Genomic DNA, 57,671 nt, shown 5'->3' on the forward strand with positions numbered 1-57,671 from the left:
TGTTATTTATCCTTTTTTCATTATCGCCAATTCCTTTTCCGATGGCACGCTTGGCTGTTCGATTGGAAATACCGGCAGAGAATTCAATAAACGCGAACCATAACCTTTGGTCAATAGCCGGTTGTCATAAATCACCACGTCACCATAACACTCATGGCTACGGATTAGCCTTCCTACTTGTTGGATCAAGTTAAAAGAGGCGTTGGGTAAGCTCTGTACTTCAAATGGATACCGGTTCAACGATTTCAGCCAGGCACCTTCGGTAATAATCACCGGATTGGTCACGGGTGGAAAGGCGATTTTATGGATATGGACTTGGGAAAGATAATCACCTTTTAAATCCAATCCTTCTGCAAATGACTGCAACCCAACCAGAACGCTGGCTTGCCCTGCATTAATACGTTGGCAGTGCGTTTCGACTAATCGATAACGCGGCTGATCACCTTGTACTAATAGCATCAGCCGCAAGTCTGTCACGAAAGTCAGGAACCCTTCCATTGCACGTTGGCTGCTAAAAAGCACCAACATGCCCCGATGTTTCCCTTCCATGACCTGAGAGCGGAAATAGCGCGACATCTCCTCAAGATGCAGCATTTCCTTTTGAATAGTCGGTTCCTGCGTCATTTGCGGAATAACCAAACGCCCTTGTCGCACATGTTCAAAAGGTGATGACAGGCTAATAAAACGATCATCATGATCCTCATGCAGCCCGGTCAATTCCTGAATGCGGGAAAAACTATTCAATGAACGTAAGGTGGCCGATGTCACGACAATATGAGGGATCGCGCGCCATAGTAACTGGGTTAATTGTTCGCTGACCCGAATTCCCGCACAATGAAAGTAAAGGTGTGATTGGTTTTTCTCATCGCGTCGCGTTAACCATTTTGATATCGGCGCATGGGAAGACTCTTGTTGTGAAGCCAAACGCCACAGTCTTACCATGTTTTCAAAATAGCCCAATGTTCGACTGGTTTGCAAAATAGCACGATGCAATCGGACAATATCTTGTTTAGCCGTCTGATCACTCAAATCACTTAAAATCGCTTCTGCTAAGCCACGTAATCCATCAGTGAGTTTAAATAATTGCTGGCAACACAACAGTAAACTCTCCGGCAACTTACCCAGCTCAAATAGGTATTCTTCCGCGTCACTACGCTCAGGCAATAGCGCCTGTGTTATCTCCGCCAATTCCTTAAAATATTCACGAATTGTTGCACAATGCGTCTGTAATCGAGGGATATTTGCCAAAGCGGGTGGTTTTGCCGGCCTAAATTGCACCAAATATTGCTCTACATGGCGGATAAAGGTGTCCAACTGACCATTAAGCTGGACTAAGGTAATTTCCCCTTCCACTTCCAGCGCATCCCTTGCCACCTCTGGGATATGGTGCCCTTCATCCAGCACTAACAGCAGATTTTTTGCTTCTGGTAAAACAGAGTCACTTTCCAGCGCAGCCATCACCAAAGCGTGATTGGCAACGATAACATCGGCATCTTCAATTTCCCTGCGGGCAAGAAAAAATGGGCAGCGGTAGTAAAACTGGCAGTTGCGTGCCAGACAGTTCATTTTGTCCGTGCTAATTTTTGTCCACAGCGGATCTGGCAGCGCCAGTTTATGGTGATCACGCAGGCCATCCCATGCAAACGTCGTATAATCACTGCGCAATCGACGACATAATTCCCGCTCTTCACTATTGGTCACTTCTGTTTGATCTTCGACCAAAAACATCAAATCAATCTGTTCCCCTTCCGCAGCACAAATCGCCTCCAAATTGCGCGGGCAGACATAACGCGCCCGGCCAAAAGCCCCCGTGAATTTCAAGTCAGGAATAATTTTACGTAACAGCGGCAAATCTTTGCTGTAGATTTGATCTTGTAGAGCAACATTGGCTGTACTGACCACCAATGGTTTCTGTTTTGCCCGGCTGATGGCAATCCCAGGGATCAGATATGACAACGTCTTACCCACGCCCGTTGGGGCTTCTATCACCAAATGCCGCCCCCCTTCATCGGCCAACGTTTTGGCAACTTCTGCGATCATTTGACGTTGTGGCGCACGTGGAATAAAACCATCAATATGGATAGATAATGATTTATACCACTGGCTAATCTGATTTTTTATTGAACTGGAAAGTGTCATTAATTTTGCTGCTTAAAAATTGGAGGGCGATTTTTTATCATGCTTCTGTCTTTACGACTCAGGAACATACATGCAATTTGGCAAGGCATATTCTTGCATAGAACTATTCTAAAATCAGCTTTATATGTTTATTCCTGCGAAGCGGTTTCCAGCTTTTCTACTGTTAATAGAAGAAAATCGGTTATCGCTTGTCTGGCGTATAGAAGCCGATATACTTTTGGCTTTCTATCCTTTAGCCTTTTATGGCTGTGATGACTTTTCTTAAAACCTTATTGGATACAGAGATGAAAAAAATCCTGCTCATTATCATCATATTATTTTCTATCGGCTCAATTGGTGGGATCTTTCTGGCAGGGATGAATATCTATACCCGCTCAACCACACCAGTAGAAGAGCCACAACAGATTCAGCAGGAACAGACCCCAACAGGGCAACAATAAATACGTTGGCTTGTCTTGCGACACCCGATGAGGAAGCTCATGAAAAATGAATATTTTGTTAGTCCACAATGGCTAAACGAACATCTCCATGATGAGAATGTCGTTGTCATTGATGCCAGTGCCCCAATGCCGACCCAATCCATTGATTATCACCAGCTCTGGTTAGAAAAACATATTCCCGGTGCCCAGTTTTTTGATCTGGATAAAGTCGCCAATCTGCAAACTAACCTGCCGCACATGCTGCCGGAGCCGGAAACTTTCTGCCAAGCGGTTAATAAAATGGGCATGAGTGAAAATCATCTGGTGGTGATTTACGATCAAGGCAATCTGTTTTCTGCCCCACGGGCATGGTGGACATTCAACATTTTTGGCGCTCGCCATATCCGCATTCTTGAAGGAGGATGGCAAGGCTGGCTGCAAGCCGGTTATGCAACCGAATCGGGTAAAGTGACCCGTTCCCCCCATGTTTTCAATATCCAGTTTACCCCTGAAAAAGTCTGTTCTCAGGCGCAGATCCTCGATGCTCTCCATCACAATGCCAGCGTGCAATTTGTTGATGCCAGGGCGGAAGAGCGCTTTCAGGCAAAAGTACCCGAACCCCGCCCAGGCCTGAGAATGGGGCACCTTCCCAATGCTAAAAATGTTCCGTGGACAGCATTGATTGATAATGGACGTTATAAACCAGTAGAAGAAATTACGGCCATATTCCGCAAACAAGGTGTTGATTTAAATCAACCTATCATTAGCAGTTGTGGTTCTGGTATGACAGCCGCCGTTTTAATTCTGGGACTGGAGATGATTGGCCACAAAGAGGCAAGGTTATATGATGGCTCCTGGGCGGAATGGGGAGCCGATGATTCGCTTCCATTAGAAAAATAAATATTAAAAAAAAACAGTTTATTAGAAATAATCAATAGCAACAAAGGGCAGCAAAATGACATGCCCTTTCTTGTTATTATCATAGGGAACCCAATCTTAAAAACAGATATCCCCGTCGTCTTTCAAGTTGCCGCTTTGTTGGCTGCGCTGCATCTTTAAATCCATAGGGTATAGACAAAATGATCAGTTAGAAATTTTATGGTATACAAAGAGAACAACCATAGCGCCAATAACGGCAATGGTGAAACTTCCTAAATCAAAGCCATCCACTTTTCCCATGCCAAGGAATGTACTTATGTACCCACCGACGACGGCTCCCACCACCCCCAAAATCACTGTCATAATAATGCCACTGCTATTATTTCCTGGCATAATCCATTTAGCCAGAACTCCAGCAATTAAACCAAAGATAATCCATGATAGGATACCCATATACCACCTCCAAAATTGATTAGGTTATTGGTTCAATGACTCTTCTACCCCCTAAGTTAGACGCTGACAAAAAGAATTGCAAATGGTAAAATCGTCATAGAATGAGGGGCGACCGATGATCGCCCCTCTGCAATAATTATGGTGGTCAGAATCGTACGCAAAAATAGATAAATTCTTTTAAATAAAACGAAGTTCCTATTATTAAACCATTATATCAACTAAAGTCTATTGCCTAACTCCCCAGCCTTGGGATCATAACATCATTAAAAAATTGAAAGGCATTACGTCCGAATCGTATGTTATCAGGAAAATCCATACCCAAGGCCTGATCTATATTTGCAGTCCTGAATGCCTGGTACAACCACTCATTTACACTAAAATAAGAAAAATTAGCACTCTCCCAGTTAATTTCCATATTTCTTATTGCGCCCAAATCAAATACAACTTTATGATACAGACTTAATGACACGGAAGAACGAAGAAAATTGACATCATTAACAATATTTCCCCCCATTAAATATTGGGTAGTGGATAAGTTATCACTGATAAAATGTAAATATAATTCTTCAAATTGTGAATTCGTGATATTTATTGGCACCCGCATCTGTATTATTCCCCCCTCCCTTACTTCAACGACATTATCAATAATTTTTATCGTGGAGTTTTCTTGTGGGATAAACATCGCCCTTCCCAAATCTTCCACCTCACCCCCAGCCAATCCTTGAGTCTCCAGCCCGACAGTATAGGCACCACTCCCTATGGGATTTTCAACTGGTGCAATCCTGTTCTCAGCGATAGCACGCCTGAACGCATTGACATAAGAGTTTCTCATGGGAACCCGTGATTCGCTTGCAATTCCAGAAGGGGAAGCAAAATTCATTCTCCTTGGCTCCCCGCCGCTATAGTGATAACTGGCCTCAAACGTTTCGCTAAATGCGGCCGGTCGTTGAGCCAGCCGTCGTAGGCCGGCAAAGGCGCCGGCGCCCATGCCCAGCACCCCGAATCCCAAAGAAACCCAGCCGAAGATGGCCGAAACACTGGGGTTACTATCTTCTGTCCCGGCACTGACTATTCCTGTGACATCGGCCACCAGCCCCGCCAGGATGGCTGCATCCCCCGCCAATGATGCCCCGCCGGTAGGGATGGCCATCATCAGTCCCACGGTCAGCCCGATAACGCCCGCCACTATCCCCAACAAGTTGCCCAGGCTGAAATGCCCGGTCGGATCCAGGCGATTGATGGGATCACCGAGGCAATAGGCATACGGATTCAGTCCCCCCGCGCCAAAGGGACTCAGGCTGTCGGGGGCATTAAACCGCATCAGCACCGGATTATACGCCCGATATCCACTGCCCAGATGATAGGCTCCTGCCACCGGATCAAAACGCTCGCTATTATACGCAGGGATATCCGGGTTGTGCTCCGTATCAGCTTGCTGTCCGTAAGGCGAATAGCGATAGCGGGTTTCATCGCCCTCGTCTGGGTGGCTGACCAGCACGCTATGCCCATCCGTACCCAGTAACTGCGCATGGCTACCCGTAATGGTGGCCGCGGCTTCTCCCTTAGCCCGCAATAAACGGGTTGCCGTGCCGCTTTCACGTAGAATTTCCGTCACGCGCGTCGCCCCCTGATAATACAGCTCTTGGGTCTTGTCAGTCCCCACCTGTTGGCGCACCAGACGATTAGCCGCGTCATAGCCATAGACACTGGTGGTGTCACTGAGCTGAACCACTGACAGCCGCCCCAGGGCATCATAAGTTAATTGGCGACCGGCCTCATCCTGTATCAGGCGGCCGGCCGCGTCATACGCCAGAGTGATAATGGCCGGATACCCTGGATGCGTATGGGTAATGCTGTGCAACTGGCACGGATCGGACGAACCGTAGGCCAGCGTGGCCATATCACAGCTTCCATCGTCAAAGGTGGTGAGGCAGGTCAGGATATTCCCCAAACGATCATAGGTAAAACACTGGTGGGTGAAACTCAACCCGTAGGCATCACGCGGGCATTCCACACCACTGCACGCATATTCCACCAGCCAAGCACGCGCCGGATCATAGAGATAGGTTTCCTTGCGTAACAGGCCGTCCTGCTGTGAACTGAGAGTGCGTGAGGCTATCTGATGCCGAACCGTATACGTCTGCGTTAAGGTCAGCGTATCCGTGGCGGTCTGGATATGGCGTTCTGTCTCACGCCCGAAATCATCAAAACTGCACGTGGTGGTTAAGGTCTTGTTATGCTGTTTATCGTGAACCGTCCACTGCTTAATCCGGTTGGCGGCATCATAGGTCAATACAATATCGATATCCTCATCCCGCGCGGCAATCGGGCGGCCAAACTCATCAAAACGGATAGCGCAGGTTTTCCCCGTCACATCCTTGTAAGCCGTCAGTTGACCAGCCGGGGAATAGGTATAACCCGCCTGCCGTGCAGCCCCCGCCCCGGTATCGTCAAAACGGATCGTTTTTTGTTGCAAATGGCCGGAAGCGGAATAGGTCAGATTCTGGGTGACCTGCTGTACGGCACTGGCGGTGGTCATCGCCCCGGTTTTGGGATCGTAGGTCAGGCGCTGCTGGATTTCCCCGGCGTCCACCTGAGTCAGCGCATTACCCAGCCGCGGTTCATACTGATAATTCACCGTCTGGCCTCGCGGATCGGTGACCTGTTGGGGGTTTGGGGCTTCTCCCTGATAGGATGCGCGGTAAGTCCGCCCCCCACTGGTGATTAAAACCGGCCGATGTAAGCTGTCAAATTCACGGTTTCCCAGTACCACCCCATTCACCGCAATTTGTGTTACCAAGTTGCCGGTCGTGAACGGTGCATAGGATTTCTGGATAACCGTCCCGTCACTGTGACTGATAGTCGTCACTCGCCCCAGCAAATCGTAGGTATACTCGGTTTTCTGCCCCAGAACATCAGTGGTGGCCCGTAAACGCCCCAGGCCATCATAGTCATTTTTTTTCTGGCAATAGGGAGTCGTGCCCTGGCTGTCATAAAGGGTGACCATGACCGGCCGGTGACCTTTATCAGACTCCACTGTACAGCGACTAAACGTCAGTCCTTCCGCCTGCCGCGTGATGTGCGCAGTCCGGGTCACGGGATCATAGTCGTACTGGATACTCTCGCCGGTATTGCAGATAACCCGGTGTAATCTACCCCAATCATCATATTCAATCCGCTGGCTAGACTTAACCGGCACCACCGTGGGGGACGCGCCCGGAGGATTTTCCACAGGCAGCCAATCATAATAAGTTTGGGTTACCACCCGCCCCCAGCTGTCCTGCTCAGTGTCAGACATCAGGCGCCAGCCCTTATCTTCCTGCCCCTTTTCCTGTATGGCCAACTGATGAGGGTGTCCCTGCCCGTCAAAGCGAAGACGCACCTGGTTACCCCACGCATCGGTTTTTGTGGTCGTGACCACCCCTACCCCTTCAATGGCATAGGCATACTGTACCATTTGGGCATAGTCGGTTTCCGCATTACGGGTGTGGGTTAAGAGACGCCCCAGGTCATCATAGTCATAATGGGACGTGAGACCCTGGGTATCCACTTCATGCCATAACTGGCCGCTGACCTGCGATTGGGTACACTGGGTCGAGAGGCTGAGCTGGTCATGCCCAGTCCATTGGCCGCTTTGCACCAGCCCCCCTTCCTGAAGGGTATAGCTGAAAGTTTGCTGGCTGGTCCATTCGGCCTTGCTGACAACCGTTTCCCCTTCTGCAGGGATGGCATACACCGTCTCATCAATGCTGTGCAGCCGCCCATGGTCGCGGCAAGTCACGTCATTAATATAGTGGGCATGGCTTTGATGCAGCTTGACATCACCGGCTGAGCTTTGATGAAGCAACGAGCCAGTGCTATACCAGATCTGGCGCGTACAGACCAGCGCCTGATCTGCGCCGGCGCCGGGGAGGGTCGGCAACGCCTCATACTGATACTCTATCCGGTGTACCGGTGCATCCTGATAGGGGTTTTCCGGCGAGACGTTGGCCGGGGTCACGGTTTTAGATTTGACAAAACGCACGAACCCGTGTGGTGAGGCCGGACAGACACCGGCTTCCCCCTCAGCCGGGTAGTAAACCCAGTCGGTGCGGGTGCCATCCGGCGCCACCTGCACGGTGGGGTTGCCCGCCGCATCAAACTCGGTTTGGATCACCTCCACAACGGTGTCATTAAAGCGGATGCTGGCCGTTTTCGGCAACTGGAACTGGGGCGGTTGGTCATCAAACGAACTGCCCACCTGCGCATAATAGTCGGTCGTATGTTCCCGCTGGCAACCATTCTGTTCCGTCGTTTCACTCACCAGCAGGTGGTATTTGTTGTAGCGACGGGTGATATGGCGCTGCGTTGTGCCATTGTCCCAGCTTTCGGTCGAACCATACCGGTAATCGCTCAGTACCCCGTAGAGAAAATCTTCATCCGGTTGCCAGCGCCCCTGCTCCCCGTAACCGAGAAAATTCGCCACGGTGTATTGATAGGTGCGCACAATATCGCTGCCGTCGCCGGGCGATTGCGTGTAGCGGGTGACATACGGCAGGGTGGATAACGGGGCGCCGGCAGGAAACCGGTGACCGTCAGGGTCATAAATCACCTGCTCTTTCAGCCCGGTCGGGGCGGTGATCTGGGTTAAAAACCGGCTGCCGATGTCATACCCCAGCGACCAGGCCAGCGCCTGGCCGGTGTGGGGGATTTTTTCCACCTGAACCACCGAGTCGTTTTCAAACCGCAGCCGGATGTCATAGGCTTCCGTTGTGTCCGGCCAGACCGTGAAACGGGTATAGCTGCCGTGCTCATAGTGCACCGTGAGCAACACTTTTCCCGTGTCATCCGTGATGGTCGTCAGGTTCAGCGCATCGCCGTCCTTTCCCGCCCAGTCCAGCGTCAGGCAATGGCCAAGGGGGGTAAACAGTTGGGTCGGCACCTTGAGGCGGTAGGCATTGTCCGGCCCGGTCAACACCTCCACCGTCCCCGACTTGTGGATCACCCGGTAGACATTCCGGGCGACGTCCTTTTCAAACCGCACCGCGTCCTGCTTGTACTGTTTCAGGTAGACACGGTCTGTATACTCCTCCACCTTATAGCGCTCGCCGGTTGAGAGGCTGAGCAGCCGTTGCTGGCTGTCATACTGGGTCAGCCCCAGGGAAAAGCCCCGGCCGAATCCCTGGTTGTCGGTATTGAGCGGGGAGTACGCCAGCGCCAGCGTCTGGGCGGGTCCAAGGTGATGACTGCCGGTTAGCCGGGCCACCAGCAGGGTGTACGTAAACAGTCCCGTCCGCGGGTCAACACTGCCCATGGCGGCACTCTGGAAATTGTGGGCGTGCGAGAAAAAGTCATTTTGCATTTGGGTGCCTCTCTTTTATTTATTTTGATTTGATGAAAAAAATGATTTTTCTTATTTCAGAACCCGAAGATGCACAAAAACACACTGCGACACCTGACAAAAATATTAGATAGAACATAAGCGCCCTCGTTTTTTCAACCGTCGCCATGTCAGACTCATTATCTATAAATCTATAAGATGGACTTTTCCTTTTTCTACGTCGTTATCATTGCGTGGCTGTACCAAAAATCTTCCTGCATTACCATATTGGTCATAAATATTAATAATAAATTTATCTAACCAAGTATCATGTAACAAGTCAGTAGAGTCCCTCCGAGCCCAAACCTTCATTATGGTAAAACAAACGGCTTCAGATCCTTCTTGTCTAATGTTGATATCTACATTAAAGGCTATAGGTACGTCCCACCATGTGGTATTACCTATGGAAACCTTCGTTTCTTCCCCCAATTCCCAAATAAAGTGGAGATAATAATAAGACGAATGGCTACCTAATATTATGCTGCTCGTCTCATGATAACGCTGATGCATACTATTAAAAGGTATGTTGTCACCAGTGAGAGGATGATCGCCATCATTACTATGCCAATCTAATGACATGATATGTCTATTATATTTATCATCTCTCGGCAACTTTATATAGGTATTAATCTGGAGCCAGTTTCTAAACGGAGGCTGTCCAGAATTCACATCAGGGCCAGCATCAGGATGTACATAAATTACCGCATCTAGATCAGAAACCTTATAATGTGTCTCATTTATTGCCGTAATCTGGACAAATGCATTAAAATCAGAAGATACTCCGAAGGCTGATGTGTATTCTGTGCCAATTTGCGTCTTAATCAATACGGCGATTTGTTTGGTCCCACCTGCTGTTGCGGGTGAGCAGTATACATAATAAGTTATCCTACTTAGCTTTGAATCATCATATTCCTCATGATTAATCAAAGATGAAGCTATTGGCGTTACAGTAAATTCATTAGGTTTATCGATATAAGACCAGGTAAAATCGTCTTCTTCGTTTCGATTCCAGTCCAGTTTTTCTTCGGTATCATAGTCAATAAGCCAGGAATGACTCAAAAGTGTATTCTCAGGAACTATAACATCATTACCATCATAATCAGCTCCTTGAATATAAATATCGATAGCTATCCTATGCTTTCCATTAGCAAAGATACTGGTCTCATTACTCACCTGGCGTAGTTTTATTTTCAACACAGATATATAAGCCCAGACTGGGGATTGTTCGTTTTCTTTAACCTTGTTCATATGTTTTCCTATAATTGGTATCACATTATTTTCTGGCTAATCACCGAAATTGAAACAAAGAATTACAAGAAAAAAAAATAAAAATGTCTCGTTTCACATTATTGTTTGATTGGTCAATAGAGCCTATTGTATCAAACTTTAATTTGTTATCTTTATATGATTACTACACACTGAAAAAACACGTATACCCTATGGATTTCAAGATGCAGCGCGGCGGCAAGGGAATGAACCCCCAGGAGCATAGATAACTATGTGACTGGGGTGAATGAGCGCAGCCAACAAAGCGGCAACTTGAAAGACGACGGGTATAAACATAATTATATTTTCCCAACAGCTCCCATTATATACCAATCCAATTTCAAGTTGCCGCTTGCAAACCCATTTGAGTGTTGATACCTCCCCGCTGCGCGGGGAGGTATCAGACGCATCTTGAAAGGCGACGGGTATAAGCGGATGGCTGAATATGAGAAACCTTGGCCTTTACAATATAAAGATAGCCAAAACTTTTAAATTTACTAGTGACAGATGAGAATATTTCTCTTACCCACCTGACTTAGGTATGTATGATTTACCTGCAAATGCGCAATGTTATAAATATATTTTATCTTAATTATTAGATGCAAATAAAAACCATAAATTTATTTAAATAAAAACAAATTACCCATTGAATTGTTTTACTCCCTATATTTTTAATTCAATAAAAAACAAGGTTGTTTCTATGAAGGTTTTTATAACAACATAAGAAATGATATTTAATATAAATTAGGCGTAATATGAATCATCCATAACCCATAATAAAACCGCATGTATTTTATCTATCGATATTCGATAAATTTCAAGGTTCCTTAATGAAATATCGCAGTAAACATCCTTCTACCGCAGAAGAGATAACTTTAGCGATCTCAGCAGAGGTTTTTAATGCCCTGATTCGCATAAATAATTCATCCGCTTCATGATATTCTTTACGCAAATATCCCAGCCATTGTTTGATACGGGCAACGTGGTAAAAACCCGTATCACCCTGCTTTTCCAGATAAGTATATTTTTGCAGTAATTTAAGTACATCATTCCATGGCATCTTTGGTTCGTTATATTTAATGACACGGCTCAAGTTTGGTATATGCAGTGCGCCACGACCTATCATCACGGCGTCACAGCCTGTCGCCTTAATACACGCCTGAGCGCTGTGCCAATCCCAGATTTCGCCGTTGGCAATAACGGGAATGGCCAGGCGACGCCGAATTTCGCCTATTGCCTGCCAGTTGATGCACTCTGCTCTATAGCCCTCTTCTTTGGTTCGCCCATGCACAACCAGTTCAGTTGCTCCCGCTTGCTGGACAGCATCCGCAATCTCAAATTGATGTGAAGCAGAATCCCATCCCAAACGAACTTTTACCGTTACCGGAAAATGGGCGGGAACGGCTTCACGCATGGCTTTCGCGCCCTGATAAATGAGTTCGGGATCTTTCAATAAGCTAGCACCGCCGCCACTGCCATTGACCGCCTTTGACGGACAGCCACAGTTTAAATCGACACCCCATGATCCCAGCTCAACCGCCCTAACTGCATTTTCTGCCAACCACTCTGGATATTGCCCAAGAAGCTGTACCCTGACTGGCGTTCCCGATGGTGTACGCCCCTGGTGATACAGTTCAGGGCACAACCGGTAAAAAGATTTTACCGGCAGTAAGCTGTCAACCACACGCAGGAATTCTGTGATGCACAGGTCATAGTCATTGACTTCACTCAATAATTCCCTAACCAGAGGATCCAAAACCCCTTCCATTGGAGCCAGCAAGACGCGCATGAATTACCTTCCTGCTACCGAAGTACGTGGGGGTTTGGCTGCACGATTTCGTTTGAAATGACCTTGGTCTTGTTTGCCATTTTTGTAAGGACTATTACTGCGAGAACTATTATCACGAGAGCTATTATCACGAGAACTGTTACCGCGAGAGCTATTATCACGAGAGCTATTATCACGAGAACTGTTACCGCGAGAGTTATTACCACGAGGGCTATTACCACGAGAGCTATTGCGCCCATTTTGGATAGGCTCGGCCCGAATAGAAGGATCCGGTTCATAGCCTGAAATGGCAATACGTGGAATTTCACGCTTCAACAGGCGTTCAATATCTTTCAGGAGGCTGTGTTCATCGACACACACGAGCGAAATCGCCTGCCCAGTGGCTTCTGCACGTCCGGTGCGGCCAATACGATGCACATAATCTTCGGCAACGTTTGGCAATTCATAGTTGACGACGTAGGGCAATTGGTCGATATCCAACCCACGGGCAGCGATATCCGTTGCCACCAACGCGCGGATTTTTCCTGTCTTGAAATCAGACAACGCACGGGTTCTTGCTCCCTGACTCTTGTTACCGTGGATCGCAGCCGCCGTCACACCATCTTGATTCAATTGTTCCGCCAGCCGATTTGCCCCATGTTTGGTACGAGTAAAGACCAGTACTTGTTGCCAGTTCTGGTTGCCAATCATGTAAGAGAGCAATTCTCCCTTGCGTTTTTTGTCTACGAAATGGATTGATTGTTCAATCTGTTCAGAGGCCGAATTACGCCGTGCAACTTCGACACTGACGGGATCTTTCAGTAATTTATTGGCGAGCCCCTTGATCTCATCAGAGAAAGTGGCAGAAAAGAGTAAGTTTTGGCGTTTTGCGGGCAGCTTACTCAACACACGACGAATATCGTGAATAAAGCCCATGTCCAACATGCGATCTGCCTCATCCAAAATCAGTATTTCAACATGAGAAAGATCAACGGCATTTTGATGTTCTAAATCCAGCAAGCGGCCTGGTGTTGCGACCAGAATATCCACGCCACCGCGCAATTTCATCATCTGCGGATTAATACTGACCCCGCCGAACACAACAAACGAACGTAATTTAAGATACTTGCTGTAGTCACGTACACTTTCCCCCACCTGAGCCGCCAGTTCTCTGGTTGGGGTTAAAATCAATGCCCTGACCGGACGACGACCTTTTGCCTGAGCCGGGGATTCGCTCAAGAGTTGCAAAATAGGCAAAGTAAACCCTGCTGTTTTTCCTGTGCCTGTTTGGGCACTGGCCAGTAGATCTTTGCCGGATAACACAACAGGAATAGCCTGTTGCTGAATAGAGGTAGGTTCTACGTAGCCTTGTTCTTCAATAGCACGCAAAATATCAGCTTTTAAGCCGAGTGACTGAAAATTCATAAATAAGAAATACTCCAGACTTCACCATTCCTGATATCAACTCAGGGGCAGTTTTATGGGAAGAAAATAGACGCGATAAAACGCAAAGAAATTACACAAACTGCAATGCACCGTATATAAGCTAGGGGGGATTATAACAGATATGTCTTCCCACGCGGATCTAAAGAGAGCAATAAGTTACGCTAAAATTGACTAAATCTGTTCAGCTAAGGGAAGATAGCCAAAATTGGAAGATTATTTTTTATGCCCGTCTATTAAAAAGACAATTTGTGTCAACTTTACATCGGGTTGCTTTAGTTTTAGAGTTAATCATACGATTGATATATTTTCCGGCACTCCCGAAAACGCTTTGTAACAGGAAATATTTTGACATGGCAGCGAAGAAAGCCCAGACATTACGCGGCGAACAAGCCAAACAGCAACTTCTGGCAGCAGCAATAGAAATTTTTGGTAAATCCGGTCTGGATGGTGCGACTACCCGCAATATTGCCCAACACGCCCAGCAAAATATCGCCGCCATCTCATACTATTTCGGTTCCAAGGAAGGACTATATCTCGCCGTCGTACAGCATATTGCCGATAAGCTAAAAGCGGAGTTTTCTCCTCTCATTGAAGCCATTGATCGTTTTTTTGATAAGTCACCCAAACCCTATCCAAAAGATCAAATATTGGCATTTATTCATCAGGGAATGGTCAGCTATAACCGCCTGATTTTTGAGAAAAGCAGTATTAATATAAGCCGGATCATGTCCCATGAACAGTTGACGCCAACAGAGGCTTACAGTGTCATGCATGAACAGGGACTCGCCCCCATTTATTCCCGGTTGAACAAACTTATCGCCAATTATATTGGCGCCGATGAACGCCAAATCTCAACCCAGATCCATACCCATGCTTTATTAGGTGAGATCCTTTCTTTCCGCCTGGCCAGGGAGGCCTTATTGCGCCAAACTGGCTGGGATAATATTGGCACTAAAGAATACGAATTAATCAATCAAGTGTTATCTCAGCACATCAATTTACTGCTGGATGGGTTAAGAGAAAAAGCATTTCAAAAGCATTAATTTTATAAAATTCAGTAAGATATATCATTCACAAATAGTGCACAGGCTTTAAAATGTCTATACCCAATAGCGCTTAAGCAATGGCATAACCCATGAAGCCACGACTTGAAAGATAGAGGGTATAAGTTGAAAAAGGCATAAGGGATAGTATGAACAGTAAAAAGTTTGCTCTTGCCCTATTGGCGCTCATTGTTGTTATCGGTGCTATTGTGGGTATCTACTATTATCAGGAACAAAATAGCCGGGAACTCACCCTGTATGGCAATGTCGATGTTCGGACTGTCAACCTGAGTTTTCGGGTTGCAGGTAAACTGGCTGATTTGCAAGTCGATGAAGGTGATCCCATCACTGTGAACCAGATGCTGGGTCGCCTTGATGATGCTCCCTTTATTAATGCCTTGGATCAAGCTAAAGCGGCTCGTGATGTCGCCAAGGCAAATCTGGCTAAAACCGAAGCAGGCTATCGCAGCGAAGAAATTGCCCAAGTACGTGCTGAGGTGAAGCAAAAAGAGTCAGCATTCCATTTCGCTGATAGTTTCCTGAAACGCCAGCAAGGTTTGTGGCAAAGCAAAACAATCTCAGACAATGATCTGGAAAATGCCAGAACCGGACGCAATCAGGCACTGGCGGCTTACCAGGCGGCAAAAGATAAATTGCGTCAGTTCGAAACGGGTTATCGTATAGAAGAAATTGCGGCGGCAAAAGCCCAACTTACCCAGGCAGAAGCCGCCGTTGCACAGGCTGAACTTAATCTCAAAGATACGCACCTCACCTCGCCATCGGCCGGGATGATCCTGACCAGAGCCATCGAGCCAGGCACCATGTTGGCGGCAGGCAATACTGTTTTTACCCTTTCACTGACTCATCCTGTTTGGATCAGGGCATACATTGATGAACCCAATCTCAATCAGGCTATCGCGGGGCGGGAAGTCCTGATTTATACCGATGGGCGGAAAAATCAGCCTTATCATGGAAAAATCGGTTTTGTTTCTCCAACCGCTGAATTTACACCCAAAAATGTCGAGACACCTGATTTAAGAACCGATTTGGTTTATCGCCTGCGCATTATTGTCCTTGATCCCGATGAGAGCCTGAAACAAGGCATGCCGGTCACCCTGCGTTTTGCCGATTCAACTAAAGCAAGTTTTACTGAAACCAATAAGTAAGGCGATAACATGACCAGTTCAGCTTATACGATAAAACTGAACGGCGTGGAGAAAACGTTTCCAGGATTGGACGTTCCTGCTGTATCTCATTTACAAGCAGAAATTCAGGGCGGATCAGTCACAGGTCTTGTCGGTCCAGATGGTGCTGGAAAAACCACGCTGATAAGAATGTTGGCCGGATTATTGAAACCGGATAGCGGCAACCTTGAAATAATGGGGCTTGATCCTATCAAGGACAGTGTCCAGGTACGTTCTGAACTCGGTTATATGCCACAAAAATTTGGCTTGTATGAAGATTTAACCGTCATGGAAAATCTCACTTTATATGCCGATCTCCGTGGTGTACTTGGCAAGGAGCGCGAAACAACATTCCAGAAGTTACTGGCCTTTACGGACTTAACCCGTTTTACCGGACGGTTAGCGGGAAAATTGTCCGGTGGTATGAAGCAAAAACTGGGGCTTGCTTGTACGTTATTGGGTAGCCCGAAGGTTTTACTGCTGGATGAGCCGGGTGTCGGTGTTGATCCCATCGCCCGCCGTGAGTTATGGCGAATGGTTCATGAGCTTGCTTCCGACGGTATGCTAATCCTGTGGAGTACCTCTTATCTGGATGAAGCTGAGCTATGCCGTGATGTTTTACTGATGAATCGAGGTGAGTTGCTCTATCGCGGCCAACCCCAAGATTTAACCCGCAATATTGCCGGCCGCTCTTTTTTACTTGATGTTAAACAGGCGGCTCGTCGCCAAATTCTGCAACATGCCCTCACCTTGCCCCAAGTGACTGATGGCGTGATCCAGGGGAAATATGTTCGCCTGATCTTAAAAGCAGGGGCGGACAAAAACGCATTAATCCAACAAATCGGGTTAAATGAAGCCAATCTCTTTGATGCCGAACCCCGTTTCGAAGATGCCTTTATCGATTTATTGGGTGGCGGCCCATCCCATCGTTCCGAATTAGCGGAGATAATGCCTCAAATTCCGCCAAACCCAACAGAAACGGTGATAGCAGCCCGTAGCCTGACGAAAAAATTTGGCGATTTCGCGGCCACTGATCACGTCGATTTTCAGGTGAAACGGGGGGAAATATTTGGTCTATTGGGACCCAATGGTGCCGGTAAATCGACGACCTTCAAAATGATGTGTGGTTTAATTATCCCAACTTCAGGCAAGGCGCTGGTTCTGGATATGGATTTGAAAACCCGTTCAGGCAAGGCACGCCAACGTCTTGGCTATATGGCACAAAAGTTCTCGCTTTATGGCAATCTGACGGTTGAACAAAATCTTAAGTTTTTTTCCGGTGTTTATGGCCTGAAAGGTCGCCATCAACAGGAAAAGATGTCCGACATGATCCGTGCTTTCAATCTTGGGCCTATTTTACAGCAAAAAACGGATAGCCTTCCGCTCGGATTTAAGCAACGGCTGGCCCTTTCCTGCGCCCTGATGCACGAACCTGATATTCTGTTTTTGGATGAACCCACGTCGGGTGTTGATCCGCTAACCCGCCGCGAATTTTGGCTACATATTAATGGGATGGTGGATAAAGGGGTCACCGTGATGGTCACAACCCACTTTATGGATGAAGCGGAATATTGTGATCGTATCGGGCTGGTATTTCGCGGCAAATTGATTGCGGCCGGAACACCTGATGAACTGAAAAAATTAGTTGCCACGGATGAACGTCCTAACCCTTCCATGGAAGACGCCTTTATCGATCTCGTGTTGAACTACGATAAGGAGCCACAATGAGCCATTCCCTCTCCCAGAAGGCGGTCAGTTTCTCATGGCGTCGATTGAAAGCACTCTGTATCAAAGAGACTAAGCAGATTATCCGTGATCCGAGCAGCGCTTTAATTGCGGTGGTTATTCCTTTGATGTTGCTCTTTATTTTTGGTTACGGGATTAACCTGGATTCCAGCAAACTTCGCCTCGGTATTTTAATGGAGCAGCAAAGCGAAGACGCCCGTGAATTGGTGCATGTATTTACGGGATCGCCCTATATTGATGCCACCATTAGCGACAACCGCCAGCTCTTAATCAAAAAAATGCAGGAAAACCAAATCCGCGGCATTATCGTTATTCCGGTCAATTTTAATGCCCAGCTTGCCCGCCCGGATAGCCATGCCCCGATTCAGGTTATTACCGATGGCAGTGAACCCAACACCGCTAATTTTGTTCAGGGCTATACCAAAGGTATCTGGCAAACCTGGTTACAGCAGCGAGGGCAAGATCGGGGGGTTTCAACGATCCCCCTGATTGACACCCAAATCCGCTACTGGTTTAATCCCGCCGCCATTAGCCGGCATTTTCTTATTCCCGGTGCGGTTTCCATTATCATGACCGTAGTCGGCGCAATCCTGACCTCACTCGTGGTTGCCCGTGAGTGGGAACGCGGCACGATGGAAGCACTGCTTTCAACTCAGGTGACCCGCACCGAACTACTGCTTGCCAAATTATTGCCCTATCAAATGCTGGGTTCTTTTGTCATGGTACTTTGCATGCTATTCACCGTTTTTGTGCTGGGTGTTCCCTATCGCGGCTCACTCTGGCTATTGGCGTTGGTTTCCAGCCTTTACCTCGCGACCGCTTTAGGTATGGGGTTATTGATTTCTACCCTGACCCGTAATCAGTTCAATGCAGCCATGATTTCTCTCAACGCGGCTTTTTTGCCGGCCATTATGTTGTCTGGTTTTGTGTTTGAGATAGACAGTATGCCTGTGCCGATCCAGGCTGCGACTTATGTCATCCCCGCGCGTTACTTTGTCAGCAGCCTACAGACACTCTTTCTGGCCGGCAACATTGGCGCTGTGTTGATGACGAACCTGCTTTTGCTGATTGCCAGTTCTATCGTCTTTATCGGCCTGACTGCGTGGAAAACTCGCCGGCATCTGGATTAAAAAGGAAAGCGCATGTTTTATCGTCTGTATACACTCATCATGAAAGAGTTACAGTCTCTTCTGAGAGAGCCGCAAACACGGAACATTTTGATTTTGACTGTGGTGATACAAATGATCCTGTTTCCGTGGGCTGCAACGCTGGAGGTCAAAAACGCCACCATCGCCATTTATAATGAGGATAAAGGACAAGCATCCATTGAGCTAACCCAACGGCTGGCAAAATCAAAGGCATTTCCTGATGTGATCCTGTTAACCAGCTCGCATGAAATCCGCCCGACCCTGGATAACCGCAAGGCACTCTTGCTGGTGCGTTTCCCACAAAATTTTAGCGCTAACCTCGCCAATCATAACCCAACATCCATTCAAGTTTTATTAGATGGACGTAATTCAAACAGTGCCCAAATTGCTGCCAACTATATTCAGCAGATTGTCATGGATTACCAGAAACAACGGTTAGGCAACGCCCCTAATCTCAATAACAGTGAACTCATTATTCGTAACTGGTATAACGCCAATTTGGATTATAAGTGGTTCGTCGTGCCATCACTGGTTGCCATGATCACCACGATTGGTGTGCTCATTGTCACCGCATTGTCCGTCGCCCGTGAACGGGAACAAGGTACGTTGGATCAATTGCTGGTTTCTCCACTGGCAACATGGCAAATTTTCCTTGGTAAAGCGATCCCGGCGTTGGTGGTAGCGACGATGCAAGCAAGCATTGTTTTGCTGATTGGCACGCTGTTCTACCAAATTCCTTTTGCGGGTTCACTGCTGCTATTTTATGGCTGCATGTTAATTTATGGGTTATCCCTGGTTGGCTTCGGGTTACTCATTTCTGCGGTCTGCTCTACCCAGCAACAAGCGTTTATTGGCGTATTTGTGTTTATGATGCCCGCTATTCTGCTTTCTGGTTATATCTCTCCGGTTGAGAATATGCCTGTTTGGTTACAAAACATCACCTGGATTAATCCAATCCGCCATTTTACCGATATCACCAAGCAAATTTATTTGAAAGGGGCTGATTTATCGGTTATTTGGCCAAATTTATGGCCTTTACTGGTGATTACCGCAACAACGGGGGGGATCGCTTATCGGCTGTTTCGTCGTAAGATTGCCTGAGAAAAACTCAGTCAATAACTCTGCTAATCAATTGAAGGATTTTGATACCGCTTTGTCGGTTGCTGAAAACCGGCTTTAATTTATTTTCATTGTCTGATGTGAAATTGACCATTAAAAAACCCTGCCTTGGCAGGGTTTTTCATTTAACAAATCAGTGACTATCGACGATCACCCAAAATCCGCAACAACATTAAGAACAGGTTAATGAAGTCCAGATAGAGAGTCAGTGCGCCAGTAATTGAGTATCTGCGCAGATTCTCTTTATCGTTAACATCCAGTTGTTCACCCATTTCTTTCAGTTTTTGGGTATCGTATGCCGTCAAACCAGCAAAGATTACCACACCGATATAGGTGATTACCCACATTAATGCCGGACTTTTCAGCCAGATGTTTAACAAAGAAGCCAGAACGATGCCGATTAGCCCCATAAACAGGAAACTACCCAGGCCACTCAGGCTACGTTTAGTGGTATAACCATAAACGCTCAATGCACCAAACATACCCGCTGAAACAACAAATGTGCTGGCAATAGAGCTACTGGTATAAACCACAAAGATACTGGAAAGTGTCAACCCCGTTAGCATGGAGTAGAGCATAAACAGCCCTGTCGCCAGTGCCCCACTCATTTTATGAACCAAACCAGACAGCACAAATACCAATGCAAGTTGTGCGATGATTAAGCCATAGAAAACAATGGAGTTACTGAAAATGGCGTATAAAATTTCAGGGGTATTTGCCACATACCATGCAACAAATGCGGTTAACAGCAAGCCACACGTCATCCAACCGTAGACTTGTGCCATATAAGTTTGAATACCAGAACCCGTTTTCTGGACAATCGAATCATTTGAACGTTGATATCGGTCCATGACGATTACCTTTTCATGACAATGTTTAAGGATTAAGAATGTTTAAAAATAAACAATCCATTCAAAAGTTATACATTAGCATAGAACATTAATAAAACCATCTGCCAATTAATGACAATTTCAGTGACATATTATTTATTTATCCCGTTTTCGCGATAGCCCGCAGAATGATCCGCTAAGCACCATTTCAGCACCTTGTTACCAGCGACTTGCCGCATCCTGGTCACTTTGCCTTGCCTCTACCCAGCGCTCCCCTTCGACAAGCGACTCCTTTTTCCAGAACGGAGCTTTGGTTTTCAGGTAGTCCATGATGAATTCAGCCGCCATAAAAGCCCTATTACGGTGAGCGCTGGTAACCCCCACAAAGACAATCTCATCCCCTGGATACAATTCACCAATACGATGAATAATGCTGACGCGTTGCAAAGGCCAACGTTGGCGGGCTTCGTCGGCAATTGTCTGCAACATCTTTTCTGTCATGCCCGCATAATGTTCCAATGTCAGCGCCTTAACGTTATCGCCCAGATTATGATTGCGAACTTTTCCGGTAAAAGTCACTACAGCGCCATCTTCATCACATTGTGAGAGCCATTGATACGCTTCCCCAACACTGAATGCCGCCCGTTGGATCTTGATCCGCGTATTTTTCATGGTTACCCCCCCGTCACCGGCGGAAAAAAAGCCACTTCATCACCATCAGTTAAGGCATGTTCAGCATGGACAAAAGATTGATTGACGGCAGACAATACTTTACCTTCTTCCAATGCCAACGCCCATCGTTCCCCTTTTTCAATCAGTGCATGGCGAAGATGGGCCACAGTTGGGTAGTCATTAGGCAGTTCAAGTGAATCCGTTCCCACCAGCTCGCGAACTTGCGCAAAAAACAGTACCTTTATCATACCCCCACCTTAAAATCCCCTGATTTACCGCCACTTTTTTCTAACAAACGCACCGGCCCAATGACCATATCTTTTTGCACCGCTTTGCACATGTCATAAAGGGTTAAAGCAGCCACGGATGCCGCAGTCAAGGCCTCCATCTCGACACCGGTTTTCCCCGTCAGACGGCAGCAAGATTCGATTCTGACACGGTTGTGTTCCGGTTGTGCCTCCAGCAAGACGTCTACTTTACTCAGCAATAACGGATGGCAAAGCGGGATCAATTCCCACGTCCGTTTTGCTGCCTGGATCCCCGCAATACGGGCGGTCGCAAAAACATCCCCTTTGTGGTGATCACCCGCAATAATCATGGCCAAAGTTTCAGCCTGCATTTCAACGAATGCTTCTGCCCGTGCTTCACGCACCGTTTCCGATTTGGCAGAAATATCTACCATATGCGCTTCACCCGAAGTGTTGATATGGGTTAATTGAGACATTCTTTCTTTACTCCTGAATAACAACGCCTGAAAAAATAAATTTTGTGGGCAAGTTTACCGCCAATAAATTCCTAACCACCAATAAAAGAAAGATTCGGGGTGATACCGCTGTTCCCTTGATGCAAAAAGTGAGTCTCGCGCTTGTGGCGCAACCCGTCTTGGATACGTTGTTTCAGCGCTTCGAGTGATGCATCATCAGATAATAAATCACGCAAGGGTATGCCCTGCTCACCAAACAAGCACAAATGGAGATTGCCAATTGCGGATACCCTCAGGCGGTTACAGCTTTGGCAAAAATCTTTTTCATACGGCATAATAAGGCCTATTTCGCCTCGGTAATCGGGATGGCGAAAAACTTGAGCCGGCCCATCACTACGCGCACGTTGCTGTTGTTGCCACCCCTGTTGCAGCAGTTGGCGACGGATCACTTCGCCAGAAAGATGATGACGAAAAAAAATATCACTGCCTTCTCCCGTTTCCATTAGTTCAATAAAGCGCAACTGAATAGCCCGCGGTTTGATCCATTCAAGAAACGCCGGCAAGTGGGTCTCATTCACGTTCTTCATCAGCACGACATTCACTTTCACGGTGTTGAACCCCGCCTCAAAAGCCGCATCAATGCCGCGCATAATCTGGAAAAATTTATCCTGTCCGGTAATAGCGCGAAACTGGCGGGGATCTAAACTATCAACACTCACGTTAATCGCTGTCAGTCCCGCCAATTTCCATTGGAAGACATCGCGCTCCAGCCGGTAACCGTTGGTGGTGACCGCGATTTTTTTGATTTGCGGATTGTCATGCACCGTGGCGATGATGTCGCAGAAATCACGGCGCATGGTTGGCTCCCCTCCTGTCAGGCGAATTTTTTCTGTGCCAAGCTCAGCAAATGCCCGGCTAACGCGGCGAATTTCTGGCAGGGAAAGAAATGATTTATGACCATGAGGCCGATACCCATCAGGCAGGCAATAGGTGCAGCGAAAATTACACACATCGGTAATAGACAATCTCAGGTAATAGAACTTGCGCGAGAATGCATCTATGAGTTGTTCCACAATAACACCTTCCAAATACGGGAGATGCCGGCATTTCTACCTTGCATCTTGGTGACTCAAAAGCCACGGCCAGAGCATCATATCAGTGTGGTATCTATTTGACAGAACAGCGACTTAGACACAGAGGCTAGGGGTTAATATCAATTAAATTTTTATGTGAAAAAGGGTGCAAGTAGCGGTATGTTCGCCAAAGAGTCTACCCTTTAAGAGAGTAAAAAGCTAATGCCGCATCCGATATATACCTTATTATACAACGAGTTAAATAATCACGATAACATCATTTTTCTGTGATGTTCCCACGCAGTCGGGCGAACATTTCAGGTAAGCGATCGCATAAAATTATATCAATTTCTGAAAGCATCCTATTTTATGATAAATTACATGCGATTTATTAAAGCCCCTACGTTTAGCCAGTAACAGGAATTCTATGCGAAATCGCACATTAGCGGATTTGGATCGCGTTGTCGCTCTCGGCGGCGGTCATGGACTTGGACGCGTGATGTCTTCCCTTTCTTCCCTTGGTGCCCGCCTGACAGGAATTGTCACAACAACGGACAACGGGGGTTCAACCGGGAGAATACGCCGTTCGGAAGGTGGGATCGCCTGGGGAGATATGCGCAATTGCCTCAATCAGTTAATCACGGAACCGACCATTGCTTCTGCCATGTTTGAATATCGGTTCAGTGGCAATGGCGAATTATCTGGGCATAATTTGGGTAATTTGATGTTGAAGGCGCTCGATCATTTAAGTGTCCGTCCCCTTGAGGCGATTAACCTGATCCGCAGCCTGCTGAAAGTCAATGCACAGTTGATTCCTATGTCCGAGCAGTCGGTCGATTTAATGGCTATCGATGATCAAGGCAATACTGTGTATGGCGAAGTCAATATCGATCAGCTCAATTGTACACCACGAGAGCTATTGCTTTACCCTCACGTCACTGCCACTAAAGAAGCACTGGATGCCATTGAACAAGCTGATTTGATTTTGATCGGCCCTGGCAGTTTTTTCACCAGCCTGATGCCGTTGCTGTTATTGGACGATTTGACACAATCCTTACGACGCAGCAATGCGAATATGATTTATATCGGTAATTTAGGCAAGGAGCTCAGCCATGCCGCAGCCAATCTATCATTAAAAGATAAACTGGCAATCATGGAAAATAAGATTGGCCGCAAAATGATTAATGCCCTGATTGTCGACCCACGTACCGATATCAGCCCCTTTAGCGACCGTATCGTGACACAACAGGTTTTAGAAGCTCAGGATATTCCTTACCGTCACGACCGTGAATTATTACACCAGGCCATTGAGCATACGCTGCAAAAATTGGGTTAGCTACTCTATAGCCGTTCCCTTCAAGCACAATTTTTAGGGATCGGCGCTAATTTTTCAGGAATTGGCAATAAGTTCAGGAGTTGGCAATAAATTGTGCTCGCACGGCCTGGATCTGGTCACGAATATTGGCCGCCTGTTCAAATTCAAGATCCCGTGCATGTTGGTACATTTTTTCTTCCAACTCACGGATTTTTCTCTCCAGATCTTTCGCCGACAGGTTGCGGTAATCATCCGTATCCAACGTCGCTTTACTTTTCCCTTTGGCTTTCCTTTTGCCATTGACCGGCTGACCAATTTTCAGGAGGTCACCAATTTTTTTATTCAAACCTTGCGGTATGATGCCATGTTCCTCGTTAAATGCCTGCTGTTTAGCCCTACGGCGATCGGTTTCTTCAATCGCTTTGGCCATCGAAGCGGTAATTTTATCACCATATAAAATGGCCTTACCATACAGGTTACGTGCTGCACGGCCAATGGTCTGGATCAGGGAGCGCTCTGAACGAAGGAAACCCTCTTTATCCGCATCCAAAATTGCCACCAGGGAGACTTCCGGCATATCCAAACCTTCACGTAGTAAGTTAATGCCAACCAAGACATCAAATTCCCCCAGCCGAAGATCACGGATAATCTCTACCCGTTCTACGGTATCAATATCGGAATGGAGATAACGTACTCGTTCGCCATGCTCTTCCAAATATTCAGTCAAGTCTTCCGCCATCCGTTTGGTTAAGGTAGTGACCAGCACTCGCTCATTTTTTGCCGCCCGGACACGGATTTCAGACAAGAGATCATCCACCTGGGTTGCCACTGGACGCACTTCAACTTCAGGGTCAATTAACCCTGTTGGACGCACAACTTGTTCAATAATTTCATGACCCGATTTTTCCAGTTCATAGTGGCCGGGAGTGGCTGAAACATAGATACTTTGCGGTGCCAGAGCCTCAAATTCTTCAAACCGCAAGGGGCGGTTATCCAGCGCTGACGGCAAACGGAAGCCATATTCCACCAACGTCTCCTTGCGGGAGCGATCCCCCCGGTACATCCCACCAATTTGCGGAATGGTCACGTGGGATTCATCCACCACCAGCAAACCATCTGCCGGCAGGTAATCAAACAACGTTGGGGGGGGGTCACCGGCAGAGCGGCCAGACAGATAACGGGAGTAGTTTTCAATACCAGAGCAATAACCCAACTCATTCATCATTTCGAGATCGAATTGGGTTCGCTGGGAGATACGCTGTTCTTCCAATAACTTGTCTGACGCCAACAAAACCTTGCGCCGTTCTACCAATTCAGCCTTGATCTCTTCCATCGCCTGAAGGATACGTTCACGGGGTGTAACATAGTGGGTTTTTGGATAGACGGTATAACGCGGCGTGCGGTACTCTATCTGTCCCGTCAGCGGATCAAACAGGGAAAGACGTTCGACTTCATCATCAAATAATTCTACACGTAAAGCGTGTTCATCTGACTCTGCCGGGAAAATATCAATGACTTCACCACGTACCCGAAATGTCCCGCGTTGGAATGCCTGATCATTGCGGGTATATTGCAGTTCTGCCAAACGATGCAAAATGGCGCGCTGGTCAATTAACATGCCTTCGGTTAAATGAAGCATCATTTTCAGATAGCTATCAGGATCACCTAAACCGTAAATTGCAGAGACAGACGCCACCACAATGACATCACGGCGCTCCAGCAAGGCTTTCGTTGCGGACAGGCGCATCTGCTCAATGTGTTCATTCACTGAAGCGTCTTTTTCGATAAAGGTGTCGGAACTGGGCACATAGGCTTCGGGTTGGTAATAATCGTAATAGGAAACAAAATACTCCACTGCATTTTCAGGGAAGAATTCTTTCATTTCGCTATAAAGCTGTGCCGCCAATGTCTTATTCGGCGCCAGGATCATGGTGGGTCGATTTAGGTTTGCAATAACGTTGGCAATCGTGAACGTTTTACCCGATCCCGTTACCCCTAAAAGGGTTTGGTGGGCTAACCCGTCCTCCAGCCCCTCCTGTAATTGTCTGATAGCCGATGGTTGATCGCCTGCCGGCTGAAAATCAGAATGTAATTTGAATACCTTGTTGGTTTCTTTGCTCATTTTCCCCACGCCATCCATACACTAACAAAACTTTTAAAAACACTTTTATAATACTGGATAAAAAAACAGCTTCAAGTACGTTAGCAAAATAATGTTTTGGCCAGATGTTATTAGCCTGATGACATTAACCTTTATTTAACATTATGAATGGCTACTTTTATCCCCAGATAATGATCTTGCTTTTTCCTATTTTTGTATTACCGGCTGAAATGATAAGGCACTGAATAGCAAAGGGATGCAGAAAGGAATTGATTTTATTTAACGTGTTGATTTTGGTTATAAAAAAATCCAAGGAGAGAATAACAGCAAATCTGGCGCAAGCCGCGTATCGCCTTGCGCGAGGATACTTTTCTAAAACTAATACACAAGGTTATCCACAGGAATAGTGGATAACTCAGCAAAACCTATTAAGCATGGGCGGTTGCAGAGTTATCCCCACTGATAAACTTTTTCAATAGTGGAATATTTTTATGTGGTTTTAAGATTGCTTCACGCTATTTGTTGATCAAAATTGGTTCAATCGTTGCTGAAATAAAACACCTTCTACGTAATAATTTTGATTAAAGAATTACCCTCTGTATCAATTCTAACTAACTCAACGTAAACAATTAGTTAACCAAAGTATCAATCGTGATATATTTTCCTATGTCATTTTTATCCCTGGGTTCATTTAAATGAGGAATAACGCCCAGTAACGGCGCGGGGATCATGCGCTCCAGTGTCGCCAAATAGGCAGCTTGATATTTGCCGGCAGGCTCAATTTCATTGGCAATCCAGCCTGCCAGTTTTAATCCAGCATACTGAATCGCTTTTGCGGTTAATACGGCATGGTTAATACAGCCTAATTTGACACCTACGGTCAAAATTACCGGTAAATCCTCCTGAATGACCCAATCAGCAAAAGTCGTCTTTTCCGACAGTGGCGTATACCATCCTCCTGCCCCCTCAACCAGAATCCAGTCAGCTTTTTTTGCCAATACGACCAAGCCCTGTGATAAGGTGGAAAAATCGATGGGTTGACTAAGCTCCGCACTCACGATGTGAGGCGACGTCGGCGCCATAAAGACCAGAGGATTCACCTCCTGATAAGTCAAGGGCACCGTACTATTACGCTGTAAGGCCAGTGCATCGCTATTACGCATCCCTTCAGCCATCATTTCACTGCCAGATGCCACAGGTTTATAACCCGCCGTCCGATATCCTTTCTTGTTAGCGGCTTGTAACAAGGCGCAACTCGCCACGGTTTTACCGACTTCGGTATCGGTTCCTGTCAGGAAATATTTATTTGTCACAATAAATCACTCCAAAAACGATTTGATAGCTTAATGGGTAAAACCCGTGGTCTTGGGGGTATGCTTTCGCAAGGGCAGTCAGGCGTTTTTTTGTCATTAATCCCTGCTGGCGGCCGTGATGAAGGTGGGTTGCGCCGATCCCTTTTAGGGAGTTCAGTAAGGGCAACAGCTGTGGATAGCGCTGGTAATATTGCCGGTTAATGACTTTATGCCGATAGGGCTGGCATGCTTGGGTAATGGTTCGCCATGGCAGAAAGTGATTAATATGCCGATAACTATCCAATTGCGCCCACGCGGCGGCCAATTCATTCAGTGAACCCTGGGCAAGCGTGGAAAACAGGATAAGGCCACCCGGCCGGGTAACACGATAAAATTCGCGCAATGCGCATGGCAAATCATTGCACCACTGTACCGCCAGATTGCTGAAACAGATGTCTACGCTGTTATCCGCCAATCCCAACTGTTCGATATCCCCTTGCAAATAATGATCAGCAACTTGCAGCTGCCTTGCATGGTTCAACATGCCGGAAGCCAGATCCAGTGCGATAACCTGTTTACCCTGCTGTTTCCAACGGGCGCTAAAAAAACCGGTTCCACAGCCCGCATCCAATACCTGCTGACCAATATCTTCCGCAGATGCCAGTTTCATCAAATACTCACCGGTTTGCTGTTGCAATTTAGCCACCGTGTCATATTTGGCCGCCGCACGGCCAAATGCGCCAGCAATGGCCTGTTTGTCAACGGAGTTAACAGCCAGATCCATGCAATGCCTCCAGTAATGTATCAATGTCGTACTGTGTATGGTTTGCGGTCAAGGTAATGCGTAATCGCGCACTGTCAGGGGGAACTGTGGGGGGAAGCATCGCGTTAACCCACACTTTTTTTTGCCTGAGCCGATGGGATAGCGCGCTACAACGTTCATTATCACCCACCATTAATGGCTGGATGGCCGTTTCTGAATTCATCAATGCAAAAGGCAAATGCTGTGCTTCCCGGCGAAAGTAGCGGATATGGCTTCGCAATCGCTGACGCAATGCCTCCCCTGCCCGAATTTGTCGTAGTGCGGCGGAAAGTGCCACCGCCTGCGCAGGGGGCATGGAGGTACTGTAAATCAGGTGCCGGGCATATTGGAGCAGGTATTCTGCGGTGTGTTTATCACATAATACCGCGGCTCCACTCAATCCAAATGCCTTGCCAAACGTGATGACCAGGATCTCTGGTTTAATATTTTGCATCCAGCAACTGCCGCGCCCTTCATCGCCATGAATACCGATGCCATGAGCATCATCCACCATCAGCCAACTTGCTGTCGATCTCGCTTGCTGAGCGATGGCTTCAAGTGGGGCACTATCCCCATCCATGCTAAAAACCCCTTCCGTGACCACCAGCGTTTTACCGTTACCCGCTTTTGCCAACTGTTGTCGCAAAGAACCCACATCATTGTGCAGAAAACGCCGCAGTTGCGCGGGAGAGTGCATTGCCGCTTCCAACAACGATGCGTGGCTCAGGCGATCAGCAATGATGCTGTCTTCTCTTTCCATTAAGGCGGCAATCACCCCTTGATTAGCGGCATAACCGGAAATGAAAAGTAAAGCGTGGGAGTATCCCAACCACTCAGCCAATTGTTGTTCCAGGGTATGATGTGCGGCAGTGTACCCTGTCACATGCCCAGAGCCGCTACTGCCCACACCATACTGCCGGGCGCCTTGTTGCCAGGCCGCAATAATCTGGGGGTGTTGGCTCAGCCCCAGATAATCATTGCTGGAAAAATTCAGGTATTGGCCGTCCGCAGTGGATAATAAACGCCCATCAGAGTGACAAACTTGCCGATGGCGCCATAGCGAAGTGCCCTGACGTTCGGCCAAACGGCGGGAAAGAAAATCTGGCCAATTCATCATATTGCCGCATTATAAAATTGTTCGTTATCAGCATGATGGATAATGGCTTCCGTCAAGTTCTGCTGCTGCTGGTTGTCACCCAATGCCGTCTTTGTCTGTTGAGGATTGATGCCCAGCCGACGGAACAGTTGCAAGTCTTTGTCTTCGTCCGGGTTTGGTGTCGTCAGTAGCTTGCAGCCGTAGAAAATGGAGTTAGCCCCTGCCATAAAACACATGGCCTGGGTTTGTTCATTCATCTGTTCACGTCCGGCGGATAGACGGACATGGGATTTTGGCATCATGATCCGTGCCACCGCAATGGTGCGAATAAAGTCAAAAGGATCGACATCTTCATTATCTTCCAGCGGCGTCCCTTTTACTTTTACCAGCATATTTATCGGCACACTTTCCGGCGGCTTAGGCAGATTTGCCAGTTGCACCAATAATGCGGCCCGATCACGAATTTGCTCTCCCAACCCCACGATCCCCCCTGAGCAAACTTTAATCCCCGCACTTCGGACATTATCCAATGTATCCAATCTGTCCTGATAACTGCGGGTCGTGATAATGTTGCCGTAAAATTCTGGCGAGGTATCTAGGTTATGGTTGTAATAGTCCAGACCCGCTTCTGCCAGACGCTGTGCCTGGGACGGATTCAGCATACCCAGTGTCATACAGGTTTCCATCCCCAGCTCCCGGACTTCCTTGACCATTTTTTCCAAATACGGCATATCCCGTTCATGCGGGTTTTTCCAGGCTGCCCCCATGCAGAAACGGGTTGAACCCGCATTTTTCGCTTTGCGCGCGGATTCAATGACACTTTCCACTTCCATCAACCGCTCTTTTTCCAGGCCAGTTTTATAGCGGGAACTTTGTGGACAATATTTACAGTCCTCTGGACAAGCCCCCGTCTTTATCGAAAGCAGGGTACTGACCTGGACTTGCTGTGGGTCAAAATGTTCGCGGTGTACCTGTTGGGCTTGAAACAATAATTCAAAAAAAGGCTTATCAAACAACGCCTGTGCTTGTTTGATTGTCCATTGTTGACGCTCGCTCACAATAACATCTCCGATGTAAAAAACGTTGTCAGTTTAAATAACCGGGTTATCATGTCAACCAAAATGAATCAAAAAAGGTTTACATTAAAGTGACTATAACCCCTTCGGATCTTAAATTTGACCAGCGCCATATTTGGCATCCGTATACCTCTATGACTGATCCGCTTCCCACCTACCCTGTCGTCTCGGCCACCGGTGTAGAGCTGGTGTTATCAGACGGACACACATTGATTGATGGTATGTCTTCATGGTGGGCGGCTATCCACGGTTATAATCATCCTGCTCTCAACGAGGCGGCCAAATCACAAATCGATAAGATGTCCCATGTGATGTTTGGCGGTATCACTCACCCTCCCGCGGTTGATCTGTGCCGGCAATTAGTGGCAATGACACCTGATGCTTTGGAGTGTGTTTTTCTGGCGGATTCAGGATCGGTCGCCGTAGAAGTCGCCCTGAAAATGGCCTTGCAATATTGGCAAGCCAAGGGAGAAAAACGCCATCGTTTCCTGACGCTACGTCATGGTTATCACGGTGACACGTTTGGCGCTATGTCTGTCTGCGATCCAGACAACGCCATGCATAATCTGTACAAAGGCTATCTTCCCAACCATCTGTTTGCCGATGCGCCGCAATGCTCGTTTGGTGATGAATGGAAGGCGGAAGATATCGACTCTTTAAAACGATTATTGCGGCAATATCATACTGAAATTGCCGCCGTGGTTTTAGAACCCATCGTTCAGGGTGCGGGTGGGATGCGGATTTACCACCCTGAATATTTACGCCAGGTCCGTCAACTTTGTGACGAGTATCAGCTCGTGTTGATTGCCGATGAGATTGCCACCGGATTTGGGCGAACGGGCAAGTTATTCGCCTGTGAACACGCCCAGATCGCGCCAGATATCTTGTGCTTAGGCAAGGCATTGACCGGGGGATATATGACATTATCTGCAACACTGACTACCCGCCATATCGCAGAAACGATTAGCCAGGGGGAAGCGGGTTGTTTTATGCATGGGCCAACGTTTATGGGGAATCCTCTGGCCTGCGCCGTCGCCAGTGCCAGTCTGAAATTGCTTGTGGATAGCCCGTGGCAGCAGCGTATTCAAGCCATTGAAGCGCAACTAAACGTTGAATTATTTCCCCTTAAATCCCACAGCTTAGTCAACGATGTTCGGGTCTTGGGCGCGATAGGTGTTGTCGAAATGAAGCAACCTGTCAATGTCGCTGCGTTACAACACTATTTTGTCCAACAAGGTGTGTGGATCAGGCCATTTGGTCGGTTAATTTACCTGATGCCGCCTTATATTATTCAACCAGAACAGTTATCGAAACTGACCAATGCAATAGCAGGTGCCATAAATTAAAGAAGGGTATATACCAATCTAACTTCAAGTTGCCGTTTGCAAACCAACGAGAGTGTTTATATCTCCCCGCTACGCGGGGAGATATAAGACGCATCTTGAAAGGCGATTGGTATATCCAGTCACCTCTTTAATTGGGTGGCTGGATAATAAAAATACGCCAATAACTATTAAGTTATTATATGCCTGACAAAAAAACACAGCATATTAATATTTACCTAAATAGCAATCATTGACAAATATTAATGACCCAAAAAAAGGATATTACATTACCTAAAAATAAATGAGTTGGTATATTCATGATGCAAGCACGTTAATTTAAACAAAGAGGAAAACATGATGAATATAGAAAATTTGCTCACCCCTTCTAATGAAGAAATGCAGAATATCTTTGAACTATCTAAAAATAGGTATGAACAAGAAATTTTACATTATGAAGCGCTGGCAAAAGAAAAACCTGAATTAGCCCCGCTGTTTGCAGAAAATGTGAAACCCGATTCATTAACCAGCCCGACACTGAGACAAACCGAATTTATTAGTGGGCATTTTAACATTAACACCTATTATCAATATGGCAGTTATCCCTTTATCCAGTTATCATCTTATCCCGCCATCATTGGACACGAACCGAATACCGGGAAAAAAACCAGTTTCAATGGCTATATTCAAGGTGGCTTTAATACCCCCATATTGAATTTTAATAATATTCACCTTGGGGGCGTGGTCAATTATGCTCAATCCATTATCAATGCCCCCCTAAATTTCCAGCTTTATATTAATCCAAGAAATCTTGTCTTGCGTCTTTTGAGAGGCAATATTTATTTAGGCGATCTGTTTTCTGTCTATCAGAGCCATATATTAGTCACATACCCTATTGTTTTATCCGGTATCGGAACGTTTAATTTGATCCAACATCAATAGGTTTCATTCATTTATACCAATCTAACTTCAAGATGCGTGTGATTTCATATAGTGTTGTAAATTGCAACTTGAAGTTTAATGCGTATAAATACTTTTTTGCCATAGTGAGACACGGGTATTCATGGAGCGTTATGACTCCTCGCAGCGCGAGGAGTCATAACGTGTCGACCATGTTATGGCAAGGAAATACCCCCAGTCATACAGTTACAAGACCAATACGGTAACCCACATCGGCGCTTTGCCAACCGGATAACGCGCCAGTTGGGTTAATGTCCCTGAATAAGGGTCAATGCGTGATACTGAAATATGATCGGATTTTTGCCCTGATGCAATCAGGAAATGACCACTGTGATCGAGAGCAAAACCACGCGGCTGAGCCTCTGTAGGATAATGCCCAGCTAATGTCAGGTGATCACCCTCTTCCGAAATGCGGAAGTGGCTTATCAGGCTCTCTGAACGTTCACTGGTGTAGAGGTGTCGGCCATCCGGTGTGATGTGAATATCTGCCGACCAACGGACGCTGGAAAAATCTGTTGGCAACGAATCAATTGATTGCACGATACGGTATTTTTCCCACTTACGCAGCACGTCAACGGTTGAATCCAATTCATTCACGCAGTAGATAGCCGGTTTTTTGGGATGGAATGCCATATGCCGTGGACCTGCACCCGCTGCCGTCGTCACTTCATCTGCCCGACTTTCTGTCAGATAACCCTGCTCATCCAAATTGAAAATACGAATATGATCTTCTTTCAGACAGGGAACCAGCAGTTGGCGATTTTCCCGATCAATATTGGCCGAATGTGGTGCTTGCAGGTCGGCGACAATTTGGCTTGGCGCTTTAGCGACCCCATTTTCATCAATAGGATGGACACTTAAGTGATTGAAACTGTAAGAAGCGGAAAATAAAAAACGCCCTGCTCGGTCAGTGGATAGATGGGTTGGGCTGCCCGACAATGGCGCAATGGCCTGTTGTTCAAGACAGCCATCGGCACCAATGGCATAGGTTACGATGCTAAATTGGGGACGAATTCCGACATACAAGTGCTTTCCATCAGGATTAACCACCATTGGCTGGACTTCACCGGGCACATTGACGGTCTGGAGAAGCGCAAGTTCCCCGGCCATATTCAGTGACCATACGTGAATTTGTCGGCTATTTGGGCTGGCTGTATAAACCACTTGTTTCATGTTCTCTCCTTAATGCTTCATTGCTATTTTATTGATCTGTCAAGATCCTTGGAAAATTTTAACGGTTAAACTCCCTATACCAATCCAACTTCAAGTTGCCGCTTGCAAACCAATGTGAGTGTTGGTCTCTCCCCGCTGCGCGGGGAGAGACCAGATGCATCTTGAGAGGCGACGGGTATATATCGGTTTAACTTTGCTCAACTAACGTATAATATTTTGCTTATATCATAAACAACTTAGAGGCCAATCCATGTCATATCGCGTTATCGCGCTGGATCTCGATGGAACACTGCTCGATCCACAAAAACGTATTCTGCCTGAATCACTGGCAGCCTTAAATGAAGCCCGCCAGTCAGGGATCAAAGTGTTGATTGTGACTGGACGCCATCATGTTGCCATCCATCCTTTCTATCAAATGCTACAACTCGATACCCCTGCTATCTGTTGTAATGGAACTTATTCGTATGATTATCAGGCAAAAAAAGTATTGGCCTCTAATCCGCTCTCTATTCAGGAAGCCTCCCAAGCACTTTCCTATCTGCAAGACACGGAAATTCAGCATCTGATGTATGTTGATGATGCCATTTTATATCAATTTCCCCACACTGTAGCCCGAACCCTTGCCTGGTCGGATTCCCTGCCTGAACATCAACGCCCTAATCTTCAGCAAACGGAAAATTTTCAAGATGCCATCCACTCGGTGAGTTCCATTTGGAAATTAGCCACCAGCTCATCCAATTTAGTGAAGCTGCGTGAGATTAGTGCACAAATTGAGGAAAATGTTGGCCTTGAGTGTGAGTGGTCATGGTTCGATCAGGTCGATATAGCCAAAAAGGGCAATAGCAAAGGCATGCGATTGCAACAATGGGTGGGATCACAAGGCATGAGTATGAAGGATGTGATCGCTTTTGGTGATAATTATAACGACCTCAGTATGCTGGAAAACGTTGGGCTGGGTGTCGCTATGGGGAATGGCGTCGAGGCTGTCAAAGAACGAGCCGATATTGTCACACGGGATAATACCCAGCCCGGTATCGCGGAAGTCCTGCGAAAATACGTGCTGTAAATCCGTTCAATGGGAGCATCTGCTCCCTATGTAACTTCCTGCCTATTCATCATAAGTGACGATTCAGCGAAACACTCTTTATCTGTGCATATAACCATTGCCCTGCCCGCAGATTAAGCTCTTCCCGTGCCCACGGCGTAATTCTCGCCCACAAGCTATGTTCACCCAGCGCCAATTTGACATCAATCTGGCCATTATCTTCAAAAAACTCGGTGACTTTTACCTGCAAGATGTTACGGATGCTGCTCACTTTTGGAGGCGCCAAAACCAAGGAAACATCTGATGCATCAATACGGATACGCAGATCAGTGCCTGGAGAGGCATTGACTTGTGGCAGCCAAAGGACTTTGTCAGCCACCGCCACTGCGGTCATTTGATAACGTTGATGATGTTCCATAACCGAAACGTTCAATATGCTGCCAAGACTCTCTTTTTGCAGCCACGGACGCAGTGCGCTGCTCGACCAAACCTCTTCCAGCGTTCCTGTCGCCCTGATTTTTCCCTTATCCATCACAATGACATGCTCTGCCAAGCGTAAAATTTCATCCAGGCTGTGGCTCACGTATAGGATCGGGATTTTGACTTCCTGGGATAACTTTTCAAGATAAGGCAATAGCTCACGCTTACGTGGTAAATCCAATGATGCCAAGGGTTCATCCATAAGCAGGATTTCAGGGGCAGTCAGTAATGCCCGACCAATGGCTACCCGCTGTTTTTCCCCGCCAGATAAGGTGGCAGGAAAACGTGACAGTAAATGTTCAATCCCTAGCAAGCCAATGATATTGTCAAATTGCGGTTTCATCTCTGGTGCCATGCCATATTGTAGGTTTCCCTTCACGCGATAATGCGGGAAAAGGCGCGCATCCTGAAACACATAACCCACCCGACGCTTTTCGGGTGGCAAAAAGATATTTTGTTCTGTGTCCACTAAGGGAGTGCCGTTTAAGACAATACGGCCTTTTGCCGGGCGGCTCAATCCCGCAATGACATTGATCAGTGAGGTTTTTCCTGCCCCGGAAAGACCGAATATGGCGCTAATGCTTTCTGTTGGCAAAGTGATATCCACCTGCATGTACAACTCACCCAAACGCTGCTCAAAATCCAGCTCTAACATGCTGCCCCCAAACGTTTTCTGCCCCAACGTGTCAGCCATTCGGAAAGCAGCAATGAAATGAGTGCCAATAAAATGGCAATGATACACAGACGGGCGGCGGCGGTTTCAGCACCCGGCATTTCTATCAATGTATACATAGCAAGAGGAATGGTTCGCGTCTCCCCCGGAATATTGGAAACAAAGGTAATGGTGGCGCCAAACTCGCCCAATGAACGGGCGAAAGCCAATACCGCGCCCACAATGATGCCCGGTAATGATAACGGTAAGGTAATGGTGAAAAAGACTTTAAGTGATCCCGCCCCCAAAGTACGGGCAGCCTGTTCCAAACGCCGATCAATGCCCTCCAATGACAAGCGAATAGCCCTGACCATGAGCGGAAAAGCCACCACGGCCGAAGCCAATGCCGCCCCTGTCCAATTAAATGCAAAACTGATCCCGAACCAGTCATAAAGGCATTCACCAATGACGCCACGCCGCCCCAGGCTGATCAGTAACAGATATCCCACCACCACTGGCGGTAATACCAGTGGCAGGTGGATAATGCTATCAAGCAGGGATTTGCCAACAAACTGGCAGCGAGCCAGCATCCATGCCATTAAGATCCCTAATGGCAAACTGAATAACACGGCGATCCCTGAGATTTTTAAACTCAGTAAAATCGCCTGCCATTCATATTCACTTAACATCTCCAAACGATCAGTTCCTACAGTGGACTAAAGCCGTAGCGTTTAAAAATGGCTGCGGCTTCAGGGGTTTTAAGGTAGTCATAAAAAGCGCGAACAGCCGGTTTTTCATGGCCTTTGATTATCGCCATCGGATATTCCACCGGCTTATGGCTTTCAGGTGGGAAAACGCCGACAATCTTGACTTTATTGCTGGCAACGGCATCAGAGCCATAAACAATGCCCAGTGGGGCTTCGGCTCTCTCTACCAGCGCCATACCACTACGTACATTGCTAGTCCGTGCCATCAGTGGATTGACCGTATCCCATGCCTGTAAATATTGCAGCGATTCTTTAGCGTAAATCCCCACGGGTACATGGTCAGGATCGCCAACCGCTAAACGCCCTCCCGCCAGCAAAGATTGCCATTTTGTTTCCCGGTTAATCTCGACTCTGCCTAATTGACTCTCTTTAGGCGCAATCAGGACAAGCTGGTTACCCAACAAAGTATGACGGCTATTCTCGGCAATTAAGTGTTTTTCCGTCGCGTAATTCATCCACTGCTGATCGGCAGAAATAAAAATATCCGCAGGTGCTCCCTGTGCTATTTGCCGTGCCAGTGTCGATGATGAAGCATAAGAGGCTACGATATCGCCCCGTTGCTCTTTTTTATACTGTAGCGCGATATCATCCAATGCATTAGTTAATGAAGCCGCCGCAAAAACTGTCACTTTATCTGCTGCCCAAACACTCCCGGCAAGCGCAAAAAAGGCCACAATCCCAGTCAGAAACTGACAAACTTTATTTTTCATTTTAGACTCGCCCAAGATAATCAATATGGTGCGTTGTATATAACAAGATACAACGTTAAATGAAAACGCTATTCTGTGATTAATCGGCAAGTTGTGAGCCAGTTTTAGCTTTTATGTTGATCTCAATGCAAAAGTGACATTGAAGAGAAGGCAGGAAGGGATGATTACCCGGATAACCGGGTAATGGAAATCACAAGGTTCAAGACTGTCGATGGGTGTTCTCTGTTTTGGAGATACGATTGAATAATCCCCCAAGTCCGTATATCAATGCCAGGATAACGGCCATCACCACGGGAACCATGATCAATGCAAACCCCAAACTTTTAAGCAATTCAAACATGCTAACCTCATACCCTGAGTGACTAACAAATTAACTGTGTCATATCTGAACCGGATATAACACAGACACTAATTCGGTTATTCTAGACAATAAAACAGTAACAGTAACCGACGAAACGTGCGATTCTTAGGGTTCTGTTGTAAAAACTCCCAAATATTTGCCCTAAATAAATCACTATGCAAGCCCAAATATTGTTAACACTGAAATTGCAACAGCGCCTGTTCGCTGACCCCCGGCGAATTAAGCTACTCAAACAGATTAAAATCACGGGTTCTATCAGCCAGGGTGCAAGGCAGGCTGGGATCAGCTACAAAAGTGCCTGGGATGCCATCAGCGAAATGAATCAGCTCGCAGATGAGCTATTGGTGGAACGCGCCACCGGTGGGAAAGGCGGTGGCGGTGCCCAACTGACCCATTATGGCGAACGTCTGGTACAACTTTATGATCTACTAGAAAAAATTCAACAAAAAGCGTTTGATGTTTTGACAGATGATTCCCTGCCTTTAGACAGCCTACTCGCCGCCATATCGCGTTTTTCATTACAAACCAGCGCCCGAAATCAATTTTTTGGTACGATCATTGAACGTGACCAGACAGACATTCAACAACATGTGCGGGTTTTGTTGTCCGGTAGCAAGACGCTAATCTATGCGGCGGTAACGGGACAAAGTGCCGATCGATTAAATTTAGTCGCAGGGAAAGAGGTGTTGGTGTTAATTAAAGCCCCGTGGATAACCTTGACTAAAGATCATGTCCCTTCTGCGGCATTCGGTAATGTCCTGCCCAGCCAGGTGAGCCATGTTGAAACCGGTACAGAATACAGTGAAATTATCCTGACGCTTGATGGTGGTGATCCCCTTTGCGTTACATTACCCAACCAAGAGATGACGCGTTTGCAGCTTCAACCCCGCGATTCTGTCACTGCATTTTTTAATGCTGATAAAGTGATCATTGCCACTTTATGCTAAATCGAATACAAAAATGATGAATCCTCAATGAATAACAGACAGCTACACATTGACATTGAACATTATTCCGCTTATTTCTGGTGATCCTTTAGTTGATGTTGCTTAAAAAGGAAGAAAAATGTCTGAATTGCAAATAACGCAAGGTCGTTTCCGTTTAAGTGACACCCGTACCCTACGGCTGCCGTCACTGAAAATTATTTCCGGAGAAAGTTGGGCTTTTGTTGGCGCAAATGGGAGTGGAAAATCTTCGTTGGCTCGTGCACTGTCAGGTGAATTAATTCAACTGGCAGGCGAACGTCATTGCTCGTTTCGCACACCAATACGTCTATCTTTCGAACAATTACAAAAACTGGTTGATGAAGAGTGGCAACGTAACAACACAGACCTGCTCAGTGAAGGGGAAGAGGATACTGGGCGCACAGCCGCAGACATCATTCAACTCCACCATAAAGACAGTGAATTGTGCCTTGAATTAAGCAAATATTTTGGCATTAAGGATTTACTGTCACGGCGATTTAAATACCTCTCAACAGGGGAAACACGTAAGGTTCTGTTATGTCAGGCATTAATGGCAAATCCTGACCTACTTATCCTTGATGAACCTTTTGATGGGTTAGATAGTTATGCCCGAACTCAACTGTCCCAATTATTCAGTTCTCTGGCGGCAAAAGGCATTACCTTAGTTTTGATCTTAACCCGATTCCATGAAATTCCTGATTTTGTCGAACAAGTCGGGGTGCTGGCGGATTGCCACCTGACGCTAGCGGGCAACAAAGAACGCATTTTGGCAGAATCTCTTGTGGCACAATTGGCGCACAGTGAAGGGCTGGAAAATATTCATCTTCCCGAAACCGATGAATACCAGCCTGACAGGCAACTGCCAACCGATGAGCCGCTCGTGTCAATGCATAATGTCATTGTCCAATACAATGACAAACCCATTTTGCACGGCTTAAGCTGGCAAGTGAACCCTGATGAACACTGGCAAATCATCGGTGAAAATGGCGCCGGAAAATCGACACTCCTTAGCCTGATTACAGGCGATCATCCCCAAGGTTACAGTAATAAGTTAATCCTATTTGGTCGCCAACGGGGGAGCGGGGAAACAATTTGGGACATTAAACGTCACATTGGTTATGTCAGTAACAGTATTCATCTGGAATATCGAGTCAGTACCCGCGTTCGTAACGTTATCCTTTCGGGTTTTTTCGACTCCATAGGACTCTATCAGGCAGTGTCAGATCGACAGCAACAGTTGGCCGATGAGTGGCTGGACTTACTGGGGTTATCCGGTTCAATGGCAACCAGCCCTTTTCATAGTTTGTCATGGGGACAGCAACGGCTGGTCTTGATTGCCCGCGCCCTCGTGAAACATCCGGCTTTATTGATTTTGGATGAACCCTTGCAAGGCCTTGACCCTCTGAACCGCCAGTTAGTCCTGCGCTTTATTGATATCATGATTTCCAATGGCGACACGCAGCTTCTGTTTGTTTCCCATCATCAGGAAGATGCACCAAAGTGCATTACCCATCGCCTGCGGTTTATGCCTGATGGTGATATTTACCGATATGAAACGGAGAGTGTTTCCGCAGATTCTCTGTAATCTTCGCTATTCATTCAACTTATTACTTTGACCCCTTTCTTAATAGAGAGGGGTTCCCTGCTGTCGCTTTACGATAACGCTTTATAAAATCAAGTAATATTTTTTTGATATTTTTTATTATTATTTTTGAATTTTTTAACCATTACTATAAAATCACCGCCTATTTTTAGTCTACTTCATTGATTTTTTTCAAAGATAACAGGGAATTATATGGCTTGGACATTACTTGCCATTTCATTGGCTCTTTTAGAGCGTCGTCAGAAAATTGCTTTTTTCATCGTGCTCTTCGCTATCATTGCTGGGATCAGCACTCACATACTGACCTATCCGGCTATAATCACGCTGACGGTGATCGCGCTTTTGGGTGTGGCACATATTTATTGCCGAAAAAACAGCGGCAATCACACTGGCCTTAAAATTATGATCGAGTTGTTGTTGCTCATCAGTAGCATCTCTCTATTTATGCATTACATTCCCGGATTTCATAATCTCAAGTATCTGGATAAAGTGCAGACAGGCCCACTCAGCGCACCTTTTTCAATGTATTTCAACTTTGACAAAGCGTTGCTACCCTTCATCCTCATGTTTTGTATGCCGACGTTGTTCATCCGAAAACCGTTGGTTAATGCACCTGCTCATGGATGGGCCTTATTAATCGCAGCCATGCCGGCACTATTAGGACTTGCAACAGTGTTAGGCGGTCTGTCCGTTGAACTCCATTTGCCTAATTGGTTTCCTGTTTTCGCCATCGTTAATCTGTTCTTTGTCTCTTTGGCTGAAGAGGCACTGTTTCGTGGCTATATTCAGCAAAAGTTAAGTCAATGGATGAATCCTTACTTAGCGCTTGTCATTGCCTCCCTGCTTTTTGGCATTCCCCATTTTATGGGTGGCGGTTTGCTGATGATTTTCTCTACGCTGGCAGGGTTAATTTACGGTCTGACATGGCTATGGAGCGGGCGTTTATGGGTGGCTGTTGCTTTCCATTTTTCATTCAATCTGATGCATCTACTGTTTTTCACCTATCCAATAAAATCAGTCATCATGCACTAAACTGAATGCCATTTTGATCTGAACTGTTGCCTTGTTATCGGGGTACAGTTCAGATTATGCACTGCCTCCCCCCTTTCCTCCCTCCCGGTTATGTGATTGCCGTCATTATCACCAAATATGATTTAAGACAGGAGATACGAGACTATTGTTTGCCGTTTTGGCCTGTCGCGCCATATAATGCCCGCAGCAATCTTTTCATTTTGTATCAAAAAGTACTGATAGGAGTTTAAGCTATGGCTGTAACTAAGCTGGTTCTTGTAAGGCACGGAGAAAGCGAGTGGAACAAAGAGAACCGTTTTACTGGCTGGACTGACGTTGAATTGTCAGACAAGGGCCGCTCTGAAGCACAACAAGCCGGGCAACTGCTGAAAGAAGAAGGTTTCTCTTTCGATTTCGCCTACACTTCCGTTTTAAAACGTGCCATTCACACCTTGTGGAACATTCTGGATCAGGTTGATCAACAATGGCTGCCCGTTGAGAAAAGCTGGAAACTGAATGAACGTCACTACGGTGCATTACAGGGCCTGGATAAAGCCGAAACCGCAGCCAAATATGGCGATGATCAAGTTAAATTGTGGCGTCGTGGTTTCGCTATTACTCCTCCTGATTTGACCAAAGAGGATGAACGTTACCCAGGCCACGATCCTCGTTACGCAAATCTGAAATCAGAAGAACTCCCCGTTACCGAAAGTCTGGCGACGACGATTGAACGTGTTATTCCTTATTGGGAAGACGTTATCAAACCGCGCGTAGAAAAAGGCGAAAAAGTCATTATTGCCGCTCATGGTAACTCTCTGCGTGCATTGGTCAAGTATCTGGATAATATGAGCGAAGAAGAAATTCTTGAGCTGAATATTCCAACGGCTGTACCGCTGGTGTATGAGTTTGATGAGAATATGAAACCTATCAAACATTACTATCTGGGCAACGCTGATGAAATCGCGGCAAAAGCGGCGGCCGTTGCAAACCAGGGTAAAGCGAAGTAATCCCCAAAGATCGCACAAAAAAGAATGTTAAAAAGCCGGGCTGAACTCCGGCTTTTTTTAGGGCTTTTTGGCGATAACTTAGCCCCTGCGGCTCTGGACAGCCTGAGACAACTGACGCAGTAACGTTTCTGTATCATCCCAACCAATACAGCCGTCGGTCACACTCTGACCATAAACCAAAGGCTTGCCATTCTCCAGGCTTTGGTTTCCTTCGACCAGATGGCTTTCAACCATAACCCCAATAATCGCATTTTCGCCACCTGCGATTTGGCCGCAAACATCCACACCAACATCCATTTGTCTTTTGAACTGCTTCGCGCTATTTGCATGACTGAAATCAATCATCACGCGGGGAGCCAGGCCCGCTTTTTCTAGCCCTTCTTTAACAGCGCTGACATGTGCGGCGCTGTAATTAGGCTCTTTGCCACCCCGCAGAATAATATGGCAATCGTGGTTACCTGTTGTATTAACAATGGCTGAGTGGCCCCATTTCGTCACTGACAAGAAACAGTGCGATGAGCTGGCTGAATTAATGGCATCAATAGCGACTTTAATGGTTCCATCCGTGCCATTTTTGAAACCAACCGGGCAAGACAACCCAGAAGCCAATTCGCGATGAACCTGAGATTCTGTTGTACGTGCCCCTATTGCCCCCCAGCTCATAAGATCTGCCAAATATTGAGGGGAGATCATATCAAGAAATTCACCCGCCGCCGGTAACCCCATCTCATTAATATCGAGTAATAGCTTACGGGCAGTACGTAACCCATTATTGATATTAAAACTGCAATTCATGTTTGGATCGTTAATCAACCCCTTCCAGCCTATGGTTGTGCGCGGTTTTTCAAAATAAACCCGCATAACAATTTCCAAATCGGCTTGCAATTCTTCACGTAATTTATTCAAGCGCCCGGCATATTCCAATGCCGATTGTGGATCATGAATTGAACATGGGCCAATCACTACCAAAAGACGATCATCTTCACCAATTAAAATATTATGAATAGATTCACGTGCCTTGTGAACAGTAATCGCGCTCTCTTTTGTCGCCGGAAATTTTTCGAGTAATGCAACGGGTGGCAATAATTCTGTTATTTTTCTTATTCTTATATCGTCATTCTGGTAATTCATTATCCTTTCACCTAATACGTTTACAGTTATTTGAAATAATTTTGTGATCTCAATCTAACGGTTAGGCGTTGTTCTGTAAATAATCTTTGTGAGTAAAAAGAGGATACTTTTTTATAGCGGGTGCTATTAGATGTAAAAATGATGTTAATTCAAATGAATGGTCTAATAAGAAAAGAATATTTTATAGAAAATATCAGATAACAGGCCATAGATGATCTATGGCCGATGATTAGTATTAATTTACATTTTCTTCTGGTTGATACCCGTTATGTTTTGCTGCCTTGATCCACAGGCGAGCACCGTTTAGTGCAATACCGGTCAAAATAATATATTGCAGTGACATCGCCAGAACGCCTTGATAATAATAAATCACGACACTGATAACATTGATGACAATCCAAACCAGCCAATTCTCTACATGCTTACGCGTCATCAATATCATTGCCACTATGGATAATACTGTCATCACAGAATCCCAGAATGGGAAAGCGTCAGGCTGTAAATCAGGCATGGAGATATTAAAACCCATTCCCTGTAGGGCAAGCACGACCACTTTTGCCATATAACCAAATATTTGATCAATATTAAATGTCATAACCAATATGGCAAAGATGGAAATTACGGCAACAATAGCCATCTGTTTAGGGTTGAGCCAGCGAATTTTAAGCTCGATTTGTTTTTGCTCATTGACTCGGCTCCATGCATACCAACCATAGATATTAGCCGCGAAGAAGAAAATTTGCAGAATGAGGCTAGCGTAGAGTTGAATTTGGAAGAAGATGACAGCGAATAACGAGACATTAATTAATCCAAATAAGTAATTGATAATTTTCTCCTGGCTAGCGAGCCAGATACATAACAAGCCCGCTACCGTACCAATTGCTTCAATGAATGAAAGATTATAACCGTCTGTTCCTAATGGTATCTGTACTAATATGTTATCAATGTTGAAAAAATCCATGCTTTCTTATCCTTACCTTAAGTAATGTTTAGTATATCAATACAACCAACGTGAAATAACGAGATAATTAGGCTATTTTGCTCTTTGTTGTTTTACATACTAAACAAGATAGCTAATTTATGAGTAAAATTCAATGTTAATTAAATAAACGTTCAATAAACCATTAACCAACATTTAACGTTCAATAAAATAACGTGTATCGATATCTAAAAACAGAAAATTACTTATCAATTTATGAGGTGGTTTTACATTAAATTAGGGAGGAATGTGAAATTTTTGAACGTTTCTATCTTTATTTTACTGAATTCTACCAGTAAATAGATAATTTTTATTAAAAGATTGAGTGGGAACCATAGAGTCAGCGAGAAATTCAGTAAAAGTAAACATGCACATCACACAGCAGCAGGATGAAGAGGATTTAGATGGTGGGTCGTGCAGGATGATTCGGCCTTCGGCCTCACCCTTCGGGTCGATGCTCACGCATCGTTGTCTCGCTTCGCTCGGCTCGAACCTGCGACCCATTGATTAAAAGTCAACTGTTCTACCGACTGAGCTAACGACCCATCTAAGGCGTATTTGAATGAGGATTTAGATGGTGGGTCGTGCAGGATGATTCGGCCTTCGGCCTCACCCTTCGGGCCGATGCTCGCGCATCGTTGTCTCGCTTCGCTCGGCTCGAACCTGCAACCCATTGATTAAAAGTCAACTGTTCTACCGACTGAGCTAACGACCCATCTAAGGCGTATTTGAATGAGGATTTAGATGGTGGGTCGTGCAGGATGATTCGGCCTTCGGCCTCACCCTTCGGGCCGATGCTCACGCATCGTTGTCTCGCTTCGCTCGGCTCGAACCTGCAACCCATTGATTAAAAGTCAACTGTTCTACCGACTGAGCTAACGACCCATCTAAGGCGTATTTGAATGAGGATTTAGATGGTGGGTCGTGCAGGATTCGAACCTGCGACCAATTGATTAAAAGTCAACTGCTCTACCGACTGAGCTAACGACCCATCTAAGGCGTACTTGAATGAGGATTTAGATGGTGGGTCGTGCAGGATTCGAACCTGCGACCAATTGATTAAAAGTCAACTGCTCTACCGACTGAGCTAACGACCCATCTAAATCTGTTCGGCAGTTATCCCTGCCAACGGCGGCATATATTACTGATTTCTCAGCATGGCGCAATGTTTATTTTAGAAAACTTGTTTAAACGCTTATTAAGCAGGCAATCATCCCCAAAAAGACCGATATCTGACCTTTCGGGGGATAATTATTACATCCCGGCAATCTTTTTCTCGGCCATTTTTGCTGCATTTGTACCAGGATATTGCTTAATCACCTGTTGGTAAACGGCTTTCGCTTTATCCTTTTGCCCTTTTTCCTGCATAATTAAACCCACTTTATACAGGGAGTCACTGCTCTTTTGTGACTTGGGATAATCTTTCACAACTGTAGCAAAATAGTAAGCCGCATCGTCTTTCTTGCCTTTGTTGTAATTCAACTGCCCTAACCAATAATTGGCATTCGACAAGTACTTAGACTTAGGGTAGGTTTTGGCAAAGTTTTGAAATGCTAAAATCGCTTTATCATATTCTTTGGTATTGATAGCCAAAGAAACAGCGGCATCGTAATCACTTTTTTCACTTCCTGTGCTCGCCGATGCAGCAGGCTGTTTATTCTCAGCTTGTGCCGAAGATGCAGCATTACGGTTTTCTGAGTCTGAACTTTCCGCACTTGATGGATTCGTGATTTTATCCAACTGGAGATAAAGATCTTTTTGACGTTCAACGATCTGATTTAATTGATACTGATTTTCCTGAATTTGACCGCGAAGTGTATCAATATCACGTTGAGAATCAGAAAGTTGTTGCTGGAGCTGGGTTAATAATTGACTGTGAGCGTCAGAGATACGCTCTAGTTGAGAGAGGCGCTCATCGGTGGAGCCTGAGCCGACATTACTGATTGGCGCTTGGGCAGTAGCGGCCCAAGGAGCCGCTACGCCAACCAATAACGACAGACCCAACACATAATGTCTGAAGTTACTGTTCATGCATTACTCTTAGTATACGATCACAGCGCGACGGTTTTTCGCATAGGCTGCTTCGTCATGGCCAAGTACAGCCGGTTTTTCTTTACCGTAAGAAACGATAGCAAGCTGATCAGCAGAAACGCCTTTACCTTGCAGGTACATTTTCACTGCGTTAGCACGACGCTCACCCAGAGCAATGTTGTACTCTGGAGTACCACGTTCGTCTGCATGACCTTCAATGGTCACTTTAACAGATGGGTTAGTACGCAGGAAGGCGGCGTGTGCATCCAACATCTGAGCAAATTCGCTGTTGACGTCATACTTATCGAAACCGAAGTATACGACATTGTTGTTTTGCAGCTCTTGCATCTGCTGACGTGCTAATTCTTCCGCAGACAGACCTGCTTTAGAAGAATTATCAACAGTGCCTACACCAGACTGATCATTGTTGCCAGTTTTGTTAGAACTACACGCTGCTACGGCCATGATTGGTAAAGCTAACATCAGCCCTTTTAGCACTTTGTTCAGTTGCATCTTTTTGATCCTTTTATAGTTTGCCATATATATTATTATGCATCACAGATACGGCGACCAGGCAGGGGATTTCACCTGTCCATCAGTAGCCGGAAGACGCGCTTTGAAACGCCCATCAGTCGAAACTAGCTGCAATACAGTTCCCCACCCTTGAGTGGAGCTATAAATCACCATAGTGCCATTAGGTGCGATGCTCGGCGTTTCATCCAGAAACGTATCTGTCAAGACTTGGACAGATCCCGTTGCCAGATCTTGTTTGGCGATGTGCTGACTGCCACTCGCTGAGCTAACCATCACAATAAAACTACCGTCAGGGCTAACATCTGCATCTTGGTTCTGTGATCCTTCCCAAGTTAGGCGTTGTGGAGCACCGCCATTAATATCGATTTTATATAATTGCGGACGCCCACCCTGATCTGAGGTATAGACCAGTGTCTGGCTATCCGGCATCCAGCTCGGCTCAGTATTATTACTGCGGCCATCAGTGACCTGACGGATTTGACCAGAAGCTAAATCCATCACGTAAAGATTCAAACTGCCGGTTTTAGATAATGCAAAGGCCAGCTTAGTTCCATCAGGAGAAAATGCAGGTGCTCCGTTATGGCGAGGAAATGAAGCCACTTGACGTTTAGCGCCTGTCGCCAGTGTTTGAATCATCAATGCAGAACGACCACTTTCAAACGTAACATAGGCAAGTTTGGATGCATCTGGCGACCATGCTGGTGACATCAACGGTTCTGGTGAGCTATGTACGGTAAATTGGTTATAGCCATCATAATCAGAAACACGCAATTCATAAGGATACTTACCCGCACTGTTATTTTTAACAACATAAGCTATACGGGTAGTAAATGCACCTTTAATACCTGTCAGTTTTTCAAAAACCTGATTACTGGCAGTGTGTGCAGCAAAGCGCAGCCATTTCTTTTCAATTGTGAATTGTTCTTGTGACAATACCGTTCCCGGTGCACTCGCAACGTCAACAAGCTGATAAGAAACCAAAAATTTACCATCTGCGCTTGGCTGGATATGTCCAACAACGACGGAATCTATCCCTAACGCAGCCCATGCAGCAGGTGTTACCTCTGACGCAGTCGTCGGCTGTTGCGGCATACGGGTAGGATCAATGGGGTTAAATTTTCCGCTGTTTCTCAAATCCGCGGCAATAATTGAACCAATATTTTCAGGAGGCTCGCCTGCACCAGTCCATTTAAATGGGACAACCCCGATAGGACGGGCGGAATCAACGCCTTGTGTTATTTCAATGCGAACCTCTGCATGAGCAAGTGCTGCCCACATCATCAGAAAGCCCAATATAACTTTAAACGTTTGTTTAAAAGTTTGTTTCATCATCTCTCCCTTATCGCGATCTTTTACCTGCCGCAATAATCCGCCGGATTCTAACAAACGCCAACAAACAAAACTAGATACCTAAATAAAATCTAATCATTTTGTTTGTACATATAAATTATTCGGCAGTTTGCTCAGTGCATATTGATTATCCACTCAACGTTTAACTTACTGCGGTTTAAATTCTAATGTAAAATTCTTAAAGTGTTCATAAATCTCTTTGTTTGGCGGCTGCGGCATTTTTTTCGTCAAATTGGCTGCGGCAATCGCTGCCCGACATAACGCCGGATCACCGGCCCCCGCTTTAATATCAATCAGCAATCCATCTGGTGCCAGTTTGATATTTAAAGCACAAGTACGACCGATATACAGGCTTGGATCGCGAAAATACTGCTGGATCGCAGACTGAATCTGCCCCTTGTAATTATTGATATCGGAATCGGAAGGGCCACTTTTCTTACCGCCACCTTTTCCTGCCGCAGTTGCCCCCCCTTGCTTAGGTGCATTAGACGTCAATCCACCTAACAGATCATTAACCGTTTGAGACTGCTTTGCCGCTTCTGCCTTGGCTTTCGCTTTAGCTTCTGCCTTTGCCTTGGCTTCTGCCTCCGATTTTGCCTTGGCTTCTGCCGCTGCTTTGGCTTCTTCTTTAGCTTTTGCTTCAGCCGCTGCTTTGCGTTTTACCGCCTCTTCCGCTTCTTTTTTCGCCTGAGCCTCCGCTTTCTGCCGTGCTTCTGCCTGCTCTTTTAAAATTCTTTCCTTTTCTGCCCGTGCTTTTGCAGCGGTTTCTTCCGCTTGTTTTTGTTCTTCACGCGCTTTGGCAGCAGCGGCGGCAGCCTGTTCCTGCTCTTCACGTGCTTTAGCGGCCGCAGATTCAGACTGTTTTTTCTGTGCTTCCGCTTCCTGTAAGGCTTTAATCCGCTCTTCTTCTGCGGCTTTCAAACGTTCCTGTTCTTCCGCCTGCTTTGCCCGCAATTCAGCCGCCTGTTGTTCAGCTTTTTTCTGCCGCTGTTGCTCGGCTAGTTTTGCATTGGCTTGCTGCTGCTGTTGCTGGTTATATTGCTGAACAACCGCATTCGGATCGACCATCACAGCATCAATAACAGTACCGTTTTGTCCACCGCCCCCCATTTCTGTTTTTTGCACCAGAGAACCCCAAATCAGAAACCCGATCAGGATAATGTGCAATATTACCGAAATGATAATGGCGCGATTCAGCTTATTGTTTTGCTCGCTTGTCTTTCCCACACTCGACATCCAGAAACTTTAAGTGACAGTTACTATCAGGCACCAATAGGCTGAGTCATTAAGCCCACCGATTTTACACCCGCCTGACGAAGCATATTCAACGCCTTGATAATTTCATCATAAGGAACTTCCTTAGAACCACCAATCAGGAAAATCGTTTTCGGATTGGCTTTCATCAAGGTTTGAGCTTCTGCAACGATTTGCTGTTCAGGTAACAATTCTAAACGTTCCTGGTTAACAACCATGTTGTATTGCCCTACCCCAGAAACTTCCACAATGACCGGCGGATTATCAGTGCTAGAAACTGTTTTTGAATCCACCGAATCAGGTAAATCGACTTCTACGCTTTGCGTGATAATCGGTGCTGTTGCCATAAAAATAAGCAGCAACACCAGCAACACGTCCAGCAAGGGGACGATATTGATCTCGGATTTTAGCTCACGTCTGCGACTACGAGTGCGCGCCATTCGCTGATTTCCCCTTACGATTGATTACGACTTACTGGTATTGGAAGCAAAAGCCTGGCGATGCAAAATAGCCAGAAATTCTTCCATAAAGTTATCGTAAACTTGTTCTAATTTGTTAACGCGCTGGTTCAGACGGTTATAGGCCATCACCGCAGGAATTGCCGCAAAAAGACCGATAGCCGTTGCAATCAGAGCCTCAGCAATACCGGGCGCCACCATTTGCAAGGTTGCCTGTTTCACTGCACCCAGAGCAATAAAGGCATGCATGATCCCCCAGACCGTACCAAACAAACCAATATAAGGGCTGATGGAGCCTACCGTACCCAAAAATGGAATGTGATTTTCCAATACTTCCAATTCACGATTTAGTGAAATACGCATAGCACGAGAAGTCCCTGTAATAACAGCCTCTGGTGCATGGTTGTTTGCCTGATGTAAACGCGCAAACTCTTTAAATCCAGAATGGAATATCTGCTCAACACCACTTAAAGAATCACGGCGTGACTGACTTTCTTTATAAAGGCGAGATAATTCAATACCAGACCAAAACTTATCTTCAAATGCCGCGGCCTCACGGCTTGCAACATTAAGAATTTTTGTCCGTTGAATAATGATTGCCCAAGAGACAATAGAGAAGCCAATCAAAATCAGCATAATTAGCTGCACTAAGAAACCGGCCTTAAGAAATAAATCAAGGATGTTCATGTCAGTCACTGCTTCAACTCCGCGACAATAGACTTTGGAAGCGCAATCGGCTTCATTTGAGATGAATTCACGTAGACAACCAGGCATTCTGCACTGTTGATAACTACGCCATTGCAATCAACAATTCGTTGAATAAATGTCAGAGAAGCACCACGGATATTCGCAACTTCGCTTTCAACAACTAGCTGATCATCCAGTTTTGCTGGTTTCCGGTAGTCAATCGTCATGCGACTAACAACAAAGCCAACTTGTTCATCTAGCATAGATTGCTGGTGGATGCCTCTTTCACGCAACATCTCTGTACGAGCTCTTTCGTAAAAACCCAAATACCGAGCGTGATAAACCACACCACTAGCATCTGTGTCTTCGTAGTAAACACGGATAGGCCAACGGAACAACATATTACTCATATAATCCTAATTCGGCGAATTGACGCTGTCACTATACTTAAGACAATAGCGCTTTGGAATGACCTATCAGTAAAAAATTTTATAGGCCAGCGGCCTATAAAATTACAATTAGTTTACTTAAAGAAATGATATAAGCCAAAAAGAAGAATAAAAAATGCAGGTAATGGGTGAAAAAACACACGCCAGATAATACGCTTAGGGTGAAAACCAACACCAAAAGTAACGCCAGCGCAAACTGCCCAAATCAATAAAATACCTTGCCATATTTGCAATGAACTCGTGTTGGCAGCAAAGCGGGCAGGATCCCAAAATACACATACAGCAAGCGCTAAGGCTATGATGAGGATAAGAGCCCTCACTGGGCTCTTATCCATAAGTTGGTAGCATTTATCAGCCAACATTATTTTTTGTCACTCTCAGAGGCTTTTTGTGATTCGCTATGCTCAAGTGCCAAGGCAGCAATGACAGCAAAGCTACAAGCCAAGAGCGTTCCGAGAATCCAAGCAAAATACCACATGCCAATGCTCCTTAGTACAGTGAGTGTTTGTTGTTTTCAATGTAGTTCTTATCCAAACGCCCGAAGGTTTTGTAATAACACCAAATGGTGTAAGACAACACAATAGGAACAAAGATAAGTGCAACAACGAACATAATTTGCAACGTCCACTGACTGGAGGTTGCATCCCACATAGTCAGGCTGACATTCGGGTCAATGCTTGACGGCATCACGAACGGGAACATAGCAATACCGGACGTCAGGATAATGCAAGCCACTGTCAGTGATGAGAATAAGAATGCCCAGGCACCTTTATTCATCCAGGTAAACAGCATAGTCAGAAGAGGAAGCAGCACACCTAACACAGGTATAGCCCACAAAATCGGATAGGTATTGAAGTTGGTCAGCCATGCACCCGCTTGCTGGACGACCTCTTTATGTAACGGATTAGATGCCGCATTAACATCCAGCCCCCCCGTTACAACATAGCCATCAATGCCATACACCAGCCATATTCCTGCTAACAGGAATGCAATCGCCGTTATTGCCGCACAAACATGAGTGGCGGTACGGGAACGAAGATGCAATTCACCTGTTGTACGCATTTGCAGATAAGTTGCACCCTGCGTCACAATCATCATCAAGCTAATCACACCCGCCAGCAATCCATAAGGGTTCAGTAATCCGAAGAATGAACCTTCATAGGAGACACGCAGGTAAGAGTCTACCGCCAACGGTACGCCTTGTAGCAAATTACCAAATGCCACGCCGATCACCAATGCAGGTACGAAGCTACCGATAACCAGCCCCCAATCCCACATATTGCGCCATTTGCTGTTTTCCAGTTTTGAGCGGTAATCAAAACCAACCGGACGGAAAAACAGGGCAGCCAGAACCAGAATCATTGCCACATAGAAACCAGAGAAAGCGGCTGCATATACCATTGGCCATGCGGCAAACAGGGCACCACCAGCGGTAATTAGCCAAACCTGGTTACCATCCCAGTGTGGGGCAACTGAGTTAATCATGATGCGGCGTTCGGTATCATTTTTACCAATGATCCGCAGCAGGATACCAACTCCCATATCGAAACCATCAGTCACTGTGAAACCGATCAGTAACACACCAATCAGCAGCCACCATATAAATCGTAATACATCATAATCAAGCATAAGTGGACTCCTGCTTACTCAATATTATTCGCTGAAGAAGCTGTTTTTTGTTCAAAATGGTAACGTCCGGTCTTGAGGCTACTTGGGCCAAGACGGGCGAATTTGAACATCAAGAACATCTCTGCGATCAAGAACAGAGTGTATAGACCACAAATCAGCACCATTGAGAAAATCAGATCGCCGACACTACGTGTTGAAGCCGCAACAGCCGTTGGCAACACTTCACCAATCGCCCACGGCTGACGACCATATTCTGCGACAAACCAACCGGCTTCAACGGCAATCCACGGCAATGGAATACTGAACAATGCAGCACGCAGCAGCCACTTATATTGACCGATACGGTTACGGAGAACACTCAGGAACGACAGACCGATAACCAACAGCATAATAAAGCCAGCAGCAACCATGATACGGAATGCAAAGTAGAGCGGTGCTACACGTGGGATAGAGTCTTTCGCGGCAGCTTTAATTTGCTCTTCTGTCGCATCTGCTACGTTTTGGGTATAACGTGTCACGAGCATACCATAGCCAAGATCTTTCTTACTTTCGTTGAATGCACTGCGAACACTTGGATCAACATTACCTGAACGCAGTTCTTCCAGCAATTCATAGGCTTTGATACCGTTACGGATACGTTGCTCGTGCTGGCTTATCAAATCACGCAAACCAACAACCGGTGTATCGATGGAGCGGGTAGCAATCAGACCTAAAACGTAAGGAATTTGGATGGAATATTTATTTTCCATTTTGTCCTGATCAGGAATCCCAATCAGTGTGAATGAAGCGGGAGGCGGCTGGGTTTCCCACTCTGCTTCAATGGCTGCCAATTTGGTTTTCTGCACGTCCCCCATTTCATAGCCAGATTCATCACCCAGAACGATGACAGAGAGTATTGCAGCCATACCAAAACTTGCGGCAATCGCAAAAGAACGTTTGGCAAACCCCAAATCGCGCCCTTTAAGCAGATAGTAAGAACTAATACCCAAGACAAAAATGGCCCCAGTAACATAACCGGCGGCAACAGTGTGAACAAATTTCACCTGGGCAACAGGGTTAAGTACCAGTTCACTGAAACTTACCATTTCCATTCGCATGGTTTCGAAATTAAAATCAGATGCAATCGGGTTTTGCATCCAACCATTCGCGATCAGGATCCACAATGCAGAGAAGTTAGAGCCTAATGCAACCAGCCAGGTAACCGCCAAGTGTTGTTTCTTACTCAATCTGTCCCATCCGAAGAAAAACAGACCAACGAATGTGGATTCGAGGAAGAATGCCATCAGACCTTCGATAGCCAGAGGCGCACCGAAAATATCACCAACATAATGTGAGAAATATGACCAGTTGGTTCCGAACTGGAACTCCATGGTCAAGCCCGTTGCGACACCCAAAGCAAAGTTAATACCAAATAACTTGCCCCAGAATTTTGTCATATCTTTGTAGATCTGTTTGCCAGAAAGGACATATACCGTTTCCATGATCGCAAGCAAAAACGCCATACCGAGCGTTAATGGCACGAACAAAAAATGGTACATGGCAGTTAAGGCAAACTGTAATCGTGACAGTTCGACAATATCAAACATCTTGACTCCTTGCTCCTAGCAGGAAGACACCGACTTGCGGCAACCCGACTTCGTAAAACGAAAGCCTCGTAACTACCAGCAATAAATGCCTCAAACACAACAATGAATTATTACAAAATCAAAAAAACAATAGATACCACAATAATATTACGCCTATATTCACATACAATAAATAGCTTTTACGTGACTCAGCTTAGAATTCTGAATATAGGTCAACAATCCCATACATTCTCAAGCTAATATCTATATATACTAGATCAATTTAATCAAGTTTAGCGAATACAATCCAGAGTAATAAATTGATTTTAGTCAATTTTTTCCTTGTTTTGTTAATCTTTACAGCTATTATTTCATTATAGTTTACCCAGTGTTAATAAGTTGTTATTTGCAATGAGTTGTGATTTATTTTTTGCTGTAAAATGCATTAGAAAATTAACTTTTATTTTTCATTTTTTAAAAAATATATTTTTTCGATATTTCCAATTTAATTAATCAAATAAATAGATTTTCCTAAAATCCGGTTCAATTAAATTGGAAAACAATCCGTCTTATAAATCAACTAACCTACTGTTAATATTATAATTTAAAAATAAAAGGCCACCCTAAGGCAGCCTTTTTCTATAAAAAATAGTTTATTTTGTGGTTCTTATATCAATAACGCTTTTACAGCATCGCCAATGTCTGCAAGGCTACGCACAGTCTTCACACCCGCAGCTTCCAGTGCCGCAAATTTCTCATCTGCTGTCCCTTTACCACCTGCGATAATCGCTCCGGCATGGCCCATGCGCTTACCTTTCGGGGCAGTTACACCCGCAATATAAGCAACAACCGGTTTAGTCACATGTTCTTTGATATAAGCAGCAGCTTCTTCTTCGGCTGTACCACCAATTTCACCAATCATGACAATCGCTTCTGTCTGTGGATCTTTCTCGAACAGTTTCAGAATATCAATGAAGTTTGAACCTGGGATTGGGTCCCCACCGATACCAACACAGGTAGATTGCCCTAATCCAGTATCTGTGGTCTGTTTAACCGCTTCATAAGTCAATGTCCCTGAACGGGAAACAATGCCGACTTTACCTGACTGATGAATATGACCAGGCATAATGCCGATTTTGCATTCGTCCGGTGTAATGACTCCCGGACAGTTAGGGCCAATCATACGGACACCCGCTTGATCCAGTTTTTCCTTAACTATCAACATGTCGAGTGTTGGGATGCCTTCTGTAATCGTGATGATCAGTTTAATACCACCATCAATCGCTTCCAGAATAGAATCCTTACAAAATGGTGCCGGAACGTAGATAACAGAAGCGGTCGCTCCCGTGGCATCAACTGCTTCACGTACGGTGTTGAATACCGGTAATCCCAGGTGCTCAGTACCACCTTTACCAGGTGTTACACCACCAACCATTTGAGTACCGTAAGCTATCGCCTGTTCGGAGTGAAAAGTACCTTGGCTGCCAGTAAAACCCTGACAAATCACTTTGGTGTTTTTATCGATTAAAATAGACATTATTTATTCCCCGCCGCTGCGACTGCCTGTTTAGCCGCATCTGTCAAACTGGTAGCTGCAATGATGTTCAAGCCACTGTCCGCCAGTTTTTTAGCGCCCAGTTCAGCATTGTTTCCTTCCAGACGAACAACCACCGGTACGTTAACGCCCACTTCTTCCACCGCACCAATAATGCCGTCAGCAATCAAGTCACAGCGGACAATACCACCAAAGATATTAACCAAAACAGCCTTCACATTTTCATCTGACAAGATGATTTTAAATGCTTCGGTAACACGTTCTTTTGTTGCACCCCCCCCCACGTCAAGGAAGTTGGCGGGTGCACCACCGTGCAGTTTAACAATGTCCATTGTACCCATTGCCAGACCTGCACCATTCACCATACAGCCGATGTTGCCATCCAGCGCAACATAGTTCAGTTCCCACTGTGCAGCCTGAGCTTCACGTGGATCTTCCTGCGAAGGGTCGTGCATTTCACGCAGTTCAGCCTGACGGAACATCGCATTGCCATCAGCGCTCAACTTTCCATCCAAACAAACCAGATCATCTTGGGTTGTGATCACCAGAGGGTTGATTTCAACTAATGCCAAATCACGCTCTAAGAACAGGTTAGCCAAGCCCAAGAAAATCTTGGTGAATTGACCAACTTGTTTACCCGTCAAACCGAGTTTGAATGCCAATTCACGGCCTTGATAAGGCATAGGGCCAGACAGTGGGTCGATAATGGCTTTATGAATGAGTTCGGGCGTTTCTTCCGCCACTTTTTCTATTTCGACGCCACCTTCAGTAGAGGCCATGAACACTACACGACGTGTACCGCGGTCAACAACAGCACCGAGATACAGCTCCTTGGCAATATCGGTTGCACCTTCCACCAAGATCTGATGGACAGGTTGCCCTTGCGCGTCAGTCTGGTAGGTGACCAGTCGTTTACCCAGCCATTGTTCAGCAAAAGCACGGATATCTTCCTTGCTATTGACGACCTTCACACCACCAGCCTTACCGCGGCCACCTGCATGAACCTGACATTTAACGACCCAAGGGCCTGAACCAATCTTGGATGCTGCTTCTTCTGCTTCGCG

51 protein-coding genes, 5 tRNA genes and 1 riboswitch (1 of these 57 only partly in view) are annotated in these 57,671 nt (G+C 46.0%); of the genes, 15 read left to right on the plus strand and 41 right to left on the minus strand.

The features are described from left to right. Positions 1 to 6 precede the first annotated feature (6 nt). Positions 7 to 2,139, minus strand: coding sequence for an ATP-dependent DNA helicase DinG (dinG, locus tag Xkoz_RS03025; protein ID WP_099140696.1), 2,133 nt, complete (start codon positions 2,137 to 2,139; stop codon positions 7 to 9). Positions 2,140 to 2,423: 284 nt separating this feature from the next. On the opposite strand from dinG, the gene Xkoz_RS20435 reads away from it, so the two are divergent. Then, positions 2,424 to 2,579: a hypothetical protein gene (locus Xkoz_RS20435; protein WP_167386546.1), complete on the plus strand. Its 156-nt coding sequence runs from the start codon at positions 2,424 to 2,426 to the stop codon at positions 2,577 to 2,579. 39 nt (positions 2,580 to 2,618) lie between these two features. Further along, positions 2,619 to 3,458 carry a 3-mercaptopyruvate sulfurtransferase gene (sseA, locus tag Xkoz_RS03030; protein WP_099140697.1) on the plus strand — a complete coding sequence of 280 codons (840 nt, stop codon included), beginning with the start codon at positions 2,619 to 2,621 and terminating at the stop codon, positions 3,456 to 3,458. A 183-nt stretch (positions 3,459 to 3,641) separates the two neighbouring features. Here sseA and Xkoz_RS03035 read toward each other — a convergent pair whose 3' ends face one another. The 5 genes from Xkoz_RS03035 to rhlE all read right to left on the minus strand — a co-directional run bounded on the left by Xkoz_RS03035 (position 3,642) and on the right by rhlE (position 13,708). After that, the gene (locus Xkoz_RS03035; RefSeq protein WP_099140698.1) at positions 3,642 to 3,890 is read right to left on the minus strand and encodes a GlsB/YeaQ/YmgE family stress response membrane protein; all 249 of its coding nucleotides are present in this window, start codon (positions 3,888 to 3,890) and stop codon (positions 3,642 to 3,644) included. Between the two features lie 232 nt (positions 3,891 to 4,122). Next, positions 4,123 to 9,231, minus strand: a complete 5,109-nt coding sequence (locus Xkoz_RS03040) for an RHS repeat-associated core domain-containing protein (RefSeq protein ID WP_099140699.1) — start codon at positions 9,229 to 9,231, stop codon at positions 4,123 to 4,125. A 162-nt stretch (positions 9,232 to 9,393) separates the two neighbouring features. Then, positions 9,394 to 10,497, minus strand: coding sequence for a hypothetical protein (locus Xkoz_RS03045; protein ID WP_099140700.1), 1,104 nt, complete (start codon positions 10,495 to 10,497; stop codon positions 9,394 to 9,396). Between the two features lie 835 nt (positions 10,498 to 11,332). Beyond that, positions 11,333 to 12,304: a tRNA dihydrouridine(16) synthase DusC gene (dusC, locus tag Xkoz_RS03050; RefSeq protein WP_099140701.1), complete on the minus strand. Its 972-nt coding sequence runs from the start codon at positions 12,302 to 12,304 to the stop codon at positions 11,333 to 11,335. 3 nt (positions 12,305 to 12,307) lie between these two features. Next, positions 12,308 to 13,708, minus strand: coding sequence for an ATP-dependent RNA helicase RhlE (gene rhlE, locus Xkoz_RS03055; RefSeq protein WP_099140702.1), 1,401 nt, complete (start codon positions 13,706 to 13,708; stop codon positions 12,308 to 12,310). Between the two features lie 371 nt (positions 13,709 to 14,079). Here rhlE and Xkoz_RS03060 point away from each other — a divergent pair, with 371 nt between their 5' ends. The 5 genes from Xkoz_RS03060 (at position 14,080) to Xkoz_RS03080 (ending at position 19,951) form a co-directional block, all read left to right on the plus strand. Further along, the gene (locus Xkoz_RS03060; RefSeq protein ID WP_099140703.1) at positions 14,080 to 14,772 is read left to right on the plus strand and encodes a transcriptional regulator; all 693 of its coding nucleotides are present in this window, start codon (positions 14,080 to 14,082) and stop codon (positions 14,770 to 14,772) included. 149 nt (positions 14,773 to 14,921) lie between these two features. Further along, the gene (hlyD, locus tag Xkoz_RS03065; RefSeq protein WP_099140704.1) at positions 14,922 to 15,938 is read left to right on the plus strand and encodes a secretion protein HlyD; all 1,017 of its coding nucleotides are present in this window, start codon (positions 14,922 to 14,924) and stop codon (positions 15,936 to 15,938) included. Positions 15,939 to 15,947: 9 nt separating this feature from the next. After that, on the plus strand, positions 15,948 to 17,684 hold the full coding sequence (locus tag Xkoz_RS03070) for an ATP-binding cassette domain-containing protein (RefSeq protein ID WP_099140705.1): 1,737 nt from the start codon (positions 15,948 to 15,950) through the stop codon (positions 17,682 to 17,684). After that, on the plus strand, positions 17,681 to 18,832 hold the full coding sequence (locus Xkoz_RS03075) for an ABC transporter permease (RefSeq protein ID WP_099140706.1): 1,152 nt from the start codon (positions 17,681 to 17,683) through the stop codon (positions 18,830 to 18,832). Before Xkoz_RS03070 ends, Xkoz_RS03075 begins: the two co-directional genes overlap by 4 nt. Before the next feature lie 12 nt (positions 18,833 to 18,844). Next, positions 18,845 to 19,951, plus strand: a complete 1,107-nt coding sequence (locus Xkoz_RS03080) for an ABC transporter permease (RefSeq protein WP_099140707.1) — start codon at positions 18,845 to 18,847, stop codon at positions 19,949 to 19,951. Positions 19,952 to 20,109: 158 nt separating this feature from the next. On the opposite strand, the gene Xkoz_RS03085 is transcribed toward Xkoz_RS03080, so the two are convergent. The 5 genes from Xkoz_RS03085 to moaA all read right to left on the minus strand — a co-directional run bounded on the left by Xkoz_RS03085 (position 20,110) and on the right by moaA (position 23,247). Next, the gene (locus tag Xkoz_RS03085) at positions 20,110 to 20,820 is read right to left on the minus strand and encodes a Bax inhibitor-1/YccA family protein (RefSeq protein WP_099140708.1); all 711 of its coding nucleotides are present in this window, start codon (positions 20,818 to 20,820) and stop codon (positions 20,110 to 20,112) included. 198 nt (positions 20,821 to 21,018) lie between these two features. Beyond that, the gene (gene moaE / locus Xkoz_RS03090) at positions 21,019 to 21,471 is read right to left on the minus strand and encodes a molybdopterin synthase catalytic subunit MoaE (protein ID WP_099140709.1); all 453 of its coding nucleotides are present in this window, start codon (positions 21,469 to 21,471) and stop codon (positions 21,019 to 21,021) included. A 2-nt stretch (positions 21,472 to 21,473) separates the two neighbouring features. Next, a complete protein-coding gene (moaD, locus tag Xkoz_RS03095; RefSeq protein ID WP_099140710.1) occupies positions 21,474 to 21,719 on the minus strand; it encodes a molybdopterin synthase sulfur carrier subunit in 246 nt (81 codons plus the stop codon). Further along, positions 21,716 to 22,195: a cyclic pyranopterin monophosphate synthase MoaC gene (gene moaC / locus Xkoz_RS03100; protein ID WP_099140711.1), complete on the minus strand. Its 480-nt coding sequence runs from the start codon at positions 22,193 to 22,195 to the stop codon at positions 21,716 to 21,718. Before moaC ends, moaD begins: the two co-directional genes overlap by 4 nt. Positions 22,196 to 22,266: 71 nt before the next feature. Further along, the gene (gene moaA / locus Xkoz_RS03105) at positions 22,267 to 23,247 is read right to left on the minus strand and encodes a GTP 3',8-cyclase MoaA (protein ID WP_099140712.1); all 981 of its coding nucleotides are present in this window, start codon (positions 23,245 to 23,247) and stop codon (positions 22,267 to 22,269) included. Beyond that, positions 23,237 to 23,393, minus strand: a riboswitch (molybdenum cofactor riboswitch). (Overlaps the previous gene by 11 nt.) A gap of 281 nt (positions 23,394 to 23,674) precedes the next feature. Between moaA and yvcK the strand changes: the two genes are divergently transcribed. Next, positions 23,675 to 24,583 (plus strand): uridine diphosphate-N-acetylglucosamine-binding protein YvcK, encoded by a 909-nt coding sequence (gene yvcK, locus Xkoz_RS03110; RefSeq protein WP_099140713.1) that lies wholly within the window; start codon positions 23,675 to 23,677, stop codon positions 24,581 to 24,583. A 73-nt stretch (positions 24,584 to 24,656) separates the two neighbouring features. On the opposite strand, the gene uvrB is transcribed toward yvcK, so the two are convergent. The 5 genes from uvrB to bioB all read right to left on the minus strand — a co-directional run bounded on the left by uvrB (position 24,657) and on the right by bioB (position 30,911). Further along, a complete protein-coding gene (gene uvrB, locus Xkoz_RS03115; RefSeq protein WP_099140714.1) occupies positions 24,657 to 26,684 on the minus strand; it encodes an excinuclease ABC subunit UvrB in 2,028 nt (675 codons plus the stop codon). 608 nt (positions 26,685 to 27,292) lie between these two features. Then, positions 27,293 to 27,976 carry a dethiobiotin synthase gene (bioD, locus tag Xkoz_RS03120; protein WP_099140715.1) on the minus strand — a complete coding sequence of 228 codons (684 nt, stop codon included), beginning with the start codon at positions 27,974 to 27,976 and terminating at the stop codon, positions 27,293 to 27,295. Beyond that, a complete protein-coding gene (gene bioC / locus Xkoz_RS03125; RefSeq protein ID WP_099140716.1) occupies positions 27,966 to 28,739 on the minus strand; it encodes a malonyl-ACP O-methyltransferase BioC in 774 nt (257 codons plus the stop codon). Before bioC ends, bioD begins: the two co-directional genes overlap by 11 nt. Further along, positions 28,723 to 29,871, minus strand: coding sequence for an 8-amino-7-oxononanoate synthase (gene bioF / locus Xkoz_RS03130; RefSeq protein WP_099140771.1), 1,149 nt, complete (start codon positions 29,869 to 29,871; stop codon positions 28,723 to 28,725). The genes bioC and bioF overlap by 17 nt, the downstream gene beginning before the upstream one ends. Continuing rightward, positions 29,871 to 30,911, minus strand: a complete 1,041-nt coding sequence (bioB, locus tag Xkoz_RS03135; protein WP_099140717.1) for a biotin synthase BioB — start codon at positions 30,909 to 30,911, stop codon at positions 29,871 to 29,873. The genes bioF and bioB overlap by 1 nt, the downstream gene beginning before the upstream one ends. A 95-nt stretch (positions 30,912 to 31,006) precedes the next feature. Between bioB and bioA the strand changes: the two genes are divergently transcribed. Continuing rightward, positions 31,007 to 32,275: an adenosylmethionine--8-amino-7-oxononanoate transaminase gene (gene bioA, locus Xkoz_RS03140; protein ID WP_099140772.1), complete on the plus strand. Its 1,269-nt coding sequence runs from the start codon at positions 31,007 to 31,009 to the stop codon at positions 32,273 to 32,275. Between the two features lie 336 nt (positions 32,276 to 32,611). After that, positions 32,612 to 33,193: a hypothetical protein gene (locus Xkoz_RS03145; RefSeq protein ID WP_099140718.1), complete on the plus strand. Its 582-nt coding sequence runs from the start codon at positions 32,612 to 32,614 to the stop codon at positions 33,191 to 33,193. Between the two features lie 204 nt (positions 33,194 to 33,397). Here Xkoz_RS03145 and pgl read toward each other — a convergent pair whose 3' ends face one another. Beyond that, positions 33,398 to 34,384: a 6-phosphogluconolactonase gene (gene pgl, locus Xkoz_RS03150; RefSeq protein WP_099140719.1), complete on the minus strand. Its 987-nt coding sequence runs from the start codon at positions 34,382 to 34,384 to the stop codon at positions 33,398 to 33,400. A 250-nt stretch (positions 34,385 to 34,634) separates the two neighbouring features. On the opposite strand from pgl, the gene Xkoz_RS03155 reads away from it, so the two are divergent. Beyond that, entirely contained in the window at positions 34,635 to 35,450 is an 816-nt protein-coding gene (locus Xkoz_RS03155) for a pyridoxal phosphatase (protein ID WP_099140720.1), read from the plus strand. A gap of 49 nt (positions 35,451 to 35,499) precedes the next feature. Here Xkoz_RS03155 and modC read toward each other — a convergent pair whose 3' ends face one another. From modC to Xkoz_RS03175, 4 genes are all read right to left on the minus strand, one after another. Then, the gene (gene modC, locus Xkoz_RS03160; protein ID WP_167386550.1) at positions 35,500 to 36,564 is read right to left on the minus strand and encodes a molybdenum ABC transporter ATP-binding protein ModC; all 1,065 of its coding nucleotides are present in this window, start codon (positions 36,562 to 36,564) and stop codon (positions 35,500 to 35,502) included. Continuing rightward, positions 36,558 to 37,250 (minus strand): molybdate ABC transporter permease subunit, encoded by a 693-nt coding sequence (modB, locus tag Xkoz_RS03165; protein WP_099140722.1) that lies wholly within the window; start codon positions 37,248 to 37,250, stop codon positions 36,558 to 36,560. The genes modC and modB overlap by 7 nt, the downstream gene beginning before the upstream one ends. A gap of 17 nt (positions 37,251 to 37,267) precedes the next feature. Beyond that, positions 37,268 to 38,038, minus strand: a complete 771-nt coding sequence (gene modA / locus Xkoz_RS03170) for a molybdate ABC transporter substrate-binding protein (protein WP_099140723.1) — start codon at positions 38,036 to 38,038, stop codon at positions 37,268 to 37,270. Positions 38,039 to 38,237: 199 nt separating this feature from the next. Then, positions 38,238 to 38,378, minus strand: coding sequence for an AcrZ family multidrug efflux pump-associated protein (locus Xkoz_RS03175; protein WP_099140724.1), 141 nt, complete (start codon positions 38,376 to 38,378; stop codon positions 38,238 to 38,240). A 176-nt stretch (positions 38,379 to 38,554) separates the two neighbouring features. Here Xkoz_RS03175 and modE point away from each other — a divergent pair, with 176 nt between their 5' ends. The 4 genes from modE (at position 38,555) to gpmA (ending at position 42,985) form a co-directional block, all read left to right on the plus strand. After that, positions 38,555 to 39,346, plus strand: a complete 792-nt coding sequence (gene modE, locus Xkoz_RS03180) for a molybdenum-dependent transcriptional regulator (protein WP_099140725.1) — start codon at positions 38,555 to 38,557, stop codon at positions 39,344 to 39,346. A gap of 118 nt (positions 39,347 to 39,464) precedes the next feature. After that, entirely contained in the window at positions 39,465 to 40,949 is a 1,485-nt protein-coding gene (gene modF / locus Xkoz_RS03185) for a molybdate ABC transporter ATP-binding protein ModF (RefSeq protein WP_099140726.1), read from the plus strand. A 210-nt stretch (positions 40,950 to 41,159) separates the two neighbouring features. Beyond that, on the plus strand, positions 41,160 to 41,999 hold the full coding sequence (locus tag Xkoz_RS03190) for a CPBP family intramembrane glutamic endopeptidase (RefSeq protein WP_099140727.1): 840 nt from the start codon (positions 41,160 to 41,162) through the stop codon (positions 41,997 to 41,999). A 233-nt stretch (positions 42,000 to 42,232) separates the two neighbouring features. Then, positions 42,233 to 42,985, plus strand: coding sequence for a 2,3-diphosphoglycerate-dependent phosphoglycerate mutase (gene gpmA / locus Xkoz_RS03195; protein WP_099140728.1), 753 nt, complete (start codon positions 42,233 to 42,235; stop codon positions 42,983 to 42,985). A 78-nt stretch (positions 42,986 to 43,063) separates the two neighbouring features. Here the strand turns inward: gpmA and aroG are convergent, their stop codons facing one another. The 20 genes from aroG to sucC form a co-directional block, all read right to left on the minus strand. After that, entirely contained in the window at positions 43,064 to 44,116 is a 1,053-nt protein-coding gene (gene aroG / locus Xkoz_RS03200; RefSeq protein ID WP_099140729.1) for a 3-deoxy-7-phosphoheptulonate synthase AroG, read from the minus strand. 235 nt (positions 44,117 to 44,351) lie between these two features. Beyond that, positions 44,352 to 45,077, minus strand: a complete 726-nt coding sequence (pnuC, locus tag Xkoz_RS03205; RefSeq protein WP_099140730.1) for a nicotinamide riboside transporter PnuC — start codon at positions 45,075 to 45,077, stop codon at positions 44,352 to 44,354. Between the two features lie 423 nt (positions 45,078 to 45,500). Beyond that, positions 45,501 to 45,640 (minus strand) — tRNA-Lys (locus Xkoz_RS20440). A gap of 30 nt (positions 45,641 to 45,670) precedes the next feature. Then, positions 45,671 to 45,810, minus strand: a tRNA-Lys gene (locus tag Xkoz_RS20445). A 30-nt stretch (positions 45,811 to 45,840) separates the two neighbouring features. Further along, positions 45,841 to 45,980, minus strand: a tRNA-Lys gene (locus Xkoz_RS20450). A gap of 30 nt (positions 45,981 to 46,010) precedes the next feature. Then, positions 46,011 to 46,086 (minus strand) — tRNA-Lys (locus Xkoz_RS03225). Positions 46,087 to 46,116: 30 nt separating this feature from the next. After that, a tRNA-Lys gene (locus Xkoz_RS03230) sits at positions 46,117 to 46,192 on the minus strand. A 157-nt stretch (positions 46,193 to 46,349) separates the two neighbouring features. Then, positions 46,350 to 47,126 (minus strand): cell division protein CpoB, encoded by a 777-nt coding sequence (gene cpoB, locus Xkoz_RS03235; RefSeq protein WP_099140731.1) that lies wholly within the window; start codon positions 47,124 to 47,126, stop codon positions 46,350 to 46,352. Between the two features lie 9 nt (positions 47,127 to 47,135). Beyond that, entirely contained in the window at positions 47,136 to 47,639 is a 504-nt protein-coding gene (gene pal, locus Xkoz_RS03240; RefSeq protein ID WP_099140732.1) for a peptidoglycan-associated lipoprotein Pal, read from the minus strand. 42 nt (positions 47,640 to 47,681) lie between these two features. After that, positions 47,682 to 48,989 carry a Tol-Pal system beta propeller repeat protein TolB gene (tolB, locus tag Xkoz_RS03245; RefSeq protein ID WP_099140733.1) on the minus strand — a complete coding sequence of 436 codons (1,308 nt, stop codon included), beginning with the start codon at positions 48,987 to 48,989 and terminating at the stop codon, positions 47,682 to 47,684. A gap of 168 nt (positions 48,990 to 49,157) precedes the next feature. Continuing rightward, positions 49,158 to 50,237 carry a cell envelope integrity protein TolA gene (tolA, locus tag Xkoz_RS03250; protein ID WP_167386548.1) on the minus strand — a complete coding sequence of 360 codons (1,080 nt, stop codon included), beginning with the start codon at positions 50,235 to 50,237 and terminating at the stop codon, positions 49,158 to 49,160. A 35-nt stretch (positions 50,238 to 50,272) separates the two neighbouring features. Further along, positions 50,273 to 50,704, minus strand: coding sequence for a colicin uptake protein TolR (gene tolR / locus Xkoz_RS03255; RefSeq protein WP_099140735.1), 432 nt, complete (start codon positions 50,702 to 50,704; stop codon positions 50,273 to 50,275). A gap of 24 nt (positions 50,705 to 50,728) precedes the next feature. Next, positions 50,729 to 51,418 carry a Tol-Pal system protein TolQ gene (gene tolQ / locus Xkoz_RS03260; RefSeq protein WP_099140736.1) on the minus strand — a complete coding sequence of 230 codons (690 nt, stop codon included), beginning with the start codon at positions 51,416 to 51,418 and terminating at the stop codon, positions 50,729 to 50,731. Beyond that, positions 51,415 to 51,819 carry a tol-pal system-associated acyl-CoA thioesterase gene (ybgC, locus tag Xkoz_RS03265; RefSeq protein WP_099140737.1) on the minus strand — a complete coding sequence of 135 codons (405 nt, stop codon included), beginning with the start codon at positions 51,817 to 51,819 and terminating at the stop codon, positions 51,415 to 51,417. Before ybgC ends, tolQ begins: the two co-directional genes overlap by 4 nt. Positions 51,820 to 51,932: 113 nt before the next feature. Then, positions 51,933 to 52,220, minus strand: a complete 288-nt coding sequence (gene ybgE, locus Xkoz_RS03270; RefSeq protein WP_099140738.1) for a cyd operon protein YbgE — start codon at positions 52,218 to 52,220, stop codon at positions 51,933 to 51,935. Then, positions 52,220 to 52,336 (minus strand): cytochrome bd-I oxidase subunit CydX, encoded by a 117-nt coding sequence (cydX, locus tag Xkoz_RS03275; protein WP_099140739.1) that lies wholly within the window; start codon positions 52,334 to 52,336, stop codon positions 52,220 to 52,222. Before cydX ends, ybgE begins: the two co-directional genes overlap by 1 nt. Positions 52,337 to 52,347: 11 nt before the next feature. Further along, complete coding sequence (cydB, locus tag Xkoz_RS03280; protein WP_099140740.1) at positions 52,348 to 53,487, minus strand: cytochrome d ubiquinol oxidase subunit II; 1,140 nt, start codon at positions 53,485 to 53,487, stop codon at positions 52,348 to 52,350. A gap of 14 nt (positions 53,488 to 53,501) precedes the next feature. Then, positions 53,502 to 55,073: a cytochrome ubiquinol oxidase subunit I gene (cydA, locus tag Xkoz_RS03285; RefSeq protein ID WP_099140741.1), complete on the minus strand. Its 1,572-nt coding sequence runs from the start codon at positions 55,071 to 55,073 to the stop codon at positions 53,502 to 53,504. 646 nt (positions 55,074 to 55,719) lie between these two features. After that, positions 55,720 to 56,589, minus strand: coding sequence for a succinate--CoA ligase subunit alpha (gene sucD / locus Xkoz_RS03290; protein WP_099140742.1), 870 nt, complete (start codon positions 56,587 to 56,589; stop codon positions 55,720 to 55,722). Continuing rightward, positions 56,589 to 57,671 carry the 3' portion of an ADP-forming succinate--CoA ligase subunit beta gene (gene sucC, locus Xkoz_RS03295; protein ID WP_099140743.1) on the minus strand. Its footprint extends 84 nt past the window's final position, so 1,083 of the gene's 1,167 nt are visible here — the last part of the coding sequence; its start codon lies beyond the right edge, outside the window; its stop codon occupies positions 56,589 to 56,591. Before sucC ends, sucD begins: the two co-directional genes overlap by 1 nt.

The organism is Xenorhabdus kozodoii, from assembly GCF_002632875.1.
GTDB lineage: Bacteria > Pseudomonadota > Gammaproteobacteria > Enterobacterales > Enterobacteriaceae > Xenorhabdus > Xenorhabdus kozodoii.

Excerpts from the sequence above, each read along its gene's own strand:
- dinG (WP_099140696.1), bottom strand. The coding sequence starts at position 2,139 with ATGACACTTTCCAGTTCAATAAAAAATCAGATTAGCCAGTGGTATAAA.
- Xkoz_RS20435 (WP_167386546.1), top strand. The coding sequence starts at position 2,424 with ATGAAAAAAATCCTGCTCATTATCATCATATTATTTTCTATCGGCTCA.
- sseA (WP_099140697.1), top strand. The coding sequence starts at position 2,619 with ATGAAAAATGAATATTTTGTTAGTCCACAATGGCTAAACGAACATCTC.
- Xkoz_RS03035 (WP_099140698.1), bottom strand. The coding sequence starts at position 3,890 with ATGGGTATCCTATCATGGATTATCTTTGGTTTAATTGCTGGAGTTCTG.
- Xkoz_RS03040 (WP_099140699.1), bottom strand. The coding sequence starts at position 9,231 with ATGCAAAATGACTTTTTCTCGCACGCCCACAATTTCCAGAGTGCCGCC.
- Xkoz_RS03045 (WP_099140700.1), bottom strand. The coding sequence starts at position 10,497 with ATGAACAAGGTTAAAGAAAACGAACAATCCCCAGTCTGGGCTTATATA.
- dusC (WP_099140701.1), bottom strand. The coding sequence starts at position 12,304 with ATGCGCGTCTTGCTGGCTCCAATGGAAGGGGTTTTGGATCCTCTGGTT.
- rhlE (WP_099140702.1), bottom strand. The coding sequence starts at position 13,708 with ATGAATTTTCAGTCACTCGGCTTAAAAGCTGATATTTTGCGTGCTATT.
- Xkoz_RS03060 (WP_099140703.1), top strand. The coding sequence starts at position 14,080 with ATGGCAGCGAAGAAAGCCCAGACATTACGCGGCGAACAAGCCAAACAG.
- hlyD (WP_099140704.1), top strand. The coding sequence starts at position 14,922 with ATGAACAGTAAAAAGTTTGCTCTTGCCCTATTGGCGCTCATTGTTGTT.
- Xkoz_RS03070 (WP_099140705.1), top strand. The coding sequence starts at position 15,948 with ATGACCAGTTCAGCTTATACGATAAAACTGAACGGCGTGGAGAAAACG.
- Xkoz_RS03075 (WP_099140706.1), top strand. The coding sequence starts at position 17,681 with ATGAGCCATTCCCTCTCCCAGAAGGCGGTCAGTTTCTCATGGCGTCGA.
- Xkoz_RS03080 (WP_099140707.1), top strand. The coding sequence starts at position 18,845 with ATGTTTTATCGTCTGTATACACTCATCATGAAAGAGTTACAGTCTCTT.
- Xkoz_RS03085 (WP_099140708.1), bottom strand. The coding sequence starts at position 20,820 with ATGGACCGATATCAACGTTCAAATGATTCGATTGTCCAGAAAACGGGT.
- moaE (WP_099140709.1), bottom strand. The coding sequence starts at position 21,471 with ATGAAAAATACGCGGATCAAGATCCAACGGGCGGCATTCAGTGTTGGG.
- moaD (WP_099140710.1), bottom strand. The coding sequence starts at position 21,719 with ATGATAAAGGTACTGTTTTTTGCGCAAGTTCGCGAGCTGGTGGGAACG.
- moaC (WP_099140711.1), bottom strand. The coding sequence starts at position 22,195 with ATGTCTCAATTAACCCATATCAACACTTCGGGTGAAGCGCATATGGTA.
- yvcK (WP_099140713.1), top strand. The coding sequence starts at position 23,675 with ATGCGAAATCGCACATTAGCGGATTTGGATCGCGTTGTCGCTCTCGGC.
- uvrB (WP_099140714.1), bottom strand. The coding sequence starts at position 26,684 with ATGAGCAAAGAAACCAACAAGGTATTCAAATTACATTCTGATTTTCAG.
- bioC (WP_099140716.1), bottom strand. The coding sequence starts at position 28,739 with ATGGATCTGGCTGTTAACTCCGTTGACAAACAGGCCATTGCTGGCGCA.
- bioF (WP_099140771.1), bottom strand. The coding sequence starts at position 29,871 with ATGAATTGGCCAGATTTTCTTTCCCGCCGTTTGGCCGAACGTCAGGGC.
- Xkoz_RS03145 (WP_099140718.1), top strand. The coding sequence starts at position 32,612 with ATGAATATAGAAAATTTGCTCACCCCTTCTAATGAAGAAATGCAGAAT.
- pgl (WP_099140719.1), bottom strand. The coding sequence starts at position 34,384 with ATGAAACAAGTGGTTTATACAGCCAGCCCAAATAGCCGACAAATTCAC.
- Xkoz_RS03155 (WP_099140720.1), top strand. The coding sequence starts at position 34,635 with ATGTCATATCGCGTTATCGCGCTGGATCTCGATGGAACACTGCTCGAT.
- modC (WP_167386550.1), bottom strand. The coding sequence starts at position 36,564 with ATGTTAGAGCTGGATTTTGAGCAGCGTTTGGGTGAGTTGTACATGCAG.
- modB (WP_099140722.1), bottom strand. The coding sequence starts at position 37,250 with ATGTTAAGTGAATATGAATGGCAGGCGATTTTACTGAGTTTAAAAATC.
- modA (WP_099140723.1), bottom strand. The coding sequence starts at position 38,038 with ATGAAAAATAAAGTTTGTCAGTTTCTGACTGGGATTGTGGCCTTTTTT.
- Xkoz_RS03175 (WP_099140724.1), bottom strand. The coding sequence starts at position 38,378 with ATGTTTGAATTGCTTAAAAGTTTGGGGTTTGCATTGATCATGGTTCCC.
- modE (WP_099140725.1), top strand. The coding sequence starts at position 38,555 with ATGCAAGCCCAAATATTGTTAACACTGAAATTGCAACAGCGCCTGTTC.
- modF (WP_099140726.1), top strand. The coding sequence starts at position 39,465 with ATGTCTGAATTGCAAATAACGCAAGGTCGTTTCCGTTTAAGTGACACC.
- Xkoz_RS03190 (WP_099140727.1), top strand. The coding sequence starts at position 41,160 with ATGGCTTGGACATTACTTGCCATTTCATTGGCTCTTTTAGAGCGTCGT.
- gpmA (WP_099140728.1), top strand. The coding sequence starts at position 42,233 with ATGGCTGTAACTAAGCTGGTTCTTGTAAGGCACGGAGAAAGCGAGTGG.
- aroG (WP_099140729.1), bottom strand. The coding sequence starts at position 44,116 with ATGAATTACCAGAATGACGATATAAGAATAAGAAAAATAACAGAATTA.
- pnuC (WP_099140730.1), bottom strand. The coding sequence starts at position 45,077 with ATGGATTTTTTCAACATTGATAACATATTAGTACAGATACCATTAGGA.
- cpoB (WP_099140731.1), bottom strand. The coding sequence starts at position 47,126 with ATGAACAGTAACTTCAGACATTATGTGTTGGGTCTGTCGTTATTGGTT.
- pal (WP_099140732.1), bottom strand. The coding sequence starts at position 47,639 with ATGCAACTGAACAAAGTGCTAAAAGGGCTGATGTTAGCTTTACCAATC.
- tolB (WP_099140733.1), bottom strand. The coding sequence starts at position 48,989 with ATGAAACAAACTTTTAAACAAACGTTTAAAGTTATATTGGGCTTTCTG.
- tolR (WP_099140735.1), bottom strand. The coding sequence starts at position 50,704 with ATGGCGCGCACTCGTAGTCGCAGACGTGAGCTAAAATCCGAGATCAAT.
- ybgC (WP_099140737.1), bottom strand. The coding sequence starts at position 51,819 with ATGAGTAATATGTTGTTCCGTTGGCCTATCCGTGTTTACTACGAAGAC.
- ybgE (WP_099140738.1), bottom strand. The coding sequence starts at position 52,220 with ATGTTGGCTGATAAATGCTACCAACTTATGGATAAGAGCCCAGTGAGG.
- cydX (WP_099140739.1), bottom strand. The coding sequence starts at position 52,336 with ATGTGGTATTTTGCTTGGATTCTCGGAACGCTCTTGGCTTGTAGCTTT.
- cydB (WP_099140740.1), bottom strand. The coding sequence starts at position 53,487 with ATGCTTGATTATGATGTATTACGATTTATATGGTGGCTGCTGATTGGT.
- cydA (WP_099140741.1), bottom strand. The coding sequence starts at position 55,073 with ATGTTTGATATTGTCGAACTGTCACGATTACAGTTTGCCTTAACTGCC.
- sucD (WP_099140742.1), bottom strand. The coding sequence starts at position 56,589 with ATGTCTATTTTAATCGATAAAAACACCAAAGTGATTTGTCAGGGTTTT.